The sequence below is a fragment of the Saccharopolyspora karakumensis genome, from assembly GCF_004349225.1.
GTDB classification, from domain to species: Bacteria; Actinomycetota; Actinomycetes; order Mycobacteriales; family Pseudonocardiaceae; genus Saccharopolyspora; species Saccharopolyspora endophytica.
Genome location: NZ_SMLA01000005.1, coordinates 113,700 through 170,503, shown reverse-complemented (window position 1 = coordinate 170,503; position 56,804 = coordinate 113,700). Strand labels below are relative to the sequence as shown.

Genomic DNA, 56,804 nt, shown 5'->3' with positions numbered 1-56,804 from the left:
CGCACCACGACCAGGTCAGCGACAGCAGCACCTTCGCCCGCGACCACCGTCGTCCGACGGCCTCCGCCGCCCGCGGGTCGACCCGCCCTGGAACCTCACCGAACACCCGGCCACCTCCTCAGCCGCCGCAACCTTAACCGCAGCCCACCCACGACCTGCCGAATCCCGGCCAACGCGGTCGGCGACGGCTCTCAGGCCGGACGGATCTGATCCAGGCTCAGCGGCGCGGCCGGTGGCAGCGGGGCAGTGCGCTCGACGCTGAAGGACTGGAGCAGGTAGCCCACGAGCCGCCGGGACGCCGCGGCCGCGCGCCCCTGCTCCCCCGCGCCTTCCGCGACACCGCAGTTGGCCAGCAGCAGCAGGGTGATGTCCTCGGGGGCGAAATCCGCCCGCAGCTTCCCGGCCTCCTGAGCGCGCCGCACGAGCTCGACGATGCTCTCCTCGGCCCGGCGGCGCTCGCGCTCGTGGTCGACGGCGTCGGGGAACGCCGACAGGAAGGCGGCCGTGAAACCCCCGTCGGCCACCTGCAGCGCGCACACCTTCTCGATCACCGCGCAGAACCCGCGCCACGGGTCGGGGTCGGCGAGCGCGTCGTCGAGCACCGCGACGCACGCGGCGAGCTGCTCGGCGAACGCCTCGGTGACCAGCGCCGAGCGGGTCGGGAAGTGCCGGTAGAGCGTGGCCGGGCCGACTCCGGCGCGTCGTGCGGTCCCGGTGATCGGCACGTCGATCCCCTGAGCGGTGAACGCCGCGCGAGCGGCGGCGAGGATCTGCTCGCGGTTGTGCCGGGCGTCGGAGCGCCGGGGCTTCGTCGGTGCCATTTGAGGGTCCTGAGCAGGCATGTCTCTCACACGTCGGGGGCGCCGAATGACGAGATCGCCGACGCCCACCGCGCCTTGGAGGCCGGCGGCGTCCGAGGCGAGCACGTCTCCAACTCACCTGAACCCGCAGCGGCCACCACACCCGGATTACCGCCGTAATCGGTGACCTGATCACGGCAGTGATCCGTGTCCCGAACACGGCCGTAATCGGTCACCTGAACACGGCGGTGATCCGCGATCCCGAACACCGCCGTGGTCCGTGAGCTGATCACGGCGGTGATCCGCCGGTTGAATGCGGTGGTGGTCCGTGCTGAATTCGCTGGTCAGGCGTTGTTCGCGGTGGGTTCGAGGAGGGCGACGCACTCCACGTGGTGGGTCATCGGGAACGCGTCGAACGCCTCCAGGTCGACCATGCGGTAGCCGTTCTCGGCGTACAGCGAGACGTCGCGGGCCAGGGCCGCCGGATCGCAGGCGACGTGCACGACGCGAGCGGGCCCGCGGGCCGCGATCGCCTCCACCACCTGCCGGCCCGCGCCCTTGCGGGGCGGGTCGAGGACGACGACGTCCGGCGCCTGCAGGTCCTCGTCCTCGAGGACGCGTTCCACCGTTCCCGCGCGGAATGCCACCTGCGGCTGGTCGCGGAGGTTGGACACCGCGTCCTCCACCGCGCTGCGCGAGGACTCCACCAGCAGCACCGAACCGGTCGGACCGACCTGTTCGGCGAGGTCCGCGGCGAACAGGCCCACACCGCCGTAGAGGTCCCAGGCCACGCCACCGGAAGGAGCGGCGGCGAAGCGGGCCACGACCTCGGTGAAGGTCTCCGGCGCGGCTTTGTGCACCTGCCAGAAGCCCTGCGCGCCCACGTCGAACCGACGCCCCCGCACCGTCTCGTGCGCCACGCCGCTGCCCGCCACCTGGCGAGCGACGGCCTGCTGGCGTCCGCGCCGCTGCGGCTTGCGGTCCAGCGCGGTGACGTGCAGTTCGCCCTCGCCGTCGGAGGCCACCGTCAGCTCCGCACCCGGCCGCCAGCGGCGCTCGGCGAGCTCCTCCACGGCGCCCTGGACGGTGATCGGGCAGTCGGCCACCGGGATGACCCGGTGGCTGCGGCTCGGCCGGAAACCGGCGTTGCCCTTGCGATCGACCGCGAGCCGTGCGCGGGTGCGCCAGCGCAGCAACCCGCCGGGCAGCTCCTGAACGCGCACCGGCCAGTCCAGGCCGGCGATGCGCTGCAGCTGTTCGGTGATCACCGCCGCCTTGAGCTCGCGCTGGGTCTCGCCGTCGGCGTGCTGGAAATCGCAGCCGCCGCAGCGGTCCTTGCCCAGCGCCGCGTCGGCCAGCGGGCACGGCGGGATGACCCGTCCCGGCGCGGCCTCCCGCACCTCGACGGCGTCCGCGCGGCAGAAGCCGCCGCCGTTGTCCTCGGTGACCTCGACGGTCACGGTCTCCCCCGGCAGGGCGTGGCGGACGAACACCACGCGGCCCTCGTACCTGGCCACGCAGTGGCCGCCGTGGGCCACCGGGCCGACTTCGACCTCCAGCCGCCTACCGGTCCAATCCGGCTTTTCGGTCACCGTTCACCTTTCCATTGCTCCCCAGACCCCGACGCGTCGCGCCGGGCATCGAGGTGATCCGCTGTGCTCGCACCTTCGTGGAGGACGCCAGCTGCCACGGCACGCTGGTGACCATCACTCCCGGCTGGAACAACAGCCTGCTCTTGAGGCGCAGCGCGCTCTGGTTGTGCAGCAGCTGCTCCCACCAGTGTCCGACGACGTACTCCGGGATGAACACCGTGACCACGTCGCGCGGGCTGTCCCGCCGGATCCGCTTGACGTACTCCAGCACCGGACGGGTGATCTCCCGGTACGGCGATTCGAGGACCTTCAGGGGAAGCGGCAGGTTCAGCTCCTCCCACTCGGCGGTCAGCGTCCGGGTGTCCTCCTCGTCGACGTTGACGGTGACGCCCTCCAGCTCGTCCGGCCGGGTGGCGCGGGCGTAGGCGATGGCCCGCATCGTCGGCAGGTGCAGCTTGGAGACCAGCACCAGCGCGTGGTTGCGCGACGGCAGGACCGCGTCGGTCTCGGACTCCTGCAGCTCGTCGGCGACCCGGTCGTAGTGCTTGCGGATCGCCGTCATGAGCATGTAGATGGCCGCCATCGCCGCGATCGCGATCCAGGCCCCGTGGGTGAACTTGGTGATCAGCACGATGACCAGCACGCTGGCGGTCATGAACAGGCCGAAGGCGTTGGTGGCCTGCGCCCGGCGCATCCTTCGCCGCGCCATCGGATCGGTCTCGTGGAGAAGCAGCCGGTTCCAGTGCCGGATCATGCCGCTCTGGCTGAGCACGAACGCGACGAACACGCCCACGATGTAGAGCTGGATCAGCCGCGTCACCTCGGCTTCGAAGGCGAAAACCAGGATGATCGCGCTGAAGGCCAGGAACAGGATGCCGTTGGAGAAGGCAAGCCGGTCGCCGCGGGTGTGCAGCTGGCGCGGGAGGAAGCGGTCCTGCGCCAGGATCGAGCCCAGCACCGGGAAACCGTTGAAAGCGGTGTTGGCCGCCAGCACCAGGATCAGGCCGGTGAAGAACACCAGGTACCAGACCCCGGGCGGGAACCCGGCGAACACCGCGCCGGCCAGCTGCGCGATCAGCGTCTTCTGCTCGTAGCCCTCGGGAGCGCCGATGAGCTGGTGCGCGGGGTCTTCGGCGACGACGGCGCCGGTGACGCGGGCCAGCATGATCAGGCCCAGGAACATCAGGATCGCCAGCCCGCCCATCATCGCCAGCGTGGTCGCGGCGTTGCGGGACTTGGGCTTGCGGAAGGCCGGGACGCCGTTGCTGATCGCCTCGACACCGGTCAGCGCGGCACTGCCGGAGGAGAAGGCCCGCAGGATCAGGAACGCGAACGCAACACCGGCGTACTGGCTCTCCTCCTGCGCCAGCTGGAACCCGGCGCTCTCGGCGCGCAGGTCGGAGCCCAGCACGCCGGCCTGGAAGAAGCCCCAGCAGATCATGCCCAGCACGCCGATCACGAACGCGTAGGTGGGGATCGCGAACAAGGTGCCCGACTCGCGGATACCGCGCAGGTTCAACGCGGTCAGCAGCACGATCGCCCCGACTGCGAACAGCACCTTGTGCTCGGCGACGAACGGGATGACCGAACCGATGTTCGCCGCGGCCGAGGAGATCGACACCGCGACGGTGAGGATGTAGTCGACGAGCAGCGCGCTGGCCACCATCAGTCCCCAGCGCCGGCCGTGGTTGACCGTGGCGACCTCGTAGTCACCGCCGCCGGAGGGGTAGGCGTGCACGTTCTGCCGGTAGGACGCGACCACGGCGATCATCACCAGCGCGACGAGGACACCGATCCACGGGCTGATGGCGAAGGCCGACACGCCCGCCACCGACAGCACCAGCAGGATCTCCTCCGGCGCGTAGGCGACGCTGGACATCGGGTCGGAGGCGAAGACCGGAAGCGCGATGCGCTTGGGCAGCAGCGTGTGCGAGAGGCGATCGCTGCGGAACGGCCGACCGACGATCAGCCGCTTCGCCGCGGTTGCGAGCTTGGACACGGTGCAGAGCGTAAGCGGTGGGGCGCGGGTACCGGTGAATGCGGCCTTTCGAATTGCTCTCAGGTCACATCCGGGGTGGCGTGGTGCCCCTCGGAGGAACTCACCCGGTACGGTGCACCAGCCCGTTTCCGGACGGCCGCGGCGGTCACCGAACCGCCCCCGCCCGGGTACGGTCAGCGGCGACGAGCGGCGTCGTCCGCAGCAGCTGTTCCAGTGCGCTCAACACGCAGCGAGGAGACAAGGTCGTGCACGTCGTGATCATGGGCTGCGGCCGGGTCGGGGCCTCCCTGGCCGCCGCCCTGCAACGGCTCGATCACACCGTGGCCGTGGTGGACAAGGACCCGCAGGCGTTCCACCGCCTGGGCCGGGACTTCCGCGGTCAGCAGGTCACGGGCAACGGCTTCGACCGGGACATCCTGGAAGAAGCCGGGATCGAGCAGGCCAGCGCCTTCGCCGCGGTGTCCAACGGGGACAACTCCAACATCGTCTCGGCCCGGGTGGCGCGCGAGACCTTCGGCGTGGCGCACGTCGTGGCCCGCATCTACGACCCCAAGCGAGCCGAGGTCTACCAGCGGCTCGGCATCCCGACCGTGGCCACCGTCCCGTGGACGACGGACCGCTTCCTGCGGATGCTGCTGCCGGAGGGCGTGGCCACCGCGTGGCGGGAACCGTCCGGGGCCGTCGCCGTGCTGCAACTCCCGCTGCACGAGAGCTGGATCGGGCGCAAGGTCTCCGAGGTGGAGTCGGCGACCGGCGCGCGGGTCTCGTTCATCATGCGGTTCGGCAGCGGGGTGCTGCCCGACCGCAAGACGGTGATCCAGGCCGACGACCTCGTCTACGTGGCAGCGCTGTCCGGAACCGTCACCGACGTCACCGCGGCCGCTCGCCGCACACCCGAGGAGAGCGAGTAATGCGAATCGCGATCGCGGGAGCCGGCGCGGTCGGCCAGTCCATCGCGCGGGAGCTGCTCGAAGGCGAGCACGAGGTGCTGCTCATCGAGCGCAGCACCGGCAACTACCACCCCAGGCGCATCCCGGGCGCGGAGTGGATGCTCGCCGACGCCTGCGAGCTGGCGTCGCTGGAGGAGGCGGGACTGCAGTCCTGCGACGTGGTCATCGCGGCCACCGGCGACGACAAGGTCAACCTCGTGGTCTCGCTGTTGTCCAAGACAGAGTTCGCGGTGCGCCGCGTCGTAGCCCGGGTCAACGACCCGCGCAACGAGTGGCTGTTCACCGACGCCTGGGGCGTGGACGTCGCGGTCTCCACGCCGCGGATGCTGGCCGCGATGGTCGAGGAAGCCGTCAACGTCGGCGACCTGGTGCGCCTGATGACGCTGCGCCAGGGCCAGGCCAACCTCGTCGAGGTGACGCTGCCGGAGTCGACACCGCTGGCCGGGCGGCGGGTCCGCGATCTCAAGCTGCCCGTCGACGCGGCGCTGGTGAGCATCCTGCGCGGCGGCCGGGTCATCGTGCCCCAGGCCGACGACCCGCTCGAAGCGGGCGACGAGATGCTGTTCGTGGCCACCAGCAACGTCGAGAACGAGATCCGCGCGGTCATCCACGACCACGCGGAATGAACAACGGGGCGGTTCCCGATCGGAACCGCCCCGCACCACGTCGAGCGCGCTAGGCGCCGGCGACCGCCGCCTCTTCGGCGACCTTCTTGGCCCTGCGGATCGCCCAGACCGTCACGACCAGCGCGATGCCGGTCAGCGGATATCCCATGGCGATGCGGGCGAAGGCCAGCCAGCCGGTCTGGTCGTTGTCGTAGAGCCACTGCTGCACCACGTACTTGGCGCCGAACACCGCCGCCCAGGACAGCGTGGCGATGTCGTAGGCGCGCATCGCGCGGCGCTGCTTGCGCCACTCCATGCCCAGGCCGTTGAGGGTCGACCAGACGACTCCGACCAGCGGCCAGCGCGCCGCCACCGACACCAGGAACACCCCGCCGTAGATCAGGCTGGTCCAGATGCCGAGCAGGAAGAAGCCCTTGGTCTCGCCGGAGCGGTAGGCGATGAACGAGCACACCGCCACGCCCAGCACGCCGGAGATCGCCGGTTGCAGCGGCTCCTTGCGCACCAGGCGGAAGATCGCGATGGCCACCGCGACACCGATCGAGGCCCAGATCGCGGGCATCATCGAGGTGAACGAGCTGACCACCACGAACACGACGATCGGCACAGCGGAGTACGCGAGCCCGCTGACACCGCCCATCTGCTCCAGCAGGGTCTGCTCGGAAACACCGGCCTTGCCCGCGGGCTGCCGGTCATCGTCGGTCTGCCGGGCGTTGAGCCCCGCAGCCGATGCGTCATGTTCGCTCATGCGGTGTTCTGCAACTCGTAGTAGGGGTTGTACAGCACCTTGCGACCGTCGCGGACTGCGATCCGGCCACGGGCCTTGAGGATACGGCCCGGCTCGATTCCCACGATGCGCCTGCGCCCGAGCCACACGAGAGTCACCCCTTCGGTGCCGTCGTAGAGCTCGGCCTCCAGGGTGGGCGCCGAAGTCTTGGGGCAGAGCTCGACGCTGCGAACCCGGCCCAGCACCACGGCTTCCTGCCCGCACTGGCAATCGCTGGCCCGCTGCGCGCCTCCCGCCTGCGACCGGTCTGACAGGTCGTCGGCGTCAAGTTCGGCGACATCGCTGGTCAGGCTCCGCACGAGGCGCTTCCAGTAGCCGCCTTCGGTCTTGCTCATCTAGCGCTCCTGTGCGCCTCGGGGCTCGACTCCGCAGCCCGTGCACCTCCAGCGTAACCGTCTGCGCGGGCCGAAACCCACGCCCGGCGGGATTAAGAACCCGCACCGGAGCACGCCGTTCGTCTCACCCGTTCGGCGCAGGGGTGGGGCCGTCGAGCTCCCCACCCCACGTCGGCCTCAGACCTGCCCGTTGGGCGTCTCGGTCTGCTGCGTCTGCGCCTGCTGGATGTGGCGGAGGATCGCCTCGGGGAGCTCGATGGGCAGCGGCGTGCGCACCGGCATCGGCTCGGAGCCGCGGACCACGACCGTGTCGTCCAGGACGCCGTAGAGCAGCCGAGCGCACTCCTTGGCGGACTCCGCCGGACCCGCCGCCACACCGCGCAGCAGCCAGCGCGGACCGTCGACGCCGACGAACCGCAACGCCGCCTTCGGCGAGTCGGCCACCAGCTCGACGCCCCAGTCGCCCTGCTCGGTGTGCACGCGAGCACCGTCCTTGCGGAGCTGGTCGGCCAGTTCGTTGCTGACCTCCGCCCACAGACCGCCGCTGCGCGGCGCCGCGAAGGCGCTCACCGTCAGCCTGCCGACCGGGGTCACCAGGTGCACCGCGCGCACCGGCCCGGAGGGATCGACCTCGACCTGCAGCTGGCCGCCCTCGGGCACGGGCACGCGCACCGAACCGAGGTCGAGCCGCTCCACCCCGGAATCGGGTGCTTCGCTCTCGTCGTACGGCCCCTGCGAGGGAACCTGCTCCGCCGCCTCGGCCTGTTCCTCGACTGCCGCGTCGCGCTTGGACTTCCCCCGGCCCCTTCTGAACATCCCCTCAGACCTCCGTCCTGTGACCGGCCTCGGTGGTTCCCGACGCCGTCAGCACCTCATGACCACCTGTGGAGCCATGCCCACCGGCACCGCGCAACGACTCGGGCAGCTCGTCGACCTCGGTGAACACGGCGTGCTCGACCTTCTGCACGACGAGCTGGGCGATCCGGTCACCTCGTCGCAGCGACACCGGCTGCACACGATCATGATTGATCAGGCAGACCTTGATCTCACCGCGGTACCCGGAATCGATCGTGCCGGGCGTGTTCACCACGCTGAGCCCGGTCTTGGCGGCGAGCCCCGAGCGCGGGTGGACGAAGCCCGCGTAGCCCTCCGGAAGCGCCACGGCGACTCCGGTGCCCACCAGCGCGCGTTCGCCCGGTTCGAGAACCACATCCCTGGTGGTTACCAGATCGGCACCGGCATCCCCGGGTTTGGCGTATTCGGGAAGCGGTACACCGGGGTCGGTTCGGGTAAGCAGGACCTTCACGTTCGACACGGGCGGCGAGACTACCCTGGATGCGTGTCGGAAAGCGCAGAAGCAGCCACCACGAGCGGGGACACCCCCGGTCAGGCGAATTCGGAGGGGCAGGCGGTGTTCCGCGAGCGGCTGTACGCGTCGTGGTGGACCTGGCCTTTGCCACTGGTCGCAGCGGTCTTGATGGCCGCTCAGGTGCACATGGGCTACCCGGGCGTGCGGGCGTGGCTGCCCTACCTCGTGCTGATCCCGCTGGCGATCGGCGTGCCGCTGTGGCTGGGCAGGATCAAGGTCGAGGTCGTCGACGACGAGCTGTGGGTCGGCGACGCCCACCTGCCGCTCCGGTTCATCGACGAGGTCGAGATCATCTCCCCCGCCGAGCAGCGGCGTTCCCTGGGCCCGGATCTGGATCCGGCGGCGTTCCTGGTGCATCGCTCCTGGGTTCGCACCTCCGTGCGCATCTGGCTCGACGACCCGGACGACCCCACTCCGTACTGGGTGGTCAGCACCCGCAAGCCGGAACGGCTCAAGGCCGTCCTGCTCCGCGAGCGGTGAACCCACGTCGCGCCAGGCAACCGGCGGAGCCGGTTCCTGCTTCACCACCTGAGCAACCGGCACCGCCGCGGGTTCTGACACGTCTTCCGGGGAGGACGGCCGCGGCGCCGCGCATCCGAATGCTGAAGTCGCGGAACCCGGAGCCGGAAGGCGTGTCAGGTTCACGCCACCCGCACCGCTGAGCGAGTTGAGCCGTGGAGCCTTTCGACAAGAAAAACACTGGGCACACGCCGCCCGCGTGTGCCCAGCCACTTCCCGTTGTAGTTCGTCGACGTGCGCCTCAGGCGGCGCAATCACGACAGATGAACTGACCGTTCTTGGTCTCGGCCAGTCGGCTGCGGTGATGGACGAGGAAGCAGCTCGAGCAGGTGAACTCGTCAGCCTGCTTCGGGAGCACCTTGACGGTCATCTCCTCGCCGGACAGGTCAGCGCCCGGCAGTTCGAAATTCTCCGCGATCGCCCCTTCGTCTTCGTCGACGACGCCGGATTGCGCATCGTTGCGTCGCGCCTTCAGCTCCTCCAACGAGTCCTCCGCCAAGTCCTCGGACTCGCGGCGAGGAGCGTCGTAGTCGGTCGCCATCGTGATTCACCCCTGCGTTTGTGGAGACTGCAATGGTGTGCCGCTGGTAAACGTTCCAGGACCCGAATTTGTGCCCGATGGGACAGTGATCGCGGTCTCGCCCTGCAACGCGTCTAGTTCCCCCGTAAAGAGCGACTTGCCTCAACTCGGCACTCCGTGAGGCGCCGAGAGGGTAGCTCATAACTTCTGCGAACACGCAGCAGGTCACCCATAGGTGTGGCATTGCGCGCATTCGGAGGGCATCGTAGATCAAAATTCGACCGGTCGGCCGAGTCCTGCGGGCGGCCCGTCCCGGTTGCCCTGCCGATCCCCTCGTGATGCGATGCGCTCGCGATTTCCCGGTCGGCATCGGCTTCGAGACGATCACGGGGAGATCAAGACACGGCAGCGCCGACCAACACCGCGCACCACAGGTTCAACCCCTAGGCTGATCCAGTGCGGGCGGGAGCGCGCGGATCCGAGGCATCCAGGGAGGGGCGGACGTGGGAGCCGTAGGTGCAAGGCCGGGACGGCGAGTCGGATATCGCCGGCGCCGACCGCTACCCGCGCTGGTCGTGCTGGTGGCGCTGGTGGTGCTGTCCGGACTGCTGTGGACCCGCGTCTTCGGGTCCGTGGAGGACATCGACACGGCCACCCGGTGCAATCCACCCGGAGCGCCGACCGCGCCGCCCGAGGCCAGCGGCATGCCGCCGCAGGTGCCGGTGGGCACCATGCTCGAGCGCGACGCCCTGAACTCCACGACTCCGGTGCCGCCGCAGGACGTGCACGTGCGGGTGCTCAACGGCAACGGCGAGAGCAGGCAGGCGAGCATGGTCGGCGACGAGCTGGCCAGCCTGGGCTTCGTCAAGACCGGTGCCGACAACGACTCGGTCTACGTAAACTACGACCTGCAGTGCCACGGTCAGATCCGGTTCGGAGCCGCCGGGATGAGCGCGGCCCGCACGTTGAGCCTGATCGCGCCGTGCGCGCAGCTGGTGCGCGACGAGCGCGAGGACGCCGGCCTGGACCTGGCGCTGGGGTCGCGCTTCGACGACATCAAGACCACGCAAGAGGCCAAGCAGATCCTGCAGCAGCTGCAGAACTGGGTGCCGCAGCGCGATCAGCAGGACGGCGCGCAGCAAGAGGTGACGCCGCCGCAGATCAGCGAGGAGCTGCTCACCAAGGCCCGCGACGTGCACTGCTGATAACGATTCCCGGCAACAACTCGCAACGGACCGCTATCGATGCCGTGGCGGGAACCCGATCCGGGACCGGCGGGTTCCCGCCACGAGCGGTCAGACCTCGCCGGCGTCGGCGGCGCGCAGGGCGCCGGTGAGCCCCTCGGCGATCCCGGGCGTGGCGCAGACGAGCATCTCGTCGCCCAGGCCGTCCGACGAACCCTTCTCCGGGAGCCGCAGCGCCGCTCCGGCCTCCTGCGCGATCAGCGCACCCGCGGCCCAGTCCCAGCGGTTGAGCCCGACCTCGTAGGTCGCGTCGAGCCAGCCCGCCGCGACCGAGCACAGGTCCAGCGAGGCGGCTCCCGCGCGGCGGATGTCGCGGACCTGGCCGAGCAGGTCGTTCACCACGCGCGCCTGGGCGGTGCGGCGCTCGACGGCGTAGGCGAACCCGGTGCCGACCAGCGCCAGGTCCAGCCGATCGGCGCCGGAGACGTGCAGCGGCTTCCCGTCGAGGAAGGCCCCGTGGCCGGCCGCGGCGCTCCAGACCCGCCCCGAGACGGGTTCGACGACGGCTCCGGCGACCGAGCGGCCGTCGACCTGCGCGGCCAGCGAGACCGCGTAGAAGGGGAACCCGTAGAGATAATTCACAGTGCCGTCGATCGGGTCGACGACCCAGCGCAGTCCGTCCAGCGCACCGTCGCCGCCTTCCTCCTCACCCAGCACGGACTCCCCCGGGCGGAGCTCGGCGAGCCGCTCGCGCACCAAGCGCTCCACGGCTCGATCGCCCATGGTGACCACATCGGTCTCGGTGCTCTTCGTGTCAACACCGTCGGTCACCGCCCGATCACGCACGGTTCGGGCCAAATCGGCGGCTTCGCGCGCGATTCGCACCGCGACCTCGGACAAGGCGTTTGCGTCCACATCTTTTGGCAATCCCACGCAGACATCGCAACACAGTCCCGTTAAGGTCTGCACACCTTGGTCTGAATCGAATAGGAAGGATCAGCCATGGCGACAGCCCGCGGGTTCGGCGTGGACATCGGTGGGTCCGGCATCAAGGGATCGCCGGTGGACATCGATGCCGGAGTGCTGGCCGAGGAGCGCTTGCGCATCCCGACGCCGCAACCCTCGACGCCGGACGCGGTGGCCGATGCCGTGGCCGAGATCGTCGAGAAGTTCACCTGGACCGGACCGGTCGGCGTCACGCTGCCCTGCGTCATCAAGGACGGCACGGCGCTGACCGCAGCCAACATCGACAAGGGCTGGATCGGTACCGACGCCCAGGGCCTGTTCGCCGAGCGCCTCGGGCGCAGCCGGGACGAGATCGTCGTGCTCAACGACGCCGACGCCGCCGGGGTCGCCGAGATGAAGGCGGGTGCGGGCGTCGGGCACGAGGGCCAGGTCGTCGTGCTGACCTTCGGCACCGGCATCGGCAGCGCGATGTTCATCGACGGCAAGCTCGTCCCCAGCACCGAGTTCGGCCACATCGAGGTCGACGGCCACGACGCCGAGTCGCAGGCCGCCGCGTCGGTGAAGGACGATCTGGAGCTCTCCTACGAGGAGTGGGCGCCGCGGGTCACCCGCTACATCCAGTCCTTGGAGAAGTTCATCTGGCCCGACCTGATCATCGCCGGCGGCGGTGTCAGCCGGAAGGGTCACAAGTGGATCCCGCTGCTGGAGACCCGCACCCCCGTGGTGGCGGCTGCGCTGCGCAACGACGCGGGCATCGTGGGCGCCGCGATGGCCTCCGCTAGCAGCGCGAAGAGCTGATCCGACCGCTGCCGGGCACAGCTGCGACCGCGTGCTGAGCCCGGCCCCGAAAGGGCGTCTCGCGGGACACCCGTCGGAGTGTTCGGCACGGCTCGCAACGGCCTTCCGGAGCCGTGCCTAGCACACCGAGGGACGCGCGGACTCCGCCTTGCAGCGGAACCGCACCCCCGCATCGCGGTTACAATGGAACGCGACCCACTTGGTTCGAAGTCCTTTTGGCTGGTGAACGCTGGTGAGCCCGCCCGCTGGTGCAACACCTTCACCGACGGCGGGAGCCGGTGCGGCGGCGAGCCGATCACCCCGGTACTTCACGGGTGATTGTTCGTCAGCCAGGACGCCGAGTCCGGTGGGTTGTTCCCCGACCTTTGGCGGCCGAGGTTTCGCGCCCTCCGGCCCGCCCTGATCGACCGTCGCGAAAGGGCGTACGTGGCAGCCGCAGAAACCGCAACCCGACGCTCCAGCTCCGCCGCAGACGCTGGCGGCGCTCAAGCCGAGTCGGGCCAGTCCCAGGCCACCCCAGCTTCGGAGGCGGCTGCTTCGTCTGACGTCGAGCAGACGAAGCCTGCCGCGCGCAAGAGCACCGCCAAGAGCTCGACGGGTGCGAAGTCGACCACCCGCAAGCCCGCGGCCAAGAAGGGCGCCGCCAAGGCCCCGGCGAAGAAGACGACCAAGTCGGCTTCCGCCAAGGGCAATGGCGAGGGCATGGAGATCGACGAACCGATCGAGACCGACCTGACCTCTCCCGAGGTCGGCGATCTTGCGGAAGTCGAGGTGGAGATTCCAGAGGAGCCGGTTCCGGACGAGGACTCCAAGGAGTCCGGTGACTTCGTCTGGGACGAAGAGGAGTCCGAGGCGCTCCGGCAGGCGCGCAAGGACGCCGAGCTGACCGCTTCCGCGGACTCCGTGCGCGCCTACCTCAAGCAGATCGGCAAGGTCGCGCTGCTCAACGCCGAGGAAGAGGTCGAGCTGGCCAAGCGCATCGAGGCCGGCCTCTACGGTGCCGAGCGGTTGCGCCAGATCGAGGAGTCCGGCGAGCAGCTGACCACGCAGATGCGGCGCGACCTGCGCTGGATCGTGCGTGACGGCGAGCGCGCCAAGAACCACCTGCTGGAGGCCAACCTCCGCCTGGTGGTCAGCCTCGCCAAGCGCTACACCGGCCGCGGCATGGCGTTCCTGGACCTGATCCAGGAGGGCAACCTCGGTCTGATCCGCGCGGTCGAGAAGTTCGACTACACCAAGGGCTACAAGTTCTCCACGTACGCGACCTGGTGGATCCGCCAGGCCATCACGCGTGCGATGGCCGACCAGGCGCGCACCATCCGCATCCCGGTGCACATGGTCGAGGTCATCAACAAGCTCGGCCGCATCCAGCGCGAGCTGCTGCAGGACCTCGGTCGCGAGCCCACGCCGGAAGAGCTCGCCAAGGAAATGGACATCACCCCGGAGAAGGTGCTGGAGATCCAGCAGTACGCCCGGGAGCCCATTTCGCTCGACCAGACCATCGGCGACGAGGGCGACAGCCAGCTCGGTGACTTCATCGAGGACTCCGAGGCGGTCGTCGCGGTCGACGCGGTGTCGTTCACGCTGCTGCAGGACCAGCTGCAGTCGGTCCTGGCGACGCTGTCCGAGCGCGAGGCGGGCGTGGTCCGGCTGCGCTTCGGCCTCACCGACGGCCAGCCGCGCACGCTGGACGAGATCGGCCAGGTCTACGGGGTGACCCGGGAGCGGATCCGGCAGATCGAGTCCAAGACGATGTCGAAGCTGCGCCACCCGTCGCGGTCGCAGGTCCTCCGGGACTACCTCGACTGACCGAATTGTCCGGAATCGGCCGTCGACCCGCTCGGGTCGGCGGCCTTTTGCGTGTGTCCGCTTCGGCCCGGAAGACCGATTCCGGGGCTTCGGGACGCCGATTTTCCGTCCGAGTGCTGAGATTTGCTGTTCGCTTCCAGAGGAACACGACCGATCACGGATCGTCATATTTGTGATCCAACCCACCTGGATCAACCTTGACGAGTCGGAGCGTTTGCGCAGCTAGATTCGTCGATCTTCGCATCACCGCAGGTCAGCGAGGTGCACCCGATGTTGATCACGCTCCGCGAGGATCACTGCTGCAACCGGGTACTTCATGGTGACGACCGTCGCTAGCCCGCGCGGGAACACTGACTCCGGCCAAAACGTCTGGAAGAGTAGAGCCAACGAGCACCGACCCTGCAGCCAGTAGGACACCGGTGGTCGTAGCAGGATCGAGGGCGTCGGGTGGAATCCGACGCCGGGACGGAGGGAGATATCGATGCCGGGAACGCTCACCCGCCCCGAGCTGACCGCCGCCGACCGCTGCGACCGCTGCGGGGCCGCTGCCAAGCTTCGCGCCGTACTACCGTCCGGTGGCGAGCTTCTGTTCTGCGGGCACCACGCCCGCGCCTACGAAGCCGGTCTCCGCGACGTGCGGGCCGACCTCCAACAGGACGAGCAGTGACAACCTGATCAGCCAGGTCACCGGGCCCCCGCAGCCGCGCGCTGCGGGGGCCCGGTGCGTCTCAGGCGCTGATCTCGCGCAGGGCAGCCAGCAGGCGGTCGACCTCGTCGGCCGTCGAGTAGTGCGACAGGCTCACCCGCACGCCGCCCTGGGGGCCGACGCCGAGGGCGTGAACGAGCTCCCAGGCGTAGGAGTGGCCGGCGGAGACGTTCAAGCCCCGCTCCGACAGCGCCGCGGAGACCTCAGCCGGGGTCTTGCCCTGGACGGTGAAGAACGCGGTCGGCGTCGTGGGGCCCTGCGGGGTGCCGTGGCGCTGGACACCGCCCAGTTCGGCCAGTCCCGCGAACAGCCGACCGGCGAGCTGCTCCTCGTGCGCCACGACGGCCGCCCGCGAGGTCGCGAGGCGTTCGGCGCGGCTGCCCGTCGCATCGCCGTCCAGGCCCGCCAGGTGCTCCACCGCCGCGACGGCACCGGCCATCGGGGCGAAGGGGTTGGTCCCCAGCTCGAAGCGCTCCGGGGAGCTCTCCGGCGACGGCGCGAGCTTGTCCGGGTGCAAGTTCTCCAAGACCCACGGATCGGCGGCGACGACGGCCGCCAGGTGCGGTCCGGCCCACTTGTAGGCGCTGGTGGCGTAGAGGTCCGCGCCGAGGTCGGCGATCCGCACGTGCGCGTGCGGGCAGTGCTGCACGCCGTCGACGTAGGACAGCGCTCCGACCTCGCGAGCCCGGTCGGTGATCGGCTTGAGGTCGGGCATGACCCCCAGCAGGTTGGACGCGGCGGTGACGGCGACCAGCTTGGTGCGATCGCCGATCAACCCGACGACGTTGTCGACGGGGAGCTCACCCGTGGCCGGGTCGATCTCGGCGGTGCGCACGGTCGCACCGGCCCGCTGCGCGAGCTGCACCCACGGCCGCACGTTGGCGTCGTGGTCGAGATCGGTCACCACGATCTCGTCGCCCGGGTTCCAGCCGAGCGCCAGCACTCCGGCGAACCGGTAGGTCAGTGATGTCATGCTCGGCCCGAACGCCACGCACGCCGGATCGGGCGCGCCCACCAGATCGGCCACGGCCGCGCGAGCCTCGGCGACGATCCCGGACGAGCGGCAGCTCGACTCGTACGGTCCTCCCACGTTCGACAACCCGGCTCGGTAGGCGTCGCTGATCGCCTCGATCACCGATTCCGGCACCTGCGTGCCCGCGGCCCCGTCCAGCCACGCCCGGCCGTCTGCCAGCGCCGGGTACTGCGCCCGGACCTTCTCAACGTCGAATCCCATGCCGCGACCCTAGAAGACCGAACACCCCCAAGATCATTGCCCTCAGCCGGGCTGCGCGGAGGATTCGGCGGGGCGCGGGGAGAACGCCTCGGTGGTGATGTCGCGGACGAACTCGACGACGCTGGGCCCGTAGCTCTCGGATTCGATGACGCGCAGCAGCACGCAGAAGCGCCGCCGGACGCCGTACCGGCTCCGCAGGCGCGGGTACTCCGAGTCGAGGTAGCGGGCGGCGACGCGGTTGGCGATCGAGGTCTGGCCGCAGATCACGAAGGCGGGCTTGTCCCGCTCGTGCCGGACCACCTTCGCCAGCAGCGCGTACTCGAGGTGGTGGAGGTTCGACGGGTAGCTCTGCCCGCCCACGTCGATCGCCGTCCGCTCATCGGCTCCCGCCATGCGCACGCCCGGCAGCACCGACCTCAGGTGCGCTTCGGTGCGCCGGTTGGCCGCCGGACCACCGATGCAGAACTCGGACTTGGCGGCCAAGCCCTGGTAGACCTGGTCGTGGAAGATCACCTCGGGCTTCGCCCCGCACTCGCTGAGGATCGCCGAGAGGTCGAGCATCGCGGCGGCATCGTTGCGGTGGACGCTGCGCTCGTTGTCCGCCGAGAACATCCTCGGCACCACGATCAAGCACTCGCCCCCGCTGCTCAGGCCGAGGAACGCCTGCTTGCGCCGCAGCCTCCGAAGTCGCAGCAGGCGACCGGAGATCCAAACCATCGAGCCGGTGATCACGCTGGCGATGATGTTGAGCCCGATGTTCCACGCGTCGCCGGTCACCGCACCCGCCCCAAGATCGTCACTGTGGCGGGTGACAGGTTAGCCGGACACCCGCCCGCGCATCAGGGGTTCACCACGAGCGGAGGGTGGCGATTCGCTCCTCGAGCTGCTCGACCGTGGCCATCGCCGTGGGCGGGCCGCCGCAGACCTTCTGCAGCTCGTTGTAGATCTTGCCGTGCGGCTTGCGGGTGCGGTGGTGGTGCAGCGACACGAGCGTGTTGAGCTCCTTGCGCAGCTTCTGCAGCCGCTCCTGCACGCTCTGCGGACGCGACTGCTGCTCGGCCTGCTCGGCGGCCTTGGCCGCCTTCGCATCGGCTTCGCGCTTGCCGACGTCGTCCAGCTGCTGCGACTGGCGCTGCCGCAGCAGCGCCCGGACCTGATCCGGTTCCAGCAGACCCGGCAGGCCGAGGTAGTCCTGCTCCTCCTCGGTGGTGCTGAACGCGGCCGTGCCGAACGACGAACCGTCGTAGATCACCTGGTCCAGCTCGGCCTCGGCGCCCAGCGAGGTGAACGCCTTCTCCTCCTCGCCGGGCTCGTCGCGCTGGGCGTTGGCGGCGGCGACCAGCTCGTCGTCCCAGCCGTCCTTCTCCCGGTGCGGCTTGCCCAGCACGTGATCGCGCTGCGCCTCCAGCTGGCTGGCCAGCTCCAGCAGCACCGGAACGCTGGGCAGGAAGATGCTGGCCGTCTCCCCCGGTCGCCGCGACCGCACGAAGCGGCCGATGGCCTGGGCGAAGAACAACGGCGTCGAGGCGCTGGTGGCGTAGACGCCGACGGCCAGGCGAGGAACGTCGACGCCCTCGGAGACCATCCTGACCGCGACCATCCACTTGTCGTCGGACTCGGCGAAGGCACCGATCCGCGACGACGCCTGCGGGTCGTCGGAGAGCACGACCACCGGATCCGATCCGGTGATCTGGTGCAGCGCCTTGGCGTAGGCCTTGGCCGTGGGGTGGTCTGAGGCGATCACCAGGCCACCGGCGTCCGGGATTCCGCCCTGGCGGAGCTGCTCCAGCCGCGTGTCGGCGGCCTTGAGCACGGTGGGGATCCACTCACCGGACGGGTCCAGCGCGGTCCGCCACGCGCGGGCGGTCTGCTCGGCGGTCAGCGGTTCACCGAGGCGCGCGCTGAACTCGTCGCCGGCGTTGGTGCGCCAGCGCGCCTCGCCCGAGTAGGCGAGGAAGAGCACCGGCCGCACGACGCCGTCGGCGAGCGCGTCGGAGTAGCCGTAGGAGTGGTCGGCGCGGCTGCGCAACGACCCGTCGGCGTCGGGCTCGTACCCGATGAACGGGATGGGCGAGTCGTCGCTCCGGAACGGCGTACCGGTCAGCGACAACCGGCGAACGGCCGGTGTGAAGGCCTCCCGGATCGCGTCCCCCCAGGACTTGGCGTCGCCCGCGTGGTGCACCTCGTCGAGGATCACCAGAGTCTTGCGCCGCTCGGTGCGCACCCGGTGCAGGTTGGGATGGGCCGCGACCTGCGCGTAGGTGACGACCACGCCGCGGTAGTCGCTGGAGGTGATGCCGTCGGCGTTGCGGAAGTTGGAGTCCAGCGGGATCCCGGCGCCTCCGGCCGCCAACGCCCACTGGTGCTTGAGGTGCTCGGTCGGCGCGACCACCGTGACCTGCTCGACCGTGCGGTCGGCGAGCAGCTCGGCGGCCACCCGGAGACCGAAGGTCGTCTTGCCCGCGCCGGGCGTCGCGACGGCCAGGAAGTCCGTCGGCCGGTTGGCCAGGTACTTGGTGAGGGCTCGCCGCTGCCAGGCTCGAAGAGGCCGGGACGGTGCCTGCGAGGGGTCGCTAAGAACAGATCGGACGGAATAGTCGAGTTGCGCTTCGGACACGCCGGCTCGCCGCTCCCTTCCTCGTTTCCCCAAACCGGATGGTGCGGGCACATCCGTTGAGCCCCGCGACCGCCACACTCCCCCGGATATCTGGTCTGACCGGAGAACTGGATCAACCAGCACCGATCAACTCGTGGCGGGCCGCCGTGCAGCTTACCTTCGCGCTCCGGTCGACACCGGTTCGGCCGATCGAGATGGTTCCGACACTCCGGTTTCAACACCTCGACGCCTAAGCGCCGGAGCTATGAAGCATCCTTATAGGCGACATGGGTTCGCCGAGTTCGCCAGACAGTCGGGGGCGCAGCGCGACCGCAGCGCGGGACGAGGTCCCGGTCCGCCGCGGTCCCCTGCGCTTGGTCACACGCACCCTGGACAAGGCGTGGTGGGACAACATCTTCTCGGAGTCCGCGGCCGCGGCGTTCTGGCAGACGATGTCGCTGCCGCCGCTGCTGCTGGGCCTGCTGGGCAGCTTGGGCTACCTCGGCGACTGGTTCGGACCCGCGATCGTCGAGGCGGTGCACGACAAGATCCTGGCGTTCTGCCGGACGGTGTTCACCGGCAGCGTCGTGGACCAGATCATCGGTCCGACGGTCGGCGACATCCTGACCAAGGGCCGCAGCGAGATCGCCTCGATGGGTTTCCTGCTGTCGCTGTGGGCGGGTTCCTCGGCGCTGGCGTCGCTGGTGGACTCGATCACCCAGGCCTACGACCAGTACCTGGTTCGCAACAGCGTCTGGCAGCGGATCGTGGCGCTGCTGCTCTACCTGGTGGGCCTGGTGCTGGCGATCATCGGGATGCCGGTGGTGGCGCTGGGACCGGAATGGTTGCCGACGGTGTTCCCGCACGCGCTGCAGGACGACGTCACCTGGCTCATCCACGCCGTCTACTACCCGGCGACCGCCGCCGGTCTGGTGATCGCGCTGGCCACCCTCTACAGCGTGGCGCTTCCGCGCAAGCTGCCCTGGCACCGCGGCGTGCCGGGCGCGCTGCTGGCGATGGTGCTGTTCCTGGTGGCCAGCTACGGGCTGCGGGTCTACATCACCTGGATCACCAGCACCGGTTACACCTACGGCGCGCTGGCCACCCCGATCGCGTTCCTGCTCTTCGCGTTCTTCATCGGTTTCGCGATCATCATGGGCGCGGAGTTCAACAACGCGATCCAGGAGATGTGGCCGGCGAAGATGACCCGCCGCGAGCGGCGGCGCTGGCGGCGGCTGGAGATGCGCCGACTGGCTCAGCGGATGCACACCGAGGACGGCTACCGCGCCTGGCGCGAGGACAACACGCCCGAACCGGAGCACGAGGCGGAGCCGGCGAAGTCCGACCCCGAGCCGCCGCACACCAACGGCAAGCCGGTGAACTTCAAGCGCGCAGGCCAACCCGAACCGCACGGCGGCTGACCCGCGGCGGTTCGGGAGGCACTCGACTTACTTGTCGGCCCCGGGAGGCAGCGACTCGAAGATCTCCTTGCAGTCCGGGCAGACGGGCGAACCGGGCTTCGCGGACTTAGTGACCGGGAAGACCTCGCCGCACAGCGCCACGACGTGGGTGCCCATGACCGCGCTCTCGGCGATCTTGTCCTTCTGCACGTAGTGGAATACCTCGGGACGATCATCGCTGGTCTGATCAGCTGTCTCGTTCCGGGTGTCGGTCTCCGGCAGCGTCATCGTGCTCATGGCACCAATGATGCCGCACGCCGCATGCGTCTGTCCGCAGCGGCTCTGGTATCCCCACCGCAGGGGCGGTGTCAGGTGCTCTCGATGACGCGATGGCCCGAGGACTCGATGCTGCGGTGCGAGCGGCGGAACCGGTTCACGTGCTCGGACTTGCGGACGGGCCGGTCGTTGGCGATCAGGACCGCCATCCACGGCAGGGGAATCGAAATGGCCAGGATGATCAGGGCCAACCACCACAGCTGCCACACCTGGAACACGACCACCGCACCGATCAGGCACGGAATCCGGCTTGCCATCATGATCGCGTACCTGCGGCGGCGAGTCGCCTGCTCATCGTCCATCGACGGCTGAGCCTCGGTGATCAGCACCGGGGTGTCGTCACGATGTGAAATGTTCACGACGCTACCTCCAATTCCCATGCTCCCACCCGCAGGTGCCCGCCGATACCCCCGGGGCCCGGCGATTACCCCCACTGGTTGACCGGCGCGACGCACGCGCGAAACCTCGCCGCGTTAGATTCGACGTGGGAGCGAGAGAACTTCGGCGCGGGAGTGACCACATGATGTACGCGGTGAGCAAACGGGTCGTGGGTGCGGTAGCCCGGTCCGTCTACCGACCCAAGATCATCGGTGCGGAGAAGGTGCCCACGACGGGCCCGGTGATCCTGGCTCCGAACCACCTCGCCGTGCTGGACAGCTTCATCGTCCCGCTGGTCCTGCCGCGTCCGGTGGCGTTCCTGGCCAAGGCCGAGTACTTCCAGGGAACGGGGATCAAGGGTGGTCTGAGCAAGTGGCTTTTCAGCTCGCTGGGCGCGATCCCGGTCGAGCGGGGTCGCGGCCGGGCCGCGATGGAGGCCATCGGCGCGGCCGAGGAGGTCCTGCGCAACGGCGGCGCCTTCGGCATCCACCCGGAGGGCACCCGCTCCCCCGACGGCCGTCTCTACCGAGGCCGCACCGGCGTCGCCAGGCTCACCCTGAACACCGGCGCCCCGGTCGTCCCGGTGGCGCTGACCGGCACCGACAAGCTCCAGCCCCGCGGCACCAAGATCCCGCGCCTCGCCAAGGTCACGGTCCGCTTCGGCGACCCGCTGGACTTCACCCGCTACTCGGGGATGGAGGCGTCGCTCCCGGTCCTGCGCTCCATCACCGACGAGATCATGTACGCCATCTCCGAGCTCTCGGACCAGGAGTACGTCGACAAGTACCAGAAGCCCGGAGCAGCAGCCGCCGCCTGACGTCGTTCGTTCCGGCCGGGCGGCGAGGGGCGGTTTCGATCCGAACCCGCCCGTCATGCCCGCCCGGTTCGGACCACAACCGCTACTTCGCAGCCTTCGCCGCGGCCTTCTGGGCCTTCTTGAAGGAGCGGACCTCCTGGAGGGTCTGCTCGTCGACGACGTCGGCGATGGAGCGCCGCGAGCCCTCGTCGCCGTAGGCGCCCGCCGCTTCTCGCCAGCCCTGCGGCTGGACTCCGCGCTGCTTGCCGAGCAGGGCGAGGAAGATCCGGGCCTTCTGCTCGCCATAGCCTGGCAGGGCCTTGAGCCGCTTGAGGACTTCCTTGCCGTCGGGATCGCCATCGGTCCACAGCGCCTCGGTCCGGCCGTCGTAGTGCTCGACGACGTGCTGCGCCAGGGCCTGGACGCGCTTGGCCATCGAACCGCCGTAGCGGTGGATCGCGGGCTTCTGCACGCAGAGCTCGACGAACTCCTCCGGATCGGCCTCGGCGATCTTGGCGACGTCGAACCCGCCCATCCTGTCCGCGATCTTCTTCGGACCGGCGAACGCCAGCTCCATCGCCACCTGCTGATCGAGAAGCATCCCGGTGAGCAGGGCGAACGAGTCCTCGGAGAGCAACCGGTCCGCCTCGGCGTCGCCGGTCAGGTGCAGTGCGTCGGACATGGCCGCATCATCTCACGACACCACGCCGGGAACGCGTTCGCGCTCAGTCCGCCCTGCGGGCGATGTAGACGCCCTCCAGGCCCGGGCGATCCGGCGCTTCGCGCACCTCGCGCAGCTCGAAACCCGCTTCGGCGAGGCTCGCGTCGATCTCGTCCCGGGTGCGGAAGCGCAGGGTGGACTCGGAGGTGAGCTCCTCGCCGTCGGCGAACCGGTAGGTGCTGCGGAACGAGATCAGCGGCGGGCTCACGTCGATGAGCTCGTCGTGCCGTTCGACGCGGCCGAGGTCCGGCAGGTCGACGCTGGTCGTGCCCGGCCACCGCTCCCAATCGCGGCGCTCCGGCTTCCTCGTCTCGAAAGCGAAGTACGTGCCCGGCCGGAGCGCGGCGCGAACGCTGAGCAGGACCCGCGACCACTCCTCGTCGGTGCGGAAGACCTGCGCGACGTTGCCGGCCATCACCGCGAGATCGGCCGCGATGGTCGGCAGGACGGTGGCGTCGCAGCGCACCCAGACGATCCGGGCGGAGCCGTCCTTGGACCTGGCGACCGCGAGCGACGCCTCGGCCGGGTCGGTTCCCACGACCGTCCGGCCGGTCTCCTCGAGCAGGATCGCCAGCGAGCCCGTCCCGCATCCGACGTCGAGAACCCGGCCGGCGCCCAGTTCGTCGGCGATCTCGACGTAGGCGGGCAGGTCGCTGCGATCGGATTCGAACGCGTCGTAGAGCGGCGCGAGCCGGGGATGGGCGAACATCGCGTCAGGCACCGATCGAATCTAGCGAGGCGTCCGCGCGGTGCCTACCGCCGTTTCGCTCAGGCGCGAGCGAAGTCGACCTCCGCCGTGCTGACCGCGCCCGCCGTGCGGCCGGGCGCTGACTGGTACTGCCAGTACAGGTTGGTGTGCGCGATGACCTCGTCCGGTGATGGAGCTCCGTAGCCGCTGAGGTCGCTGGTGGTGTGGGCGTCGGCGACCAGCGTCGCGTCGTAGCCGCGCACGAACGCGCCGTGCAGCGTGCACCGGACGCACTGATCGGTCTGCGCCCCGGCGACGATCAGCCGGCCGATACCGCGGTGGGCGAGCACCTTCTCCAGCTCGGTGTCCTCGAAGGCGTCTCCGTAGGACTTGTGCACCAGCGGCTCGGCGTCGTCGCGGTCCAGCTCGGGGACCAGTTCCCAGCCCTCGCTGTCGCGGACCAGCCCGTCGTCGTGGTGCTGGATCCACACCACGTCGACACCGGCCGAGCGCGCCCGGCCGACCAGTTCGCCGATGTTGGCCACGACCCGGTCCCGATCGTGCGCGTCGGCGACCACGCCCTTCTGCACGTCGATGACCAGCAACGCGGTGTTCGGCCTGTTGTCCAGAACGGTCATGGCGACTCCCCCATCAGCGATGCCTCGATGCTAGGTCGCACCACCGACGGTTTCCGGTCGCCGCGAACCGCCCGACCGAGTGAGCGGCGGCATTGGACAGCGGGCGTGTGAGGATTCAGGACGTGATTCCAGATCTGTCCGCTGACCGCATCGACCGACTTCGCGAGGCGTTCCGCGCCGCCTCCTACGACGCCGACGGCGTCCTCGACCTGCTCGGCCACTCCGCGCACGCCGCGCTCGGCCGCGGCGAACCGATGCCCGCGCTGCGCGCCACCGAGTGCGCCGGCCCGCTGGGCACCCTGATCCGCCTGTTCCTGCTGGGCCGACCCGAGACCCGCGCCGACGTGCAGGCCGCGTTGGGCTCGCTGACCATCGACGACGCGCTGGCGGCCGGCATCCTCGCCAACGACGGCGAGCTGCTGCGCGCCGGGCTGGACATCCGCCCCCACGGCGAGGGCGAGCACTCCTGGTGGGTCGTGTCGGACCTGGACTCCGACCTGCGCGGCGGCCGTCCGGTCGACCCCGACCACGTGCTGGGCGTCGGGCACGCCTCGCTGAGCCTGGTGCGCGCCACCACCCGGAGGCCGGTCGGCTCGGTGCTCGACCTGGGCACCGGCTGCGGCGTGCAGGCGCTGCACGCGAGCACGCACGCGAGCAGCATCACCGTCACCGACGTCTCGCAGCGGGCCCTGGCCCTGGCCGCGGCGACCTTCCGGCTCAACGACGTCGACGCGGAGCTCTGCGAGGGCGAGTGGTTCGACCCGGTCCGGGGCCGCCGGTTCGACCTGGTCGTGTGCAACCCGCCCTTCGTGGTCGGGCCGCCGCGCACCGACTTCACCTACCGCGACTCCGGCCTCGCCGGTGACGACGCGAGCGCGCTGGTGGTGCGCCAGCTGCCGTCGTTCCTCAACGAGGGCGGCACCGGGCAGCTGCTGGCGTCCTGGGTGCACCGCGAGGGCGAGGACTGGCAGGACCGCGTCGCGTCCTGGCTCCCGCCGGGTGCGGGGGTGGACGCCTGGTTCGTGCAGCGCGACGTCGCCGATCCCGACCTGTACGTCGGCACCTGGTTGCGCGACGCCGGCTACGACCTGCGTTCCGAGCAGGGCATGCGCAAGGCCGCCGAGTGGCTGGACTGGTTCGAGAGCAACGACGTGATCGGCATCGGCTTCGGCTTCGTCACGCTGCGCCGCACCGACGGTCCCGGTGAGGTCGTCTGCGAGGACCTGCGGCACGCGTTCGACGACCCGCTGGGCCCGGAGTCCGACGCCTGGCTGCGCCGGGTCGACTGGCTGCGTGAGCACGACTCGGACGACGACCTGCTGGCCGCTCGCCTGGTCACCGCCGACAGCACGGTGCTGGAGCAGGTCTCGGAGCCGGGCGAGGAGGGCTGGGCGCCGATCGTGCACCGCCTGCACCGCACCGACGGACCGGGCTGGCAGCACGAGATCGACGAACTCGGCGTCCGCTTGCTGGCGGGATTCCGCGGTGCGCTGCCGCTGGACGAACTGCTGGAGTTGCTCGCGATGGGTTACGGCGAAGATGTGGAGGAGTTGACCTCCGCTGCGATTCCGATGGTGCGCGAACTCGTGCGGCACGGAATGGTCGTTCCGGCCGAATGGCGAGGTGTTGATCAATGAGGGCAATCGCCACGCGCGTCACTCGCGCCTCGGTAACGGTCGACGGTGAAGTGGTCGGCAAGATCGATGAACCCGGACTGTTGGTCCTATTGGGTGTGACGCATTCCGACGGCCGCGAGGAAGTCGTAAAAATGGCCCGGAAACTGCACGAGATTCGAGCCCTCCGGGACGAGGAGTCGTGCGCCACGACCGGGGCTCCGCTGCTCGTCGTCAGCCAGTTCACCCTGTACGGATCGACCAAGAAGGGACGTCGCCCGTCGTGGACCGAAGCGGCCCGCCCCGAGCAGGCGGAGCCGCTGGTGGAAGAGGTCGTCGCGGAGCTTCGCGAGCGGGGCGCTCGGGTGTCCACGGGGGTGTTCGGAGCGATGATGGCCGTCGAAAGCGTGAACGACGGTCCATTCACACTTTTGGTTGAGGTCTAAATGTAACGAGAGCTCTCAGGAAATCCTCAGGCTTCGGGCGCAACGGATGTGACGGCCGCGACGTCTTCGAATCGAGAACATCGGGAACGAATTCGTCGCGCCCGTCGTTTTCCAGGTAACGATGCTTCGACGGCCATGCCGTCAGCGGTGACCGAACCCTGGAAGTTCTCGACCGGACATCCGGCAGAACCGACAGCCCGGCACCGACCCGACATCCGAAGAAGAACGTCGACGCGGAAGCCCCGGTAATACCGAGCGTACGCGTCTTCCGCACCGCGCACCGATGCGTCGGTGTGAATTGCGCCCCGCTAGCCAGCCCGTCAGGGAGGGAGCTCATGACCGTCCCGCAGACCACCAAGCCAGACGTCGCCGTCGCCGAAGAACTGGACACCCAGGGACCATCGGCTGACCTGGTGCGCGTCTACCTCAACGGCATCGGGCGCACCGCGCTGCTCACCGCGCAGGAAGAGGTCGACCTCGCCAAGCGGATCGAGGCCGGAGTTTTCGCCAAGCACTTGCTGGAGACCGGCAAGAACCTCTCCGCCGAGCGGCGTTCGGACCTCAATGCCGTCGTGCGGGATGGTCGGCGCGCGAAGAACCACCTGATGGAGGCCAACCTCCGTCTGGTCGTCAGCCTCGCCAAGCGCTACACCGGACGCGGCATGCCCCTGCTGGACCTCATCCAGGAGGGCAACCTGGGCCTGATCCGCGCGGTGGAGAAGTTCGACTACACCAAGGGCTTCAAGTTCTCGACCTACGCGACCTGGTGGATCCGCCAGGCCATCACCCGAGGCATGGCCGATCAGAGCCGCACCATCCGGCTGCCCGTCCACCTGGTCGAGCAGGTCAACAAGCTGGCCCGGATCAAGCGCGACCTGCACCAGAAGCTGGGCCGCGAGGCCACCGACGACGAGCTCTCGGAAGAGGCCGGCATCCCGGTCGAGAAGATCCTCGACCTGATGGACCACTCGCGTGACCCGGTGAGCCTGGACATGCCGGTGGGCGCCGAGGAGGACGCGCCGCTCGGTGACTTCATCGAGGACGCCGAGTCCGCCGACGCCGAGAACGCGGTGATCTCGGGCTTCCTGCACGACGACCTGCGCAGGGTGCTGTCCACGCTGGAGGAGCGCGAGCAGGCGGTCATCCGGATGCGCTACGGGCTCGAAGACGGCCAGCCGCGCACCCTGGACCAGATCGGCAAGGCGTTCGGGCTGTCCCGCGAGCGGGTCCGCCAGATCGAGCGCGAGGTCATGTCCAAGCTCCGCCAGGGAGACCGCGCCGACCGGCTCCGCGCCTACGCCAGCTGAACCAGGCGGAGCGCCCCTCCCCACCCGAGGGGCGCTCCGCCTTCTCCTGTGACCTCCGTGACGGTTGAGGCGATCGGCACGAGGTCGTGCCCGGTTCGGGCCGACCCGGCGTCACTTTGCACCCGATCGGCTCGTTGACCGGACGCGGAGAAAACGCGAAGATCTTCTTCCCGTTGCTTTCAGCGGTGGGGTCCTCCACCGCTTGCTGGAGGAGGGCGGGCTCGTCGAACAGGCGGGTCCGGCCTCCTCACCTACTTCTGCAGGAACTTCTCCTGCCAGCGATCCAGCTCGTCGTCGGTGACCCCGTGGGTGCTCAGCCAGCCCGCGGCCCCCTGGTGGTCGTCGAAGACCTCCAGCACGCGCTCGATGGCCTGCGTCGGGGTCGCCAAGAGCTCGGCGACCATCTCCTCGTCCACGCCCGGCGGCAGCTCCGGTGCCTCGTTGAGCCGCTGCAGCACGCGGAACATGTTCTTGTCAGTGCGCACGTAGTCGGCGATGACCGCGTCCGGCCGCACCCCCGCCGCGCCCAGCAGCATCGCCGAGACCACCCCGGTCCGGTCCTTGCCCGCCGCGCAGTGGACCAGCGCCGGGCCGTCAGCCTCCAGGACCTGCCGGAACACCTCGACGAGCTTCTTCGGCGCGCCCTGCAGCATCCCCTCGTAGAGCAGGGTCAGCTCGTGCGCGGACCCGTCGGCCTCCGGCTTGTCCAGCCCTTCCAGCACCCGAACCCGGTGGACCTGGGCGACGGGGGCCAGCGGGTGCTCGTCCTGCGTCTCGACCGCTTCGCGCAGGTCCACCACCACGCGCGGTGGCCACACCGACGCCCCGGCCGGGTCCCGATCACCGGGGTGCGGGGCGTCGCTGCGGTAGACCACGCCGGACCTGGTCAGCACACCGTCGCCGGTGGGCTGACCGCCGAGGTCGCGGAGGTTGACCAGTTCATCGAGCGCATCCGACGTCGCCATGAAGCCTCCGATGTGAGGGGAGCCGTCCCATCCCGAGAATGTCAATCCGAGCAGGTTTCGACAAGGGCACACCATCAGGTCTCCGTCACACATAGCCCACCCGTGTGGACGGCGTGATCCGCTGCGCGGTTACATGAGTGCACGCGTAACCCGAACGCGCGCAAAGGAGCCGCGACGTGACCACCACGAATTTCGACTTCACCGAGGTGCTCCCCCTCGGCCCCGACGACACCGAGTACCGCCTGGTGACCGATGAAGGCATCAAGGTCGTCGAAGCCGCGGGGCGCCGCTTCCTGGAGATCGAACCCGCCACGCTGACCTCGCTGGCCGCCGAGGCGATCAAGGACATCCAGCACCTGCTGCGTCCGTCGCACCTCGCCCAGCTGAAGTCGATCGTGGAAGACCCCGAGGCCAGCGCGAACGACCGCTTCGTGGCCACGGACCTGCTGCGCAACGCCTGCGTGTCGGCCGGCGGGGTGCTGCCGATGTGCCAGGACACCGGTACCGCGATCGTCATCGGCAAGCGGACCGAGTCGGTGCTCACCGGCGGCCAGGACGAGGAGTCGCTGGCTCGCGGCATCTTCAACGCCTACCAGGACCTCAACCTGCGCTACTCGCAGATGGCGCCGCTGAACTTCTGGGAAGAGCGCAACACCGGCAGCAACCTGCCGGCCCAGATCGAGCTGTTCAACAAGCCGGGCACCGACCCGTTCTACGAGCTGCTGTTCATGGCCAAGGGCGGCGGCAGCGCCAACAAGACCTTCCTCTACCAGGAGACCAAGGCGCTGCTGAACCCGACGCGCCTGGGCCGCTTCCTGGAGGAGAAGCTGCGCTCGCTGGGCACCGCCGCGTGCCCGCCGTACCACCTGGCGATCGTCGTCGGCGGCATGTCGGCCGAGTACAACCTCAAGGTCGCCAAGCTCGCCTCCGCGCGCTACCTCGACGAGCTGCCGCGCGAGGGCTCGGGCTCCGGGCACGCGCTGCGCGACGTCGAGATGGAGCAGCAGGTCCTGGAGATGACCCGCCAGTTCGGCATCGGCGCGCAGTTCGGCGGCAAGTACTTCTGCCACGACGTGCGCGTGATCCGGCTGCCCCGGCACGGCGCGTCGCTGCCGGTCGGCGTGGCCGTGTCCTGCTCGGCGGACCGGCAGGCCAAGGCCAAGATCACCCCTGAGGGCGTGTTCCTGGAGCAGTTGGAGCGCGACCCGGCCAAGTACCTGCCGGAGGTCTCCGACGAGCATCTCTCCGACGAGGTCGTCAAGATCGACCTGAACCGGCCGATGGCCGAGATCCGCTCCGAGCTGTCCAAGCTGCCGGTCAAGACCCGCGTCTCGCTGACCGGTCCGCTGGTCGTGGCGCGCGACATCGCGCACTCCAAGATCGCCGAGCGGCTCGACGCGGGCGAGCCGATGCCCGACTACATGCGCGACCACCCGGTCTACTACGCCGGTCCGGCCAAGACCCCAGACGGCTACGCCTCGGGTTCCTTCGGCCCGACGACCGCCGGCCGGATGGACTCCTACGTCGAGCAGTTCCAGGCCGCCGGTGGCTCGATGGTCATGCTGGCCAAGGGCAATCGGTCCAAGAAGGTGGCCGAGTCCTGCCAGAACCACGGCGGTTTCTACCTCGGTTCGATCGGTGGCCCGGCCGCGCGGCTGGCGCAGGACTGCATCCGCAAGGTCGAGGTGCTGGAGTACCCCGAGCTGGGCATGGAAGCGGTCTGGCGCATCGAGGTCGAGGACTTCCCCGCCTTCATCGTCGTCGACGACAAGGGCAACGACTTCTTCGCCAACTCGACGCAGCCCACCCTGCAGATCTCCTTCGGCCGCTGAGAACCTCCTCCCGAACTCGTCGTGCGTGACGGTGCGGGTGTCGGAACCTGACACGCCGTCTGGACTCCGGGCGCCACTCCTGATGTGCGCCAGTACACGGCGTCGGCGTCCTCGCCAGACGGCGTGTCAGAACCCGCTGCGGTGCGAACAGCTCAGGCGGCCTTCACGGCTGCGCCGATCGCACACGATTCAGGAGCGCTCTCCGCGGTTTTCGCGATCGGCGACCGGTCTTGGGCTCACCCGCGCGTGGTGCGCGGGTGAGCCCAAGCGGCCGCGGTCATCCCGCTGCAAAAGCCCGCATCGAGAACAGGACTGCCGAACCAGGTCCACCGTGGAGCCCCACCTCCGGCGGCGAGCCGGGTTCTGCGCGCGCGACGGCGGCAGGTTTCCGCCGCGCTACAGCCTGATCAGCGCGGAACCTTCACATCTTTCTGCTCCAGGACCACTTTTCGCCCTTCCAGCGGCGCATCCAGGCTCACCGCCACCGGCGGGTACCTCAGGTCCATCGTGCAGATGCCCGGCGGCTCCGGAGTCTCCTCCACCAGGATGATCTTCACGTGGTCCGCGGTCTGCTCCGCCAGTTCGGCGTGCACCTTGCTGCAGCCGCCCTCCTGACCGGAAGCGACTACTGCGGTACCGTTGTCCTGGGTCCAGACCTTCTTCGGATATCCTCTTGGCAGCAGCGAAAGGTCGATGGCCTCTGCGGCCACCGGCGTCCGTTCCGGTTCAGGTTTCGGCTGAACCGGTCCGGGAGGCACCGGCGGTTGACCACCGAACCCCACGTCGTTGGTCGGCTGTTGGGCGCAGGCTGCCAGAACGATAAGCAGACTCCCCGCGCCCACTGCAGTGTGTAGGCGTCTCATACCTCTAAGACGGACGCTCGGGAGTCAGCGGTTGCGTCCCGGCCGAGGTGGATCAGTCCACACCTTTCACACCATTCACCCGGCCGGTGCGCGCACCTGCGGTCAGCGCTCGAGGACGCCGTTCATCCAGTCCTCGATCCAAGCCGCCATCTCCGCGGAGCTCCGCGTCCACTTGAAGTGGTCCACCGGCCCGCCCGCGTCGTCGCCCGTGTAGTGCCGGGTGGTGCGCTCGGCCCGGGTGGAGTGCTTGACCAGGTCGTCCATGGACGAGGTCGGCGCCAGCTCGTCGTTGTCCACGGTCACGGTCAGCAGCGGGGTCGTCACCTCGGCCAGGGCGGCGTCGTAGTCGAGGTCGGACCCGGTCAGCCGCCAGCGCCCGGTGCGCGCCTGGCGCGCCCAGTCGCGCATCAGGCCGGTCGCCTGCCTGCCGCCGAAGACGTAGCCGGGCCAGTACCCGAGCAGAGTCGATCCCAGTGCGATCGTCTGGGTTCCCAGCAGCGAGTAGTAGTACTTGGCCAGGCCGGGATAGCCCCGGTACCAGACCGAACCGGTGGCGATCAGCGCCGCGCCCCGGACCCGGCCGGGGTTGGCTGCGGTGTGCAGCAGCGCGATCTGACCGCCGAGGCTGTGGCCGAGGACGAACCGGGGCGCCCTGGGGAGGACCGATTCGACCAGGTCGAGCACGGCGTCGAGGTCGTTGACGAAGTCCTGGTAGCCGAAGTGGACCCCGCGCCGGGGCCGCGGCTTGTTCTCGCCCTGGCCGCGCACGTCGTAGGACACCACGGTCACGCCGAGCCGGTGCAGCTCGGCGACGAACCGCCGGTAGTAGCCGGCGGGCACGCCCATGGCCGGTGCCAGCACGGCGACCGGCGCGCTCGGGTCGTCCTGCTGCAACGCGCGCACCTTGATCCGGTATTGGCCCGCGGGGACCACGCCGAGCACGGGGGCGGGCGCGTCGATCTTCCGGGTCGTGACCTCATCCACGCGCACAGATTAACGGAACTAGCACGTTCCGTCTGTGTCCCCTATCGCAGTCTTCGCGGCCCGGTGTCCGGAACCGCCGCGGATTCGCCCAGCGACACCTTGGCCCCGGTGACCGCAGCACCGTTCGGCGAGGCCAGGACCGGCTGCAACACCAGCTGGCGCACCTCGGGCAGGTCCTCGGCCAAGGTCGCCACCCGCAGCACCAGGTCCTCCAGCGCGGACAGGTCGGCCGGCTCCACACCCCGGTACCCGACCAGCAGCGGCGCGGCCCGAGGGGCCCGCACCAGCGTGGCGACGTCGACATCGGTCAACGGCAGCGCGCGGTACGCCTTGTCCCCCAGCAGCTCGCTGGCCACGCCGGAGAGCCCGAACGAGACCAGCGTGCCGAACGACGGGTCGTCGATGAGGTCGATCACGCACGAGGTCCCGCGCCCGGCCATCCGCTGCACGTAGACCTCGTCGATCCCCGAGACCCGACGCACGTCGGCGTACGCCGTGCGCACCGCCTCCGGACTGCCCAGGTCCAGCCGGACCCCGACCAGGTCGTTGCGGTGCCGCAGCTTGGCGCTGGTGGACTTCAGCACCACCGGGTAGCCCAGCTCCTCGGCCGCGGCGATCGCGCCGTCGACGTCGGTGACCTTGCGGAAGGGCACCACCTCGATGCCGTAGCAACCCAGCAGGCGGACGGTGCGCTCGTCGCCGAGCTCGACCACGCCCTCGGCCAACCACTGCTCGACCAGCGAACGCGCCTGCTCGCCCTCCACCTCAGGCCGCACGAAGTGCCCCTTCGGCGCCGCACGCCACTTCGCGTAGCGGGTGACGCGGGCCAGCGCGAGCACCGAGCGCTCCGGGCTCGGGTACGACGGCACCGAGCCCTTGCCCGTGGTCCCGTCCGGTCCCGGCACCACCAGTTCGTCCGGCACGCCTTCGGCCGCCAGGAACGTGGTCACCACCGGCTTCGAGCGCGCGGCATCGGCCTCCTGCAGTGCGTTGCGCAGCGCCCGCGCGTAGGCGGTTCCGGGCACCGCCACCGGCGGGGCGAACACCGTGATCAGCGCATCGACGTCGTCGCGCAGGGCCGCATCGCGCACCGCTGCGGCGAACTCGTCCGGTCCGGCCACCGCCCCGACGTCGACCGGCTCGTGCGCCAGCTGCAGCCCCTGCGCCTGGGCCACGTCGGCGGCGATCATGCCCAGCGCCGAGGAATTGCCCACGATCGAGACCCGGTCGCCCTGCGGCAGCGGCTGGTGCGCGAGCAGCAGCGCGGTGTCGAACATCTGCGCCACCGACTCGACCCGGATCACGCCGGACTGCTCGAACAGCGCCTGCACGCTCGTCTCGTCGATCTCCACCGTGGTCGCCGCCAGGCCCGCGCGCACCGAGTTTCGGCCCGACTTGACCACCACGACCGGCTTGCTGCGGGCCAGCCGCCGGGCGAGCCGCCCGAACTTGCGCGGGTTGCCGAACGACTCCAGGTACAGCAGCACGACGTCCGTGGCCGGATCCGTCTGCCAGTACTGCAGCAGGTCGTTGCCGGACAGGTCGGCGCGGTTGCCCGCGGAGACGAACGTCGACAACCCGAGCCCGCGCTCGGTCGCGGTCTCCAGGATCGCCACGCCCAGCGCACCGGACTGGCAGAAGAACCCGGTGCGGCCACGTCCCGGCAGCTGCGGCGCGAGGCTGGCGTTGAGCCGGAACTCCGGATCGGGGTTGACCACGCCGAGCGCGTTGGGGCCCACCACCCGCATGCCGTGCACGCGAGCCGCGCGCACCATCTCGCGCTCGACCTCGCGCCCCGCCGGACCCGACTCGCTGAACCCGGAGGAGACGATGACCAGTGTTTTCACGCCCTTGGCCAGGCAGTCGTCGAGGACCTCGTTGACGCTGGCGGCCGGGATCGCCACCACCGCCAGGTCGACCTCGTCGGGGATGTCGAGCACCGAGGCGTAGGCCCGCACCCCGCGCACCGAGCGGTGCTCGGGGTTGACCGGGTAGACCGGGCCCGTGAAGTCCGCGGTGAGCAGGTTGGTCAGCACCGCGTGACCGATCTTGCGGTGATCCGTGGAAGCCCCGATCACCGCCACCGACCGCGGGCGCAGCAGGTTGTGCACGCTGCGCGCCTCAGCGGCCTGCTCCCTGGCTCGGGCCACCGCCACCGATTCCTCGGTCGGGTCGATGTCGAACTCCAGGTGCACGACGCCCTCCTCCATGGCTCGGCTGACCTGGTAGCCGGCGTCGCGGAAGACCCGAACCATCTTCGAGTTCTCAGCCAGGACCTCGGCCACGAAGCGCCGCAGACCGCGCTCCTGCGCCGCGGCCGCGAGGTGCTCGAGCAGGATCGAGCCCAGCCCGCGCCCCTGGTGACCGTCCTCGACGACGAACGCGACCTCGGCGGACTTCTGCTCACCGAGCCGATCGAAGCGGCCGACCGCGACGATGTCGTCGCCGAGCAGCGCGACCAGCGCGATCCGGTTGAGGTAGTCGACCTGCGTGAACCGCCGCACGTCGCGCTCCGGCATCCGCGGGTACGGGCCGAAGTAGCGGTAGTACCTGGTCCTGTCGCTGAGCCGACCGTGGAAGGCCAGCAGCTTGTCCTTGTCGGCCGGGACGATCGGCCGCAGGTGCACGGTGCCGCCGTCGGACAGCACCACGTCGGCTTCCCACTGCCGGGGGTAGTCCTGCTGCGGCCCGGCCTCCTCTCCCAGCACTTCGTCCACTTCGGATGCTCCTCAGTCGCGGCTGTCTGCCGGGTCCAGCCCGAGCAGCGGGAAAACCGCGTGCCGGGCGTCGCGGATCGCGGTGTCCACCGCCGAAGCGGTCACCCCGGTCCAGGGTTCGAAGGACGGGTCGGCCCCGTCCGACATCGACGTCGGCATCGGTACGTTCTGCGCACGCCGGACGGCGTACGCGATCCAATCCTCAGGGATGGTCGTCTCCGGCGCTACGTCCCGGTTCAGCAGCGTCGCCAGCAGGTGGGTCCACGCCCTGGGCACCACGCGGAACAGCGAATATCCCCCGCCGCCGAGCGCCAGCCACTTGCCGCCGGCGTAGCTCTCGGCGAGTTCGCGCAGGTCCTGGTAGGTCGCACGCTGCCCGTCGACCGTCATCGACAGGTCGGCGAGCGGGTCGTCGCGGTGCGCGTCGGCCCCGCACTGGGTGACCAGCACCTGCGGGCGGAACTGGTCGAGCACCGAGGGCACCACCGCGTGGAAGGCGCGCCGCCAGTCCGCATCACCGGTGCCCGGTGGCAGCGGGATGTTGACCGCCGTGCCGTCGGCGTTGCCCTTGCCGACCTCGGTGGCGAAGCCGGTGCCCGGCCACAACGTCACCGGGTGCTGGTGCAGCGAGATCGTCATCACGCGCGGGTCGTCGTAGAAGGCCGCCTGCACACCGTCACCGTGGTGCACGTCGACGTCGAGGTAGGCGATGCGTTCGACGCCCTGCTCCAGCATCCAGGCGATGGCCACCGAGCAGTCGTTGTAGACGCAGAACCCGGCCGCGTGATCGGCCATCGCGTGGTGCAGTCCCCCGGCGATGTTGACGGCGCGGTCGGCCTGGCCGGACACGATCTGCTCGGCAGCCTTGATCGACGCGCCCGCGATCAGGGCCGACGCCTCGTGCATCCGGTCGAAGACCGGGTTGTCGTCGGTGCCCAGCCCGTGCCCGACCTCCCAGCCGCTCAGCGGGGCCGAGCGAACGGCGGCCATGTACTCGGCGGTGTGCACCCGCAACAGGTCCCGTTCGGTGGCCGGCTCGGGCTTGAGCGTCTCCACGCCGTCGAGCAGGCCGAGCGCGTCGGCCAGCCGCATGGTCAGGTCCAGGCGGATCGGATGCAGCGGATGGTGCCCGCCGAGGTCGTACTCGAGCAGCGACTCGTCCCAGACCACGGCCAACTGAGAACCCATGGGCGGGACGCTACCCGCAGGAAGCCACCCGCCACAGGGTCTCGGCCGCGTGACCCGCCGAACCGGATCGATCTTGCGAGGGCCTCAGCCCGGGTCCGCACCGGTGGCCGCGGGCCGCGCGGGGTCCGCCGCCCAGTTCGACCACGAGCCCGCGTACAGCGCCGCCGGGTTGCGCGCGTCGGTGACGCCGGCGTGCTCCAGCGCGAGCAGCACCGAGCAGGCGGTCACGCCCGAGCCGCAGTAGGCGCCGACCGCGCTGTCGCCGGTCACGCCCAGCGCGGCGAAGCGCTCGGCCAGCTCTTCCGGAGAACGCCAGCGCCCCGACTCACCGGTGTGCTCGCTGAACGGCGCGTTGCGCGCTCCGGGGACGTGCCCGGCGCGCGGGTCCACCGGCTCGACCTCACCCCGGTATCGCTCCGGGGCCCGCGCGTCGAGCAGCACGCCGTCGCGAGCCAGGCCGGCCGCCTGGTCCGCGTCGATCACCGGCATCGCACCGGGCCGAACCCGGAATCCACCGTCATCGGGTTCGGGAACCTCGGTGGTGGTCGGCTTGCCCTCGGCGGTCCACGCCGCGTAGCCGCCGTCGAGGACGGCGACCGAGCGGTGACCGGCCCAGCGCAGCAGCCACCACGCCCGGGCCGCTGCCGAACCGTTGTCCGCGTCGTAGACCACCACGGGCCGGTCGGCGTCCACACCGGCCCGGCGGAGGACCTCCTGCAGGGCCGCCGGATCGGGCAGCGGATGCCGGCCGGCGGTGCTCGGCTCGGACGCCAGCTCGGCGTCCAGATCCACGAAAACCGCTCCGGGCAAGTGCCCCTCGGCGTAATCCTCCCGTCCCGGTGGTCCGAGCAGTGACCACCGCACGTCGAGCAGCGTCGGGTGCGGATCCGCACTCAGCGCGGACATGAGATCATCGGTACTGATCAAGGGATGCATGACGGCCTTTCGAAGCCCGCCGACGAGGTCGGTCATCAATCTTGGCTGTCAACTCCCCGGCCACTGACCGTTGTCGCTGGCAGCGACTAGCATCGTGGTTGGGACTTGAATGGGGAGCCGACGTGAACGATCTCATCGATACCACTGAGATGTACCTTCGCACCATTTACGACCTCGAGGAAGAGGGTGTGGTGCCACTCCGGGCCCGGATCGCCGAGCGCCTGGAGCAGAGCGGACCCACCGTGAGCCAGACGGTGGCCCGCATGGAGCGCGACGGTCTGCTGATGGTCGCCGAGGACCGCCACCTCGAGCTGACCAAGGCCGGTCGCGCCCGGGCGATCAGCGTCATGCGCAAGCACCGCCTCGCCGAACGGCTCCTCGTCGACGTGATCGGCCTCGAGTGGGAGCACGTGCACAACGAGGCGTGCCGCTGGGAGCACGTGATGAGCGAGGCCGTCGAGCGCAAGCTCGTCAAGCTCCTCGGTGGCCCCACCACGTCCCCCTACGGCAACCCCATCCCGGGACTCGACGACCTCGGTGTCGATCACGTCGAGAGCGCGGTCGACGGCGAGCTCCAGCGAGTCGACGAGATCGCACGCAACGGCGGTGGCCGCGCGGTCATCCGCCGCATCGCCGAGCACGTGCAGCTGGACCCCGACCTGATGACCGATCTCAAGGAGGTCGGCATCGTGCCGGGCAACGAGGTCGAGATCCTGTCGGTGGTCGGGGCGAACAAGCCGATCGAGGTACGCGGCCAGAGCGGTACCGCCGAGCTGACGTCGAGCATCGCGCACGCGGTCATGGTGACCGCCAAGTGACCGTCTCCGAACGCGCGGCGGAGCTGTTCGCCGCTGAGCACGGCCGCACCGCCAGCGCGGTGTGGTCGGCCCCGGGCCGGGTCAACCTGATCGGTGAGCACACCGACTACAACGACGGTTTCGTGCTGCCGATGGCGATTCCGCACCGGGTGGCGGTGGCCATCGGGCCGCGCGAGGACGGCAAGCTCGTGAGCGCGACGCTGGGCGACGACGGCGAGCTCCACCAGGGCGATGAGGTCGTCGTCGACGACCTCCGGCCCGGTTCCCACGCCGGCTGGTCCGCCTTCCCCGCCGGCGTCGCGTGGGCGCTGCGGGAAGCCGGTTTCCCCGTGCCCGGACTGAACCTGGTGATCGTCGGTGACGTCCCCACCGGCGCGGGCCTGTCGTCCTCCCACGCGCTGCAGTGCGCTGTTGCGCTGGCGTTGCTCGACCACCTGGGCCTGGCGCCGGGCGAGCCGGACGCGCCGGGCCTGGCGGAGATCGCTCGAATCGTGCAGCGCTCGGAGAACGACTACGTCGGCGCTCCCACCGGCCTGCTCGACCAGACCGCGTCGCTGCGCTGCGTCGAGTCCCACGTGCTGTTCTTCGACGTCCGCTCCGGCGAGGCCGAGCAGGTCCCGTTCGACCCGCGCAGCGCCGACCTGGAGCTGCTGGTCATCGACACCCGCGCGAAGCACTCGCACAGCGAATCCGGTTACGGAGAACGCCGGAAGGGCTGCGAGCGGGCGGCGGAGCTGCTGGAGGTCAAGGCACTTCGGGACGTCTCGGCGGCGCAGCTGCCTGCGGCGCTGGAGCAGCTTCCGGACGAGCTCCAGCCGCTGGTCAAGCACGTGGTCACGGAGAACGAGCGAGTGCTGTCCACCGTGGAGCTGCTGCGCTCCAGCGGTTACGCCGAGATCGGCCCGCTGCTCAACGCCTCCCACGCCAGCCTCCGCGACGACTACCGCGTCTCCTGCCTGGAACTCGACGTCGCAGCGGACGCAGCGGTGCAGGCCGGTGCACTGGGTGCGCGGATGATCGGCGGCGGCTTCGGCGGTTCGGCGATCGCGCTGATCTCCACCGCCGACCGGGAGCGGATCGAGTCCGCCGTCCGGTCCGCGTTCGCCGAGCGGAGCCTCACCGAGCCGCGCGTGTTCATCGCGATACCCTCCGCCGGTGCGGGACGGGACCTGTGACGAGCTCGTCGACCTCCGCTTCCCGCTGAATCGACTAGTTTTCCCACGGAAGGCAGTGCGCAGTTGAAGCTCCTGGTCACAGGCGGTGCCGGTTACGTCGGAAGCGTGTGCGCAGCACGCCTGGTGGAGGCGGGCCACGAGGTCGTCGTGGTCGACGACCTGTCCACCGGGCATGCCGACGCGATCCCGGACGGCTGCAAGTTCGTCGAGGCCGACATCGCCTCCGCGGCGAGCGAGCTGCTCGCGGAGCGGTTCGACGGTGTGCTGCACTTCGCGGCCAAGTCGCTGGTCGGCGAGTCCATGGAGGACCCGCAGAAGTACTGGCAGGGCAACGTCGTCACGTCGCTGCGCCTGCTGGATGCGATGCGCGAGCACGGCACGCCGCGACTGGTGTTCTCCTCGACGGCGGCGACCTACGGCGAGCCCGAGGTCTCCCCGATCACCGAGGACCTCGCGACGCGGCCGACCAACACCTACGGTGCCACCAAGCTCGCGATCGACCACGCGATCACCTCCTACGCGACCGCGCACGGCATCGGTGCGGTCAGCCTGCGGTACTTCAACGTCGCCGGGGCGCACGGCGCCTTCGGCGAGCGGCACACCGTGGAGACCCACCTGATCCCGATCGTGCTGCAGGTCGCGCTGGGTCAGCGCGAGCAGGTGCAGATCTTCGGCGAGGACTGGCCCACCGCCGACGGCACCTGCGTCCGCGACTACATCCACGTCACCGACCTCGCCGACGCCCACCTGCTGGCGCTGCAGAACGCCGAGGCAGGCCAGCACCGCATCTACAACCTGGGCAACGGCACGGGCTTCTCGGTCAAGCAGGTCATCGACACCTGCCGCGAGGTCACCGGGCACCCGATCCCGGCGAAGGTCGCACCGCGCCGAGCCGGCGACCCCGCAACCCTGGTGGCCTCCAGCCAGCGGGCGCGGGAGGACCTGGGGTGGCAGCCCCAGCGCGCCGACATCGGCGTGATCGTGCGCGACGCGTGGGAGTTCACCCGCGCGCGTCACGCGTCCTGATCGCTTCTTCCGCTTCTTCGCGCACATCAGCAGCCTCCGTCCTCGTCGAGCAGGAGCTGGGCGTCGTCGACCGAGTGCCGGGCGATGACGGCCAGCTCCGCGGGCGGGATTCCGGAGTCCATGGCTTGCCGGAGCAGGATGCCGAGTGTGTGTCCGGGCCTGGCCTTCTCGATGCGTTCCAGGGCCACACCCGCCAGCGCGCCCTCACCGCGCACGTAGGCCGAGAACGCCAGCAGCGCGGCGACCTCGGCGAGCTCGGGGTCCGGTGCCTTGCGCACGAGCGTCAGCCAGAGCTCCTCGGCCGGGCGCGCCAGTTCGCTCAGCGCGGTGCCCATCACGATGTCCCGCACGCGGGTGTCCGCGACGGCGTGCAGCACGCCCAGCAGGTCGTCCTCGGTGAGGGCGGAGCCTCCGGCGATGCGCTGGATCGCGCCGAAGACCTTGCGCAGGTCTTCGGTGACGCGTGACGGGTCGTAGGAGTCGATGGCCTCCTCGGCCAGCGCGTCGAGCTTCGCCGACCAGCGGCTGATCACCTCGTGCGATTCGGGCGCGACGAGTTCGCGCAGTTCGTCCCTGCTCCCGAAGGTCACCGTTCCCTCGGCGGCCATCACAGCTCCCATCGCGGATTCCTTCGGATCCGCGACGACTCCGCGGCAGCCCTCGTCGAAGTAGCACCGCCACTTCTCGCCGGCCGCGATCTCCGGCACGTGCAGCGCGTGAGCCGTCACGATCCCGGCTTGCAGCAGCGTTTTCCGGACCACGTCGATCAGGCCGAGCATCGGCGGCTCGGAGTCGGGGCCGGGCTCGTCGGACTCGTGGCACCTGCCGCCGCAACTCTCCGGGCAGCCCGAGTAGTTGGGTTTGTCCCCGACCACGACCAGGATCACGCCTTCGGCGTTGTTCCTGTTCAGGGGCCCTGTCAGCAGGAATTCGCCGAACGCGCAGGCGTTGGAGGGGCACGGCAGGTCCACGCGCATGGTCATGCCGAACTTCGGTGTGCCGGTCAGTTCGTGCAGCGTCAGCAGCACGAAGGAGTTGACCGGGTTGAACCCGATCATGTGCGGTAGCGCGGCGAGCACGTCACCGGGATCGCTCATCGATATCTGGGTGTTCAGTCGCGTTGTCATGCCACAACGATGGAGTCGAAAACCGGCTCGACGGAAGAGGTTTCGCGAATCTCTGGACAACTTAGTCCGCTGTGGACAGTTCAAGACCGAAACGCTCGGAACCCCACCGGTCAGCGACGATCGATCAGGCTAACTTCGCCACTCCATCGAAGGTTGCTCTGCGCTACCGCACCGAATTTCATGAAACCCGCTCACGAAATACTTCCGACGGCGGGAATCGAGATGCTGGTGCGCGCCAGGTCCAGCCGCAGCCCCGCGCCCGGTTTGGGGCGCAGCGTGAAGTCGCGGTCGCTGGAGAGCACCACCACGCCCAGCCGGTGCCCGGGTGCGAACACGTAGTCGTCGGGCTGCATGGTCACGGTGATCGCGTAGTTCTGCCCGGGCTCGATCGGCGTGGTGCGGTCCAGCGCCTCCCTGTTCTGCGGATCGGTCCACCCGCGGGTGACCACCGAGACCGAACCGTCCGGAGCCAGGTCGACCAGCAGAGCGGTCACGTTGGCCGCCGGGCGGTCGAAGGTCAGCGCCAGGTCAGCGCGCACCTCACCGCTGACCCGCGCCTGCTCGGCGAGCGGCTCGGTGAAGTAGGCCAGCCTGTTCGGCGAACTCGGTGCCGCCGCGAGCTCCTCGGCCAGCAGACCGGCGTCGTCGGTGAGGCCTTCCACCACCTCAGCGGCGGGGTTCGCAGCGCTGAGACCGCCTCGCTGCGGTCCACCCGCGCTCGGGCGCAACACCGTCTCGGCGGCATCCGGGGCGGGCCATTCGGGTTCCTCGGTCCAGCTGCCGTCCTCGCGTTGCACCGTCGCGCGCGGCTCGCCCTCGACGCCGTTGGGCACGTCGTGGAGGTAGCGGGTGAACCAGCGGTTCAGCGTCCGCAGCCACTCCTGCTCGCGCAGCTTGATCGGGTCGGTGTGGCCGGACTGGTGCCACCAGATCTTGTGCGGCACGTCGTGCTCCCGCAGCGCCCGGTACCACTGCGCGGCCTGGCGCGTCTTGACGTTCCAGTCGTTGAGCCCGTGCACCGACAGCACGGCCGCGTGCACCTCGTCGACGTCGTCGAGGTAGTTGCGCTCGTTCCAGAACCGGCTGTAGTCGCCGGTGATCCGGTCCTGCTCAGCGGTGAGGCCGTCGATCACCGGGCGGCACGGTTCCCGGTCGGCGCGGGTGTGGACGTACTCGGCCAGCACATCGGCGTCCTCGCCCTGGTAACCGCCGGGCGCGACCACGGCCCCGTCTGTTCGGTAGTAGTCGTACCAGTTCGAGATCGCGCCGATCGGGACGATCGCTTCGAGGCCTTCGACCCCCGTGGAGGCCACGGCGTTGGGCAGGGTGCCGTTGTAGGAGACGCCCATCATGCCGACCTTGCCGGTCGACCAGTGGGCTTGAACCGGCGCACCGCCGGCGTCGTGGCCGGGTGCGCGGCGGTTGAGCCAGTCCACCACGGACTTGGCGCCGATCGTCTCGTTCTCAGCACCGGTGGTCGGGCATCCCGTGGACTCCCCGGTCCCCAGCGACTCGGCGTAGACCACGGCATAGCCCCTGGCCAGCAGGTACTTCTCGTAGGCCCAGTCGATCTCGGCGGCGACGGCGACCCGCTCGTCGCCCGTCGTGCGGCGCATCGTGCGCGGGCCGCTCTGCTCCGGCACGTGCAGCTCGGTGTCGACGTTGTGGTTGGGCACGTCGTTGCCGCCCGAGAAGTACGGGCTGGCCTGGTAGGCCACCGGGACCCGCAGGCCTTGGTCCGACTCCTTCGGCCGCACCACCTGGACGTGCACCCGGTCCTGCTGACCGTCGTGGTCGCTGTCGACGGGCGCGGTGACGAACAGGTCCTGGCGCACCGCCTGAGCCGGGTCGAACACCGGCTGCGCTTCACCGTCGGAGAACACCGGGCCCTGCGGCGGTTGGGCCGCCGCCGTGGACCCGACCAGGGGCAGGGCGAAGATCGCCGCGAGACAACCGGTCACAACGCGCCGCATGCAGGCTCCCGAATCTGGAAGAAGGACGAGACCAGCACTTTTCTTAGCGCGAAATGGGAAGTCAATCACCGATGCGGCGGGTTCCCGCCAGAACCACCCGGGCGGCAGTAAGGTCGAAGCGTCGGGACCGGAACCAACGAGGAGTACGCATGTCGATTCCGTCCAGCCTGCTGACCTCGGCCGGTTTGATCGGTGGCTTCGCGGTGGCTCGCGCCTCCCAGCACCGGCACTGGGGCGGAGTCGTCGCGGCAGGCGCAGGTCTGGGCGCGATGGAGGTCTGCCGCCGCCGCGCCGGTGTGGTCCCGGCACTGGCCCTGGGAGCGACCTACGGAACGGCACTGGCGGGCTCGCACCCGCTGGCGAAGAAGATCGGCGCCTGGCCCTCGGTGTTCGCCGTGACCGCCGCGACCGCGACCGCGGCCCACCTGCTCACGCGCCGCTGAGGAAGTCCTCGAACGTCGCCCGTCCGACGGCGCGGTCCGGGACGAGGTTCTCGCCGGCGCGCAACGCCCTGAACACAGCGCCCGGCGGCCTCAGCCGGAGCACCCGCCTGCGAAGACCACGGGCCTCGCAGTACGCGCGGGTCAGCTCCGCGTGGCCGCGCACCTGCGGTCCGCCCATGTCCGGCACCCGACCGGCAGGTGTCCCGTCCACCAGCTCGACCAGCCGCTGGGCGACCTCGTCCACCGCCATGGGCTGGAACCGCACGTCGGACAGCGCCGCGACCACCGGCGAGCGGCGTTGCACCGAGGCGATCGCGGCGATGAGGTCGTGGAACTGCGTGGTGCGCAGAACCGTCCACGGCAGGCCGGAACCCATCACCAGGCGTTCGGCTTCGAGCTTGGCCCGGTAGTAGAACAGCGGGATCCGGTCGATGCCGACGATGGAGATGTAGACCAGGTGCGGCCGACCCGACCGACGAGCCGCCTCGACGAGGTGTCGGGTGGCCACCGCGTCCTTGCCACCGTTGGTGGTGGCGCAGTGCACGATCGCCTCCGCGTCGCGGACAGCGGCCCCGATGCCCTCGCCGGTGCGCAGGTCACCGACCACTCGTTGCACCACCGGCCGACGGCTGAGCACGCGGACGTCGTGCCCGGCTCCGCGCGGCAACCCCACCACGACGCTGCCGAGCGTGCCCGTACCGCCGGTGACCAGGATCGATCGGCCCATGACTCGGTCCTCTCGTCATTGCGCTACTGGTGCCGGGGACGCAGCCGCGGGATCCAGGCCGGAACCGCGCTCCGGTAGCACTCGTAGTCGGCGCCGAAGCGGCGGACCAGCGCCGGTTCCTCTCGCCAGCGCACGTACGGAGCGACGAAGCACCACAGCACCAGCGGGTACAGCAGCGCCCACAGGCCTCCGAGCAGCAGCGGCTCGCCGATGAGCACCGCGAACAACGCCACGTACATCGGATTGCGCACGTGCCGGTACAGCCCGCCCACCACCAAGTGGTCGGGAGCTGCGACCGGGACCGGTGTCCCCCGGCCCTCCCGGACGAACCTGCTGAACGCGTGCACGAGGACCGCCGCACCCGCGAGGATCAGCGCACCTCCCAGCACCCGAGCCAGCCACCAGTGCGCGACGGGCTCCTGCCATCGGAAGCCCGTGAGCAGCCACGGCACGAGAACGGTGACCGTCCCCGGCCCGGCGACGAAGAACACGGCACTGCCGACGGTGGCCGATGACCTGCGCACGAGTCCCACCATGCCGCTTGTCGAGGGTCTGCACCAGCACCCACGTGGTCACCTCCGGCGCGCAGGCCCGCGTGCCGTCTCAAACCGGGTTGCAGGTGAGAGCTAGGCTGTTTGCCGACCCGTTACTCGACACGGCGAAGGAAACAACCGGTGCCTGATCCAGCTTCATCCATTGAAGAGCTGACCGCCCAGCGCGACCGCGCCCACCAGGAGTTCGCAGATCTCGTGGCGCGCGGCCTGAAACTGGATATCACCCGAGGAAAGCCATCGCCGAAGCAGCTGGACCTGTCCAACGAGCTGCTCGACCTCGCCAGCGGAACCGACGCCGACGGTGCTGACCTGCGCAATTACGGCGGGCTCAACGGCCTGCCCGAGCTGCGGGCGATCTTCAGCGACGACCTTCAGGTACCGGTGGACCAGCTGCTGGCGGCGGGCAACTCGAGCCTGGAGCTCATGCACGACGCCCTGGTCTTCGCGCTGCTCAACGGCGTGCCCGGTGGCTCCCAACGCTGGGTCGCCGAGCAGGAGATCGCGTTCCTGTGCCCGGTTCCCGGCTACGACCGCCACTTCGCGCTGTCGGAGCGGCTGGGCGTCAAGATGATCACCGTCCCGATGACGCCCGACGGCCCGGACATGGACGTCGTCGAGCGGCTGGTGGCCGAGGACTCCCGGATCAAGGGCATCTGGTGCGTGCCGAAGTACAGCAACCCGGACGGTGCCGTCTACTCCGACGAGACCGTGCGCCGGCTCGCCGGGATGAGCACCGCGGCGCCGGATTTCCGGATCTTCTGGGACAACGCCTACGCGGTGCACCACCTCACCGATGACGAGGCCGAGATCGCCGACGTGCTGGCGCTGTGCGCCGAGCACGGCAACCCCGACCGCGCGCTCGTGTTCGGCTCCACCTCGAAGATCACCTTCGCGGGTGCGGGCGTGGCGTTCTTCGGCTCCTCGCCTGCGAACGTCGAATGGTGGCTGGCCTCGACCTCCAAGCGCAGCATCGGCCCGAACAAGGTCAACCAGCGGGCGCACGCCCGGCTGCTGCGCGACGCCGCCGGCCTGCGCGAGCACATGCGCAAGCACGCCGCGCTGATCCGGCCGAAGTTCGAAGCCGTGGACAAGATCCTCAGCGCCGAGCTGGGCGGCACCGGGCTGGCCAAGTGGAGCAACCCGGCCGGTGGCTACTTCATCAGCCTGGAGGTCCCCGAAGGCTGCGCCAAGGCCGTCGTCGCCAAGGCCAAGGAAGCGGGTATCGCCCTCACTCCCGCCGGTGCGACCCACCCCTACGGGGACGACCCGACGGACTCGGTGATCCGCATCGCGCCGACCTTCCCGGAGCTCGCCGACGTCGAGGCCGCCACCGCGGGCCTGGCCGTCTGCGTTCGCCTCGTCGCCACGGAGAAGATCCTGGCCGAGAAGCAGTCCTGATCTGAACGCGACGAAGGCCGGTGCGGTTCCTCGGGAACCGCACCGGCCTTCGTCGTGGGAGCGGGGTTTCAGCTGGAAGCCTCGTCCTGGAGGACCAGCGGCCAGGCATCTTCGTAGTAGATCCCGGGTTCAGGAGGGACGGGTTCACCGGTGTCGGGGTCGACGCACCCGATGTCGAACGCCTCAGCGGCGCTCACCGGCCTGACCGTTCCGCCTTCGATGAACCAGCCGTACACGCGCTTGATCAGGAAGTCGCTGCCCTGGGCGTCGGTGAACGCGACCTCGTCGGTGAGCGAGTAGAGGACCAGCGACACCATCGTCCCCTCGCGCAGCAGATCGTCGAGGAAGCGCTCCACTTCGGGAGTGTCCAGGACCAGCTCACCGCGGTGGTCCAACACCGCCAGGGTGTCCACGGACCAGTCCGGAAACCCCGTCACGGTCAGGACGTGAACCCCCGGCGCGGCGAAAACCACCGCGTTCTTCAGCAAGCTTCGTGCCCGCATCTCCACCTCCGCGTGTCTCGGTGCGGACGAGAGTGCCGAACCCGAGGCTCACCGCTCGTCGTCTCGAGACCCCCACTTCGCGGCTCTCCCCCGAACGTGGGCACGGCTGCTGGGCAGATGCGGAAGGTGTTGACACGAAAGAAGTCCGGAGTGGGCGTGTTGGTCACGCCCACCCCGGACTTCGATCATTCAACGCTCAGGCTCAGCTGCAGCCCGAGGTGGAGCCGCAGCCCTCGCAGAGGTAGCAGGAGCCGGACGGGCGCATCTTCGTGCCGCAGGTCATGCACAGCGGCGCGTCGGCGGCCTTGCCCAGCTGGAGCTCGAGCAGCTCGGTGGAGCTGCCCGCGCGGACCTCCTGCTTGGACTCGGACTTCTCCTCGGCCTTCGCGTAGTCCACCGTGGACCGCATGGTGTCCAGGTCGACGTTGTCCGAAGACTGAGCCGGTTCCGTGTTGTTGACCTGGGCTTCCCGCTCGTCCACGGTGAAGATGCCCAGCTGGGCGCGCTTCTCGTAGGACAGGTAGTCCAGCGCCAGGCGGCGGAACAGGTAGTCCAGGACGCTGCTGGCCATCCGGATGTCCGGGTCGTCGGTCATGCCGGCGGGCTCGAAGCGCAGGTTCTGGAACTTCGAGACGTAGAACTCCAGCGGGATGCCGTACTGCAGACCCACCGAGATCGACATCGAGAAGGCGTCCATCACACCGGCCAGGGTCGAACCCTGCTTGCCGAGCTTGACGAAGATCTCGCCCAGCCCGTCATCGGGGTACGAACCGGCGTGCAGGTAGCCCTCGGCACCGCCGACGGTGAACGACACCGTCTGGCTCGGGCGCTTCTTCGGCAGGCGCTTGCGGACCGGGCGGTACTCGATCTGCTTCTCGACGACCTTCTCCGACTCGCCCTTGTCGCCCTTGCCGGCGGACAGCGGCTGGCCGACCTTGCAGTTGTCGCGGTAGATCGCCAGCGCCTTCAGGCCCAGCTTCCAGCCCTCGAAGTAGAGCTCCTCGACCTCTTCGACGGTCGCCGACTCCGGCATGTTCACCGTCTTGGAGATCGCACCCGAGATGAACGGCTGCACGGCGGCCATCATCCGCACGTGGCCCATCGGCGCGATCGAGCGCTCGCCCATCGCGCAGTCGAAGACCTCGTAGTGCTCCTGGCGCAGACCAGGCGCGTCAACGACGTGACCGTGCTCGGCGATGTACTCGACGATCGCCTCGATCTGCTCTTCCTGGTAGCCCAGGGCCTGCAGGGCGCGCGGGACCGTCTGGTTGACGATCTGCATCGAGCCGCCGCCGACCAGCTTCTTGAACTTCACCAGCGCCAGGTCGGGCTCGACACCGGTGGTGTCGCAGTCCATCATCAGGCCGATGGTCCCGGTGGGGGCCAGCACCGACGCCTGGGCGTTGCGCCAGCCGTTGCGGCTGCCGATCTCGAGACCCTGCTGCCACACCTCGGTGGCGAGCTTGTGCACGGTCTTGTCGTTGTGGTGGTAGGTGCGCACCAAGTCGTTGGCGGCGGCGTGCTTGCGCATGACCCGCTGGTGGCCCTCGGCGTTGCGGGCGTAACCCTCGTAGGGGCCGACGACACCGGCGAGCTCGGCCGAACGCTTGTAGGCAGTACCGGTCATCAGCGAGGTGATCGCCGCCGCCAGCGCACGACCGCCGTCGGAGTCGTAGGCGTGGCCGGTGGCCATCAGCAGCGCGCCGAGGTTGGCGTAACCGATGCCGAGCTGGCGGAACTTGCGGGTCGTGACGCCGATCGACTCCGTCGGGAAGTCCGCGAAGCAGATCGAGATGTCCATCGCGGTGATGACGAACTCGACGGCCTTCTCGAACAGCTCGGCGTCGAAGGTCAGGTCATCGCGCAGGAACTTCATCAGGTTCAACGAGGCCAGGTTGCAGCTGGAGTTGTCCAGGTGCATGTACTCCGAGCACGGGTTGGACGCGGTGATCCGGCCCGTCTCCGGCGAGGTGTGCCAGTCGTTGATCGTGTCGTCGTACTGGATGCCCGGGTCGGCGCATTCCCACGCGGCCTTGGCCAGCTTGCGGAACAGGTCGCGGCCCTTGACGGTGTCGATCACGTCGCCGTCGGTGCGGGAGCGCAGGCCGAAGTCGTTGTCGCTCTCGACCGAGCGCATGAACTCGTCGGAGACGCGCACCGAGTTGTTGGCGTTCTGGTACTGCACCGAGTTGGAGTCCGCGCCGCCGAGGTCCATGTCGAAACCGGCGTCGCGCAGCGCGCGGATCTTGTGCTCCTCGCGCGCCTTGGTCTCGATGAACTCCTCGACGTCCGGGTGGTCGACGTCGAGCACGACCATCTTGGCCGCGCGGCGGGTCGCGCCACCGGACTTGATGGTGCCCGCGGAGGCGTCGGCACCGCGCATGAACGAGACCGGACCGGAAGCGGTGCCGCCGGAGGACAGCAGCTCCTTGGAGGAGCGGATGCGGGACAGGTTCAGCCCGGCGCCGGAACCGCCCTTGAAGATCAGGCCCTCTTCCTTGTACCAGTCGAGGATCGACTCCATCGTGTCGTCGACCGACAGGATGAAGCAGGCCGAGACCTGCTGGCGCGAGCTGGTTCCCACGTTGAACCAGACCGGCGAGTTGAAGCTGAAGACCTGGTGCAACAGCATGTAGGTCAGCTCGTGCTCGAAGATCTCCGCGTCCTGGTCGGTCGCGAAGTAGTCGTTCTCAACGCCGGAGGCGACGTAGGTCTTCACGACGCGGTCGATCAGCTGCCGCAGGCTGCCCTCCCGCTCATCGGTGCCGACGGCACCGCGGAAGTACTTGCTGGTGACGATGTTGACCGCGTTCAACGACCAGAAGTCGGGGAACTCGACCCCGCGCTGCTCGAAGTTGACCGAACCGTCCCGCCAGTTGGTCATCACCACATCGCGACGCTCCCACTTGACGTCGTCGTAGGGGTGCACCCCCTCGGTGGTGTAGACGCGCTCGACCCGGATGCCCTTGCGAGCATCTGCTTCCGGCTCCCCCGCTGCGCCGGCCGGGCTACCGACGGTCTCTGTCATGACCTGCCCCTTTTCCTTCTTCATCGCTCGCTCAGTCGCTCGTCGCGTTTCGTCGGCCCCGTCCGGGCTCCCCGTCCGGTTCGGTCGTGACTCTGTTCTCTTCGCCGTCCCCGCCCGGGACTGCGAATGGCCTTTCGCGCTTCCGCCCCCTCTGCGGGACGCGCGCCGTCGCGGCTTGCTCAACCGCCGCACTCCACGTCTAGTTGCTCGCCGTCCCGCGGTGACTCCCTCGCAGCCCGCAGGTCGGTAATTTCCTTCTCGAAGTCCTCCACCGAGGAGTACGCGCGGTAAACGCTCGCGAAGCGCAGGTAGGCGACTTCGTCCAGTTCCCGCAGCGGACCGAGGATGGCCAGCCCGACTTCGTGGCTGGGCAGCTCGGCGACGCCGGAGGACCGGATCGCCTCCTCCACCTGGTGCGCCAACTGCTGCAGCGCGTCCTCTTCTACAGGACGGCCCTGACAGGCACGGCGGACACCGGTGACCACCTTCTCCCGGCTGAAGGGCTCGGTGACGCCCGACCGCTTCACAACCGACAACACCAGCTCTTCGATCGTCGTGAACCGGCGACCGCACGCCGAGCACGAGCGTCGGCGGCGGATCGCCTGGCCGTCCTCCACTTCGCGCGAGTCCACGACCCTGGAGTCATCGCCGCGGCAGAACGGGCACCGCACCGGCCAATCACCCCCTTCCCCCTTGGAGGTCGTCAGCCGGTCCACCGGCCCGCGACCACGTACGTCCACGGGGTACCCAGAACCCTGGAAGCCCAATCTATGGACTAACCACATGGACGTAACTACTAGATGTTGTGGTCGACTTTAAACCCGCGCCGGACCGCGTTGCAAACCGACACACCTGTGTCGCCCAGCCGGATGACGCACCCCTCGCCCCAGCTGGGAAAACCCGGCGAACCACAACATCTTGGGGTTCGGTCAGCTATCGACCGGCACCACCAGGAATCGGCCCGCTTCCGCGGAAGGCGCCCCGAGACCGTTCAGCTCGACGATGCGATCGACCGCCGCGCGGGGGTCCGCATCGGGCGCCATGCGCGTCGCGATGCCCCACAAAGTGTCCCCCGTTCGCACCTGCACAACGGTGGTACCTCCCGCCACCGGCGCGTCGCCCGACCCGAACAGCCCCACCAGCACCACCGCGAGGAAGGCCGCGGCGGCGACACCGGAGAGCACGAGCCACTCGCCGAGTCTGCCCTTCTCCAGCGCCGGCCTGGCGCACGATCTGGCTTCGGCGGCCTGCACGCGACGCCGAGCCTCGACCACCCGCCCATGTGGGCGATGAGCCTCGGCCCGACGCAGGGGCGACACGATCGGCTCGACTTCCGGCCGACCGGCGAGCGACTCCCGCTCAACAGGCCGAACTCGCCGTACTGTGTCGATGAACGTGGTCATGTCGCCTCCCGCGCGGAACGATGGTCGAAAGGTTGTTCGATCGAACCTCCGTGCGATTGTGTACCAAGAGTGGCCTTCAGCGCGAGACCCTGGGCCAAAATTAACTCGAACAGGTGTTTGATCTCCGTGTTTACCGCGTCTACTGTGGAAAGCGAGCAGCGGACGGCGAACACCGGTGACCAGATCCGGGGCGGCACACCGCTCGATGAAGACCAGCACCGCAGTTCACACGGATTCAGGAGGCAGCGGTGGCGAGAAATGCGACCGGCTCTATCGGGGGCCGCGTAGACGACATCAAGGACTCCCCTGCCGAGGTGGACACCGTGCCAGAGCAGGCCACCGCGGCCGAGGAGCTCAGCGACCGCCAGCTCAAGGTGCTGGAGGCCATCCGGGAGTGGATGAGCGAGCACGGCTATCCACCCAGCGTCCGGGAGATCGGTGACGCGGTGGGCCTGACGTCGACCTCCTCGGTCGCCTACCAGCTGCGCGTGCTGGAGCGGAAGGGCTTCCTGCGCCGGGACCCGCACCGGCCGCGCACCGTGGGCGTGCTCGTCGGCGGCGAGCCGGAGAACGAGGCTCAGGCGAAGCCGGCCTACGTCCCGGTCGTCGGTCGCATCGCGGCGGGCGGTCCGATCCTGGCGGAGGAGTCCATCGAGGACGTCTTCCCGCTGCCCAAGGAGATCGTCGGCGACGGAACCCTGTTCCTGCTGAAGGTCGTCGGCGACTCGATGATCGACCTGGCCATCACCGATGGCGACTGGGTCGCCGTCCGCCAGCAGCCCGATGCCGACAACGGCGAGGTCGTCGCGGCGATGATCGACGGCGAGGCGACGGTGAAGACCTTCAAGCGCACCGACGAGCACGTCTGGCTGATGCCGCACAACTCGGCCTACGAGCCGATCCTGGGTGACGACTCCCAGATCCTCGGCAAGGTCGTGGCGGTCCTGCGCCGCCTCTGATCGAGGTGGTCAGGAGCGCTTGCGGCGCCAGCTGACGAGGTAGACCAGCAGGGCGGCGATGACTCCGGCGAACAGCAGCGCGCGGCCGGTGGACATGCCGCCCTCCTCGGTCGCGGGCTGGGCCTGGTCACCGTCACCGCCGGACGGCGCGGGCCGATCGGTGGCCGTCTCAGCGGACGGGTCGCCGTCCGCCCCGGCGACGCGGCGAACCGCTTCGCCGCCCTCCGAACCGGACAGCAGACTGCCGTCAGGTTCCCAAGCGATGGCTTCGCCCTGCTCCTCGTCCGGGAGCGGGATCCGCACCGGTACGCCCTTGAGCGCTTCGAGCACGTCCCCGTTCGGCGAGCGGTAGACGTAGGCCTCGGTGTAGGTGCGCAGTGCCACCAGCGTGCCGTCCGCGCTCACCGACCCACCGGTGACCAGGACCGAACCCATCGATCCGTCGAGCGGTCCGCCCGGGGTCTTGGTCGCGCGCAGGGACACCGAGCCGACCCGTTCCATCGGGACCGTCCGCCCCGGGTCCAGCGGCTCCGCGGGCCGGTACACCCCGGCCCAGCCGAGCGGCTCCTTGGTGACGACGTACGGCACGCCGGCCCGATCCAGCAGCAACGCCTCGGCGTCGTGCGGGCTGTCCGGATAGGACATGCGGTACAGCGCGGAACCGCCGTTGCGGTCCAGCACGTGCAGCGCGACGTTCTCCCGCTTGTGCCGGTTGTCGCCGGTGTCGGCCAGCCAGAGAGCTCCGTCCGGAGCCAGCGCCAGGTCCTCGACGTCGTAGGGATCGCTGTCGCCGGTGCGTTGCGAGCGGACCTCGCAGGTCCGCGGGTCGAGCACGAAGGCACGCGCCCTCGACCCGCTGTCGTTGACGGCGTACCAGCTGTCCCCGTCGGAGGCCAGGCCGGACAGCTCGGAGAGCCCGGATTCCTCGATGGTGCACAGCTCGACCGGAGCCGACTGCGCGTGCGCGGGCGCGCCGGAGAGGATCGCGCAGGCGAAGAGCAGCGCGACCCCGGTCAGGCCGCCGGCTCGGTCAGGCCGCACCGTTGGCCGCGAACGGCTCGATGAGCGAGGCCAGGTCCGGTCGGACCTTGGCCTGGATCCGCGTGCCCTCGGGAGTGTGCTCCTCCTCGACGACCTCGCCATCGCTGTGCAGCCGCGCCACCAGGTCACCCCGCGTGTAGGGGATCAGGGCGTCGACGAACACCTCCGGACGCGGCAACCGGTCGGCGATGATCTCGCGCAGGCGCTCGATGCCCTTGCCGCTGTGCGCCGAGACGAACACCGCCTCCGGCAGCAGGCGGCCCAGTTCGGCCATGCGCGTCGCGTCCACCGAGTCGATCTTGTTGACGACGAGCAGCTCCGGCGGCATCTGCGACTTGTGCTCCGCGGAGATCTCGCTGAGCACCTCGCGCACAGCGGCGACCTGCTCGTGCGGCGACCCCTCGGAGCCGTCGACGACGTGGACCAGCAGGTCCGCGCTGGCGACCTCTTCGAGGGTGGAGCGGAACGCCTCGACCAGCTGGTGTGGCAGGTGGCGCACGAACCCGACGGTGTCGGTGAGCGTGTGCGGCTGGCCGTCGGGCGTGACCGCCTTGCGGGTGGTCGGGTCCAGAGTCGCGAACAGGGAGTCCTCGACCAGGACACCGGCACCGGTCAACGCGTTGAGCAGGCTGGACTTGCCGGCGTTGGTGTAGCCGGCGATGGCCACGCCGGGGACCTCGTTGGACTCGCGGCGGCTGCGCTTGGTGCCGCGGACCGTCTTCATCGCGGCCAATTCCTTGCGCAGCTTGCTGATGCGCTTGTGGATGCTCCGGCGGTCGGTCTCCAACTTGGTCTCACCGGGACCACGGGTGCCCACACCGCCGTTGGCGCCCGCCCGGCCACCGGCCTGACGGGACATCGTTTCACCCCAGCCGCGCAGTCGCGGCAGGAAGTACTGCAGCTGAGCGAGCTCGACCTGCGCCTTGCCCTCCTTGGAGCGGGCGTGCTGGGCGAAGATGTCGAGGATCAGCGCGGTGCGGTCGACGACCTTGACCTTGAGCTTCTCCTCCAGCTGGCGGAGCTGACCGGGCGAGAGCTCACCGTCGCAGATGACCGTGTCAGCGCCGTTGGAGGCGACCAGGTCGCGCAGCTCGCGGACCTTGCCTGAGCCGATGTAGGTACCCGGGTCGGGACGGTCGCGCCGCTGGATGATGCCTTCGAGCACCTCCGAACCAGCGGTCTCGGCCAGGCGGGCGAGCTCGGCGAGCGAGGCGTCGGCGTGCGCGGCGTCGCCCTCGGTCCAGACGCCCACCAGCACGACGCGCTCCAGCCGCAGCCGCCGGTACTCGACCTCGGTGATGTCCTCGAGCTCGGTGGACAGCCCGGAGATCCGCCGCAGCGAGGCGCGGTCTTCCAGCTCCATCTCGCCGGTGGAAGGCTCACCACCGGCCAGGATCGGTTCGAATTCGTCGCCGTCGGCCATGTCCTGGTCCACGGCGGCGTCGTGGTCGAGCTCTGGGGATGCGGTCAAGGAATCTCTCATCTCACGTTCACTGTCCCACGCTGCGCGACCCATTTTCACTCGCTGCGCTTGCCCGAGCCCGTCCGCGCAGCGCTGAACTGCGGGTTCGGGATCGTCGAAGAGGCTGTCACGGGTTCTGCCACCAGTCGGGGTCCAGGCGTCCTCCGCCGACCAGCACGGCAGGACCGGTCAGGGTGGAACCGCTGGCGGTGATCTCCACCTCGACGGTGCCGCCGGGGATGTGCACCACCCGGCGACCGGTTGTCTGACCTGCGGCGTGCAGGGCGGCGGCGGTCGCGGCGACCGTGCCGGTGCCGCAGGAGCGGGTCTCGCCGACACCGCGCTCGTGCACCCGCATCCGCACCTCGTCACCGCCGAGAGGCCGCACGAACTCGACGTTGACGCCGTCGGGGAACAGGTTCACGTCGTGCGGCGGGGCCGCCCCGAGGTCGAGGGCGTCGAGATCGTGGTCTCCGACGCAGGCCAGGTGCGGGTTGCCGACGTCGACGGCCACGCCGGCGAAGGTCGCCCCGTTCACCGCCGTGGTGGACTCGCCGAAGATCTTGGCCTGCCCCATCTCGACGGTCACCCGGCCGTCCTGGTGGGTGTGCACCGGGCGGATGCCCGCGCGGGTGCCGACCAGGAGGTCCCCGGACGGGGCGAGGCCGGAGGCGACGAGGTAGCGGGCGAACACGCGCACGCCGTTGCCGCACATCTCGGCGATGGATCCGTCGGCGTTGCGGTAGTCCATGAACCACACGTCCGAGGGGACGTCGGCCGGGGCGTCGGTCAGGTTGCCCGCGCGGATCACCCGCAGCACACCATCGGCACCCAGACCGCGCTGCCGGTCGCACAACGCGCGCACCCGGTCGCCGGTGAGCTCCAGCTCACCGTCCGGGTCGGGCAGGATGACGAAGTCGTTCTGGGTCCCGTGGCCCTTGATGTACTCGGGTCCTCCGAAGGCGTGCACGTCGCCAGTCTACGGATTCACCAGGGCACGGACATGGTCGGCAAGCTCGGGGTCCGCGGCGTCGAGCCAGTTGATGCGCTCGTCGCGGCGGAACCACGAGCGCTGCCGCCGGACGAAGCGGCGCGTCAGCCGTGCGGTCTCGGCCGCAGCGGCGGTCATGTCGTCCGCGCCGTCGAACTCGGCGAGCACCTGCTGGTAGCCCAGCGCACGGCTGGCGGTGCGGCCGTGGCGCAGGCCCTGCTCCTCCAGTCGGCGCACCTCGTCGACCAGGCCGGAGTCGAACATGCGGGTCACGCGCTCGTCGACGCGATCGTCGAGGTCCTCGGCTGGCCGGTCCAGGCCGACCAGGACCGTGCCGTAGCGGGGCGGGCCCGGGGTGGGCAGGTTCGCCGAGAACGGCTCGCCGGTGATCTCGATGACCTCCAGCGCACGCACGATGCGACGTCCGTTGCTGGTCAGGATGGCCGCCGCGGCGGCGGGGTCGAGTTCGGCGAGCCTCCGGTGCAGCGCGACCGGCCCGAGCTTGGCCAGCTCGTCCTCGTACTTCTGCCGCACCTGCGGGTCGGTCCCGGGGAACGTCAGGTCGTCCACGACCGCCTGCACGTAGAGGCCCGACCCGCCCACTAGGATCGGGGTGCGACCGCGCGCGAGCACGTCCTCCAGGACGGTGCGGGCCGCTCGCTGGTACGCGGCGACCGAGGCGGTCTCGGTGACGTCGAGGACGTCGAGCTGGTGGTGCGGGACGCCCCGCCGCTCGTCGGGGGTCAGCTTGGCGGTGCCGATGTCCATCCCGCGGTAGAGCTGCATCGCGTCGGCGTTGATCACCTCGCCGTCGAACCGCTCGGCGAGCAGCACGGCGAGGTCGGACTTTCCGGTGGCGGTGGGCCCGACGACGGCGACGGGGTGCGGGAGCGAAGACACACCAGAACTCTAAGCGCCCACTGCCCGGTTCCGTCCGCCCGGAGCGGGTCGTGGCGCCACTCGCAGCGGTGCGCGATCTGAATCGCGTCGGGCCGGATGGATCTGAACCAACGACCACCCATTCGGCGTTCAAATCCGTCAGACTGGACACGGCGCGCGAACAGGCGCCCCGCAACCGCTCGGCTTCGGCGCCGGCGAGCACGACCAGCGCGAGGACCGGCAGCGGCGGGTGCGGCACGACGACACGGGTGATCGCACTCGTGCACGGCATGGGGTCACGGGCGAGTTGGCTGGAGCAGGTGGTCGCGCACTGCGGCGGATCGAACCGATGCGAGGCATCGGCACCCTGCTCGCTGCCGCCACACGGGTGACCGATGACAATGAAGCCGTGCAGGTCACGAGGTCCCGAGGTTTTAGCCGGGCACCGATTCGGGTATGGAGTACCGAATCGGCTGTTGACCTGTTTGAATGCGCCAGCGGAGGCCGGACCATCCGACGGTTCGGGCTGACGCTTGCTGGGCCCCGCCGACGCGGGGCGCCCGTGGCCGACACGGGCATCGGAGCGGGCACGCAAGGAGGAAGCCGGCCATGACGCACCAGGACACGACCCCCGAGTCGGTCGCCAGCAAGGCGGTCGCGGACTCGACCAGCAGCAACACCGGGTCACCCGCGGTCGCGCCC

56 protein-coding genes (2 of these 56 cut by a window edge) are annotated in these 56,804 nt (G+C 69.7%); 20 read left to right on the top strand and 36 right to left on the bottom strand.

Translation table 11 applies throughout. The features are described 5' to 3' along the window. The 4 genes from E1202_RS05675 to E1202_RS05660 all read right to left on the bottom strand — a co-directional run. Positions 1–106: the 5' end (the start) of a hypothetical protein gene (locus E1202_RS05675; RefSeq protein WP_132681481.1), read on the bottom strand. It extends 761 nt beyond the left edge of the window; only the first 106 of its 867 coding nucleotides appear in the window; the start codon lies at positions 104–106; the stop codon falls past the left edge of the window. 85 nt (positions 107–191) lie between these two features. Beyond that, complete coding sequence (locus E1202_RS05670; protein ID WP_207918475.1) at positions 192–821, bottom strand: TetR/AcrR family transcriptional regulator; 630 nt, start codon at positions 819–821, stop codon at positions 192–194. Between the two features lie 323 nt (positions 822–1,144). Continuing rightward, positions 1,145–2,392 (bottom strand): class I SAM-dependent RNA methyltransferase, encoded by a 1,248-nt coding sequence (locus E1202_RS05665; protein WP_132681479.1) that lies wholly within the window; start codon positions 2,390–2,392, stop codon positions 1,145–1,147. Next, complete coding sequence (locus E1202_RS05660) at positions 2,364–4,391, bottom strand: APC family permease (RefSeq protein WP_132681478.1); 2,028 nt, start codon at positions 4,389–4,391, stop codon at positions 2,364–2,366. Before E1202_RS05660 ends, E1202_RS05665 begins: the two co-directional genes overlap by 29 nt. 245 nt (positions 4,392–4,636) lie before the next feature. Here E1202_RS05660 and E1202_RS05655 point away from each other — a divergent pair, with 245 nt between their 5' ends. Both E1202_RS05655 and E1202_RS05650 read left to right on the top strand, forming a co-directional pair. Further along, on the top strand, positions 4,637–5,302 hold the full coding sequence (locus E1202_RS05655; protein ID WP_132681477.1) for a potassium channel family protein: 666 nt from the start codon (positions 4,637–4,639) through the stop codon (positions 5,300–5,302). Then, entirely contained in the window at positions 5,302–5,967 is a 666-nt protein-coding gene (locus tag E1202_RS05650; protein WP_132681476.1) for a potassium channel family protein, read from the top strand. Before E1202_RS05655 ends, E1202_RS05650 begins: the two co-directional genes overlap by 1 nt. 49 nt (positions 5,968–6,016) lie before the next feature. Here the strand turns inward: E1202_RS05650 and E1202_RS05645 are convergent, their stop codons facing one another. The 4 genes from E1202_RS05645 to dut form a co-directional block, all read right to left on the bottom strand. Further along, entirely contained in the window at positions 6,017–6,712 is a 696-nt protein-coding gene (locus E1202_RS05645) for a DUF3159 domain-containing protein (RefSeq protein ID WP_132681475.1), read from the bottom strand. Continuing rightward, positions 6,709–7,086 (bottom strand): OB-fold nucleic acid binding domain-containing protein, encoded by a 378-nt coding sequence (locus E1202_RS05640; protein ID WP_132681474.1) that lies wholly within the window; start codon positions 7,084–7,086, stop codon positions 6,709–6,711. Before E1202_RS05640 ends, E1202_RS05645 begins: the two co-directional genes overlap by 4 nt. A gap of 177 nt (positions 7,087–7,263) precedes the next feature. Next, positions 7,264–7,902: a DUF3710 domain-containing protein gene (locus tag E1202_RS05635; RefSeq protein WP_132681473.1), complete on the bottom strand. Its 639-nt coding sequence runs from the start codon at positions 7,900–7,902 to the stop codon at positions 7,264–7,266. 4 nt (positions 7,903–7,906) lie between these two features. After that, the gene (gene dut / locus E1202_RS05630; RefSeq protein WP_132681472.1) at positions 7,907–8,401 is read right to left on the bottom strand and encodes a dUTP diphosphatase; all 495 of its coding nucleotides are present in this window, start codon (positions 8,399–8,401) and stop codon (positions 7,907–7,909) included. Between the two features lie 24 nt (positions 8,402–8,425). On the opposite strand from dut, the gene E1202_RS05625 reads away from it, so the two are divergent. Continuing rightward, on the top strand, positions 8,426–8,935 hold the full coding sequence (locus tag E1202_RS05625) for a DUF3093 domain-containing protein (protein ID WP_132681471.1): 510 nt from the start codon (positions 8,426–8,428) through the stop codon (positions 8,933–8,935). Positions 8,936–9,215: 280 nt separating this feature from the next. Here E1202_RS05625 and E1202_RS05620 read toward each other — a convergent pair whose 3' ends face one another. Continuing rightward, positions 9,216–9,515: a DUF4193 domain-containing protein gene (locus E1202_RS05620; protein ID WP_093416518.1), complete on the bottom strand. Its 300-nt coding sequence runs from the start codon at positions 9,513–9,515 to the stop codon at positions 9,216–9,218. A 482-nt stretch (positions 9,516–9,997) separates the two neighbouring features. Between E1202_RS05620 and cei the strand changes: the two genes are divergently transcribed. Then, positions 9,998–10,699: an envelope integrity protein Cei gene (gene cei, locus E1202_RS05615; protein ID WP_132681470.1), complete on the top strand. Its 702-nt coding sequence runs from the start codon at positions 9,998–10,000 to the stop codon at positions 10,697–10,699. A 90-nt stretch (positions 10,700–10,789) separates the two neighbouring features. On the opposite strand, the gene E1202_RS05610 is transcribed toward cei, so the two are convergent. Then, on the bottom strand, positions 10,790–11,578 hold the full coding sequence (locus E1202_RS05610) for an inositol monophosphatase family protein (RefSeq protein WP_132681469.1): 789 nt from the start codon (positions 11,576–11,578) through the stop codon (positions 10,790–10,792). Positions 11,579–11,680: 102 nt separating this feature from the next. On the opposite strand from E1202_RS05610, the gene ppgK reads away from it, so the two are divergent. The 3 genes from ppgK to E1202_RS05595 all read left to right on the top strand — a co-directional run bounded on the left by ppgK (position 11,681) and on the right by E1202_RS05595 (position 14,918). Further along, positions 11,681–12,442, top strand: a complete 762-nt coding sequence (ppgK, locus tag E1202_RS05605; RefSeq protein WP_132681468.1) for a polyphosphate--glucose phosphotransferase — start codon at positions 11,681–11,683, stop codon at positions 12,440–12,442. A 426-nt stretch (positions 12,443–12,868) separates the two neighbouring features. Continuing rightward, positions 12,869–14,251, top strand: a complete 1,383-nt coding sequence (locus tag E1202_RS05600) for an RNA polymerase sigma factor (protein WP_132681467.1) — start codon at positions 12,869–12,871, stop codon at positions 14,249–14,251. Positions 14,252–14,732: 481 nt separating this feature from the next. Continuing rightward, a complete protein-coding gene (locus tag E1202_RS05595; RefSeq protein WP_132620257.1) occupies positions 14,733–14,918 on the top strand; it encodes a DUF7455 domain-containing protein in 186 nt (61 codons plus the stop codon). 61 nt (positions 14,919–14,979) lie between these two features. Here E1202_RS05595 and E1202_RS05590 read toward each other — a convergent pair whose 3' ends face one another. From E1202_RS05590 to E1202_RS05580, 3 genes are all read right to left on the bottom strand, one after another. Continuing rightward, positions 14,980–16,191 (bottom strand): cysteine desulfurase-like protein, encoded by a 1,212-nt coding sequence (locus E1202_RS05590; RefSeq protein ID WP_132681466.1) that lies wholly within the window; start codon positions 16,189–16,191, stop codon positions 14,980–14,982. Between the two features lie 42 nt (positions 16,192–16,233). Beyond that, positions 16,234–16,968, bottom strand: coding sequence for a hypothetical protein (locus E1202_RS05585; RefSeq protein ID WP_132681465.1), 735 nt, complete (start codon positions 16,966–16,968; stop codon positions 16,234–16,236). A 70-nt stretch (positions 16,969–17,038) separates the two neighbouring features. Further along, positions 17,039–18,808: a DEAD/DEAH box helicase gene (locus E1202_RS05580; RefSeq protein WP_132681464.1), complete on the bottom strand. Its 1,770-nt coding sequence runs from the start codon at positions 18,806–18,808 to the stop codon at positions 17,039–17,041. A gap of 266 nt (positions 18,809–19,074) precedes the next feature. Here E1202_RS05580 and E1202_RS05575 point away from each other — a divergent pair, with 266 nt between their 5' ends. Further along, positions 19,075–20,208 (top strand): YihY/virulence factor BrkB family protein, encoded by a 1,134-nt coding sequence (locus E1202_RS05575; RefSeq protein ID WP_132681463.1) that lies wholly within the window; start codon positions 19,075–19,077, stop codon positions 20,206–20,208. Between the two features lie 27 nt (positions 20,209–20,235). On the opposite strand, the gene E1202_RS05570 is transcribed toward E1202_RS05575, so the two are convergent. Beyond that, complete coding sequence (locus tag E1202_RS05570; RefSeq protein WP_132672622.1) at positions 20,236–20,484, bottom strand: DUF3039 domain-containing protein; 249 nt, start codon at positions 20,482–20,484, stop codon at positions 20,236–20,238. Positions 20,485–20,555: 71 nt separating this feature from the next. Beyond that, positions 20,556–20,903: a DUF3099 domain-containing protein gene (locus E1202_RS05565; protein ID WP_132681462.1), complete on the bottom strand. Its 348-nt coding sequence runs from the start codon at positions 20,901–20,903 to the stop codon at positions 20,556–20,558. Positions 20,904–21,043: 140 nt separating this feature from the next. Between E1202_RS05565 and E1202_RS05560 the strand changes: the two genes are divergently transcribed. Beyond that, on the top strand, positions 21,044–21,718 hold the full coding sequence (locus E1202_RS05560) for a lysophospholipid acyltransferase family protein (RefSeq protein ID WP_132681461.1): 675 nt from the start codon (positions 21,044–21,046) through the stop codon (positions 21,716–21,718). Positions 21,719–21,800: 82 nt separating this feature from the next. Here E1202_RS05560 and E1202_RS05555 read toward each other — a convergent pair whose 3' ends face one another. The 3 genes from E1202_RS05555 to E1202_RS05545 are packed head-to-tail and all read right to left on the bottom strand — an operon-like array spanning position 21,801 to position 23,744. Next, positions 21,801–22,379 (bottom strand): HhH-GPD-type base excision DNA repair protein, encoded by a 579-nt coding sequence (locus E1202_RS05555; protein WP_132681460.1) that lies wholly within the window; start codon positions 22,377–22,379, stop codon positions 21,801–21,803. 43 nt (positions 22,380–22,422) lie between these two features. Continuing rightward, positions 22,423–23,139 carry a class I SAM-dependent methyltransferase gene (locus E1202_RS05550; RefSeq protein ID WP_132681459.1) on the bottom strand — a complete coding sequence of 239 codons (717 nt, stop codon included), beginning with the start codon at positions 23,137–23,139 and terminating at the stop codon, positions 22,423–22,425. Between the two features lie 47 nt (positions 23,140–23,186). Then, positions 23,187–23,744 carry an isochorismatase family protein gene (locus E1202_RS05545; protein WP_132681458.1) on the bottom strand — a complete coding sequence of 186 codons (558 nt, stop codon included), beginning with the start codon at positions 23,742–23,744 and terminating at the stop codon, positions 23,187–23,189. A 122-nt stretch (positions 23,745–23,866) separates the two neighbouring features. Here E1202_RS05545 and E1202_RS05540 point away from each other — a divergent pair, with 122 nt between their 5' ends. The 3 genes from E1202_RS05540 (at position 23,867) to E1202_RS05530 (ending at position 27,110) form a co-directional block, all read left to right on the top strand. Further along, on the top strand, positions 23,867–25,381 hold the full coding sequence (locus E1202_RS05540) for a N5-glutamine methyltransferase family protein (protein ID WP_132681457.1): 1,515 nt from the start codon (positions 23,867–23,869) through the stop codon (positions 25,379–25,381). Then, positions 25,378–25,803 carry a D-aminoacyl-tRNA deacylase gene (gene dtd / locus E1202_RS05535; protein ID WP_132681456.1) on the top strand — a complete coding sequence of 142 codons (426 nt, stop codon included), beginning with the start codon at positions 25,378–25,380 and terminating at the stop codon, positions 25,801–25,803. Before E1202_RS05540 ends, dtd begins: the two co-directional genes overlap by 4 nt. 335 nt (positions 25,804–26,138) lie before the next feature. Next, positions 26,139–27,110, top strand: coding sequence for a sigma-70 family RNA polymerase sigma factor (locus E1202_RS05530; protein WP_132681455.1), 972 nt, complete (start codon positions 26,139–26,141; stop codon positions 27,108–27,110). Between the two features lie 251 nt (positions 27,111–27,361). On the opposite strand, the gene E1202_RS05525 is transcribed toward E1202_RS05530, so the two are convergent. Then, complete coding sequence (locus E1202_RS05525; RefSeq protein ID WP_132681454.1) at positions 27,362–28,075, bottom strand: tyrosine-protein phosphatase; 714 nt, start codon at positions 28,073–28,075, stop codon at positions 27,362–27,364. A 176-nt stretch (positions 28,076–28,251) separates the two neighbouring features. Here E1202_RS05525 and E1202_RS05520 point away from each other — a divergent pair, with 176 nt between their 5' ends. Further along, positions 28,252–29,907 carry a fumarate hydratase gene (locus tag E1202_RS05520; RefSeq protein WP_132681453.1) on the top strand — a complete coding sequence of 552 codons (1,656 nt, stop codon included), beginning with the start codon at positions 28,252–28,254 and terminating at the stop codon, positions 29,905–29,907. Positions 29,908–30,314: 407 nt separating this feature from the next. Here E1202_RS05520 and E1202_RS05515 read toward each other — a convergent pair whose 3' ends face one another. From E1202_RS05515 to E1202_RS05495, 5 genes are all read right to left on the bottom strand, one after another. Then, positions 30,315–30,617, bottom strand: coding sequence for a hypothetical protein (locus tag E1202_RS05515; protein WP_235877737.1), 303 nt, complete (start codon positions 30,615–30,617; stop codon positions 30,315–30,317). 255 nt (positions 30,618–30,872) lie between these two features. Beyond that, positions 30,873–31,754 (bottom strand): alpha/beta hydrolase family protein, encoded by an 882-nt coding sequence (locus E1202_RS05510; protein ID WP_235877735.1) that lies wholly within the window; start codon positions 31,752–31,754, stop codon positions 30,873–30,875. Positions 31,755–31,795: 41 nt separating this feature from the next. Next, positions 31,796–34,471 (bottom strand): bifunctional acetate--CoA ligase family protein/GNAT family N-acetyltransferase, encoded by a 2,676-nt coding sequence (locus tag E1202_RS05505; RefSeq protein ID WP_235877733.1) that lies wholly within the window; start codon positions 34,469–34,471, stop codon positions 31,796–31,798. A 12-nt stretch (positions 34,472–34,483) separates the two neighbouring features. Beyond that, positions 34,484–35,659, bottom strand: coding sequence for an acetoin utilization protein AcuC (locus E1202_RS05500; RefSeq protein WP_132681450.1), 1,176 nt, complete (start codon positions 35,657–35,659; stop codon positions 34,484–34,486). Between the two features lie 84 nt (positions 35,660–35,743). Next, positions 35,744–36,595: a sulfurtransferase gene (locus E1202_RS05495; protein WP_132681530.1), complete on the bottom strand. Its 852-nt coding sequence runs from the start codon at positions 36,593–36,595 to the stop codon at positions 35,744–35,746. A gap of 122 nt (positions 36,596–36,717) precedes the next feature. Here E1202_RS05495 and E1202_RS05490 point away from each other — a divergent pair, with 122 nt between their 5' ends. The 3 genes from E1202_RS05490 (at position 36,718) to galE (ending at position 39,614) form a co-directional block, all read left to right on the top strand. Beyond that, entirely contained in the window at positions 36,718–37,413 is a 696-nt protein-coding gene (locus E1202_RS05490; protein ID WP_132672608.1) for a metal-dependent transcriptional regulator, read from the top strand. Beyond that, positions 37,410–38,588, top strand: a complete 1,179-nt coding sequence (gene galK, locus E1202_RS05485) for a galactokinase (RefSeq protein WP_132681449.1) — start codon at positions 37,410–37,412, stop codon at positions 38,586–38,588. The genes E1202_RS05490 and galK overlap by 4 nt, the downstream gene beginning before the upstream one ends. 63 nt (positions 38,589–38,651) lie before the next feature. Further along, positions 38,652–39,614, top strand: a complete 963-nt coding sequence (gene galE, locus E1202_RS05480; RefSeq protein ID WP_132681448.1) for a UDP-glucose 4-epimerase GalE — start codon at positions 38,652–38,654, stop codon at positions 39,612–39,614. Between the two features lie 26 nt (positions 39,615–39,640). On the opposite strand, the gene E1202_RS05475 is transcribed toward galE, so the two are convergent. Together E1202_RS05475 and E1202_RS05470 are read right to left on the bottom strand one after the other, a co-directional pair. Then, positions 39,641–40,741, bottom strand: coding sequence for a DUF4192 domain-containing protein (locus E1202_RS05475; protein WP_132681447.1), 1,101 nt, complete (start codon positions 40,739–40,741; stop codon positions 39,641–39,643). A gap of 191 nt (positions 40,742–40,932) precedes the next feature. Next, positions 40,933–42,714, bottom strand: coding sequence for a Xaa-Pro dipeptidyl-peptidase (locus tag E1202_RS05470; RefSeq protein ID WP_132681446.1), 1,782 nt, complete (start codon positions 42,712–42,714; stop codon positions 40,933–40,935). Between the two features lie 149 nt (positions 42,715–42,863). Between E1202_RS05470 and E1202_RS05465 the strand changes: the two genes are divergently transcribed. Then, positions 42,864–43,157, top strand: a complete 294-nt coding sequence (locus tag E1202_RS05465) for a hypothetical protein (RefSeq protein ID WP_132681445.1) — start codon at positions 42,864–42,866, stop codon at positions 43,155–43,157. Here the strand turns inward: E1202_RS05465 and E1202_RS05460 are convergent. Further along, the gene (locus tag E1202_RS05460; protein WP_132681444.1) at positions 43,144–43,884 is read right to left on the bottom strand and encodes an SDR family oxidoreductase; all 741 of its coding nucleotides are present in this window, start codon (positions 43,882–43,884) and stop codon (positions 43,144–43,146) included. The two genes, E1202_RS05465 and E1202_RS05460, sit on opposite strands and share 14 nt — an antisense overlap. 23 nt (positions 43,885–43,907) lie before the next feature. Next, positions 43,908–44,408: a methyltransferase family protein gene (locus tag E1202_RS05455; RefSeq protein ID WP_207918474.1), complete on the bottom strand. Its 501-nt coding sequence runs from the start codon at positions 44,406–44,408 to the stop codon at positions 43,908–43,910. A 150-nt stretch (positions 44,409–44,558) separates the two neighbouring features. Here E1202_RS05455 and E1202_RS05450 point away from each other — a divergent pair, with 150 nt between their 5' ends. Next, entirely contained in the window at positions 44,559–45,836 is a 1,278-nt protein-coding gene (locus tag E1202_RS05450; RefSeq protein ID WP_132681442.1) for an aminotransferase class I/II-fold pyridoxal phosphate-dependent enzyme, read from the top strand. Between the two features lie 68 nt (positions 45,837–45,904). On the opposite strand, the gene E1202_RS05445 is transcribed toward E1202_RS05450, so the two are convergent. The 4 genes from E1202_RS05445 to E1202_RS05430 all read right to left on the bottom strand — a co-directional run bounded on the left by E1202_RS05445 (position 45,905) and on the right by E1202_RS05430 (position 50,770). Beyond that, positions 45,905–46,339 (bottom strand): hypothetical protein, encoded by a 435-nt coding sequence (locus E1202_RS05445; protein ID WP_132681441.1) that lies wholly within the window; start codon positions 46,337–46,339, stop codon positions 45,905–45,907. 202 nt (positions 46,340–46,541) lie between these two features. Then, positions 46,542–49,367 (bottom strand): vitamin B12-dependent ribonucleotide reductase, encoded by a 2,826-nt coding sequence (locus tag E1202_RS05440; protein WP_132681440.1) that lies wholly within the window; start codon positions 49,365–49,367, stop codon positions 46,542–46,544. A 179-nt stretch (positions 49,368–49,546) separates the two neighbouring features. Beyond that, complete coding sequence (gene nrdR / locus E1202_RS05435; protein WP_132681529.1) at positions 49,547–50,038, bottom strand: transcriptional regulator NrdR; 492 nt, start codon at positions 50,036–50,038, stop codon at positions 49,547–49,549. Between the two features lie 258 nt (positions 50,039–50,296). Continuing rightward, positions 50,297–50,770: a LysM peptidoglycan-binding domain-containing protein gene (locus tag E1202_RS05430; protein ID WP_132681439.1), complete on the bottom strand. Its 474-nt coding sequence runs from the start codon at positions 50,768–50,770 to the stop codon at positions 50,297–50,299. Between the two features lie 293 nt (positions 50,771–51,063). Here E1202_RS05430 and lexA point away from each other — a divergent pair, with 293 nt between their 5' ends. Then, positions 51,064–51,729: a transcriptional repressor LexA gene (gene lexA, locus E1202_RS05425; RefSeq protein ID WP_235877759.1), complete on the top strand. Its 666-nt coding sequence runs from the start codon at positions 51,064–51,066 to the stop codon at positions 51,727–51,729. 9 nt (positions 51,730–51,738) lie between these two features. Here lexA and E1202_RS05420 read toward each other — a convergent pair whose 3' ends face one another. The 4 genes from E1202_RS05420 to miaA form a co-directional block, all read right to left on the bottom strand. Beyond that, complete coding sequence (locus tag E1202_RS05420; RefSeq protein ID WP_235877731.1) at positions 51,739–52,770, bottom strand: esterase-like activity of phytase family protein; 1,032 nt, start codon at positions 52,768–52,770, stop codon at positions 51,739–51,741. Beyond that, positions 52,760–54,193, bottom strand: coding sequence for a GTPase HflX (hflX, locus tag E1202_RS05415; RefSeq protein WP_132681526.1), 1,434 nt, complete (start codon positions 54,191–54,193; stop codon positions 52,760–52,762). The genes E1202_RS05420 and hflX overlap by 11 nt, the downstream gene beginning before the upstream one ends. Before the next feature lie 166 nt (positions 54,194–54,359). Beyond that, positions 54,360–55,202: a diaminopimelate epimerase gene (gene dapF / locus E1202_RS05410; RefSeq protein ID WP_132681438.1), complete on the bottom strand. Its 843-nt coding sequence runs from the start codon at positions 55,200–55,202 to the stop codon at positions 54,360–54,362. A gap of 9 nt (positions 55,203–55,211) precedes the next feature. After that, complete coding sequence (miaA, locus tag E1202_RS05405) at positions 55,212–56,123, bottom strand: tRNA (adenosine(37)-N6)-dimethylallyltransferase MiaA (RefSeq protein WP_132681437.1); 912 nt, start codon at positions 56,121–56,123, stop codon at positions 55,212–55,214. A gap of 588 nt (positions 56,124–56,711) precedes the next feature. Between miaA and E1202_RS05395 the strand changes: the two genes are divergently transcribed. Then, positions 56,712–56,804, top strand: the beginning of a protein-coding gene (locus E1202_RS05395; RefSeq protein ID WP_132681436.1) for a DUF349 domain-containing protein. It continues 1,233 nt past the right edge of the window; 93 of the gene's 1,326 nt are visible here — the first part of the coding sequence; the start codon lies at positions 56,712–56,714; its stop codon lies beyond the right edge, outside the window.

Bases quoted from the DNA above. Each gene is read 5' to 3' on its own strand.
- E1202_RS05670 (WP_207918475.1), bottom strand. From the start codon at position 821: ATGGCACCGACGAAGCCCCGGCGCTCCGACGCCCGGCACAACCGCGAG.
- E1202_RS05650 (WP_132681476.1), top strand. From the start codon at position 5,302: ATGCGAATCGCGATCGCGGGAGCCGGCGCGGTCGGCCAGTCCATCGCG.
- E1202_RS05645 (WP_132681475.1), bottom strand. From the start codon at position 6,712: ATGAGCGAACATGACGCATCGGCTGCGGGGCTCAACGCCCGGCAGACC.
- E1202_RS05640 (WP_132681474.1), bottom strand. From the start codon at position 7,086: ATGAGCAAGACCGAAGGCGGCTACTGGAAGCGCCTCGTGCGGAGCCTG.
- E1202_RS05635 (WP_132681473.1), bottom strand. From the start codon at position 7,902: ATGTTCAGAAGGGGCCGGGGGAAGTCCAAGCGCGACGCGGCAGTCGAG.
- E1202_RS05620 (WP_093416518.1), bottom strand. From the start codon at position 9,515: ATGGCGACCGACTACGACGCTCCTCGCCGCGAGTCCGAGGACTTGGCG.
- ppgK (WP_132681468.1), top strand. From the start codon at position 11,681: ATGGCGACAGCCCGCGGGTTCGGCGTGGACATCGGTGGGTCCGGCATC.
- E1202_RS05595 (WP_132620257.1), top strand. From the start codon at position 14,733: ATGCCGGGAACGCTCACCCGCCCCGAGCTGACCGCCGCCGACCGCTGC.
- E1202_RS05590 (WP_132681466.1), bottom strand. From the start codon at position 16,191: ATGGGATTCGACGTTGAGAAGGTCCGGGCGCAGTACCCGGCGCTGGCA.
- E1202_RS05575 (WP_132681463.1), top strand. From the start codon at position 19,075: ATGGGTTCGCCGAGTTCGCCAGACAGTCGGGGGCGCAGCGCGACCGCA.
- E1202_RS05570 (WP_132672622.1), bottom strand. From the start codon at position 20,484: ATGAGCACGATGACGCTGCCGGAGACCGACACCCGGAACGAGACAGCT.
- E1202_RS05565 (WP_132681462.1), bottom strand. From the start codon at position 20,903: ATGGGAATTGGAGGTAGCGTCGTGAACATTTCACATCGTGACGACACC.
- E1202_RS05560 (WP_132681461.1), top strand. From the start codon at position 21,044: ATGATGTACGCGGTGAGCAAACGGGTCGTGGGTGCGGTAGCCCGGTCC.
- E1202_RS05555 (WP_132681460.1), bottom strand. From the start codon at position 22,379: ATGTCCGACGCACTGCACCTGACCGGCGACGCCGAGGCGGACCGGTTG.
- E1202_RS05545 (WP_132681458.1), bottom strand. From the start codon at position 23,744: ATGACCGTTCTGGACAACAGGCCGAACACCGCGTTGCTGGTCATCGAC.
- dtd (WP_132681456.1), top strand. From the start codon at position 25,378: ATGAGGGCAATCGCCACGCGCGTCACTCGCGCCTCGGTAACGGTCGAC.
- E1202_RS05530 (WP_132681455.1), top strand. From the start codon at position 26,139: ATGACCGTCCCGCAGACCACCAAGCCAGACGTCGCCGTCGCCGAAGAA.
- E1202_RS05525 (WP_132681454.1), bottom strand. From the start codon at position 28,075: ATGGCGACGTCGGATGCGCTCGATGAACTGGTCAACCTCCGCGACCTC.
- E1202_RS05500 (WP_132681450.1), bottom strand. From the start codon at position 35,659: ATGGGTTCTCAGTTGGCCGTGGTCTGGGACGAGTCGCTGCTCGAGTAC.
- E1202_RS05495 (WP_132681530.1), bottom strand. From the start codon at position 36,595: ATGCATCCCTTGATCAGTACCGATGATCTCATGTCCGCGCTGAGTGCG.
- E1202_RS05475 (WP_132681447.1), bottom strand. From the start codon at position 40,741: ATGACAACGCGACTGAACACCCAGATATCGATGAGCGATCCCGGTGAC.
- E1202_RS05470 (WP_132681446.1), bottom strand. From the start codon at position 42,714: ATGCGGCGCGTTGTGACCGGTTGTCTCGCGGCGATCTTCGCCCTGCCC.
- E1202_RS05465 (WP_132681445.1), top strand. From the start codon at position 42,864: ATGTCGATTCCGTCCAGCCTGCTGACCTCGGCCGGTTTGATCGGTGGC.
- E1202_RS05460 (WP_132681444.1), bottom strand. From the start codon at position 43,884: ATGGGCCGATCGATCCTGGTCACCGGCGGTACGGGCACGCTCGGCAGC.
- E1202_RS05445 (WP_132681441.1), bottom strand. From the start codon at position 46,339: ATGCGGGCACGAAGCTTGCTGAAGAACGCGGTGGTTTTCGCCGCGCCG.
- E1202_RS05440 (WP_132681440.1), bottom strand. From the start codon at position 49,367: ATGACAGAGACCGTCGGTAGCCCGGCCGGCGCAGCGGGGGAGCCGGAA.
- E1202_RS05430 (WP_132681439.1), bottom strand. From the start codon at position 50,770: ATGACCACGTTCATCGACACAGTACGGCGAGTTCGGCCTGTTGAGCGG.
- hflX (WP_132681526.1), bottom strand. From the start codon at position 54,193: ATGGCCGACGGCGACGAATTCGAACCGATCCTGGCCGGTGGTGAGCCT.